At 41.6% G+C, this 57,671-nt stretch carries 44 protein-coding genes, 2 pseudogenes, 1 CRISPR repeat array and 1 riboswitch (1 of these 48 running past the window's edge); of the genes and pseudogenes, 7 read left to right on the top strand and 39 right to left on the bottom strand.

Translation table 11 applies throughout. The features are described from left to right. From ACYVLS_RS08795 to rsgA, 15 genes are all read right to left on the bottom strand, one after another. Positions 1-465, bottom strand: the 5' portion of a protein-coding gene (locus tag ACYVLS_RS08795; protein WP_460323666.1) for a patatin-like phospholipase family protein. The gene continues 378 nt to the left of window position 1, outside the view; only the first 465 of its 843 coding nucleotides appear in the window; its start codon is at positions 463-465; its stop codon lies off the left edge, out of view. Between the two features lie 558 nt (positions 466-1,023). Continuing rightward, a complete protein-coding gene (locus ACYVLS_RS08790) occupies positions 1,024-1,668 on the bottom strand; it encodes an Ltp family lipoprotein (protein ID WP_460323664.1) in 645 nt (214 codons plus the stop codon). Between the two features lie 273 nt (positions 1,669-1,941). After that, positions 1,942-2,373, bottom strand: coding sequence for a hypothetical protein (locus ACYVLS_RS08785; RefSeq protein ID WP_460323662.1), 432 nt, complete (start codon positions 2,371-2,373; stop codon positions 1,942-1,944). Between the two features lie 211 nt (positions 2,374-2,584). After that, the gene (locus tag ACYVLS_RS08780) at positions 2,585-3,496 is read right to left on the bottom strand and encodes an alpha/beta hydrolase fold domain-containing protein (protein ID WP_460323660.1); all 912 of its coding nucleotides are present in this window, start codon (positions 3,494-3,496) and stop codon (positions 2,585-2,587) included. Positions 3,497-3,643: 147 nt separating this feature from the next. Further along, complete coding sequence (locus ACYVLS_RS08775) at positions 3,644-5,236, bottom strand: hypothetical protein (RefSeq protein ID WP_460323658.1); 1,593 nt, start codon at positions 5,234-5,236, stop codon at positions 3,644-3,646. Between the two features lie 319 nt (positions 5,237-5,555). Continuing rightward, positions 5,556-6,260: a thiamine phosphate synthase gene (locus ACYVLS_RS08770; protein WP_460323656.1), complete on the bottom strand. Its 705-nt coding sequence runs from the start codon at positions 6,258-6,260 to the stop codon at positions 5,556-5,558. Then, positions 6,253-6,561 (bottom strand): MTH1187 family thiamine-binding protein, encoded by a 309-nt coding sequence (locus ACYVLS_RS08765; protein WP_460323654.1) that lies wholly within the window; start codon positions 6,559-6,561, stop codon positions 6,253-6,255. Before ACYVLS_RS08765 ends, ACYVLS_RS08770 begins: the two co-directional genes overlap by 8 nt. Before the next feature lies 1 nt (position 6,562). Then, entirely contained in the window at positions 6,563-7,399 is an 837-nt protein-coding gene (gene thiM / locus ACYVLS_RS08760; protein ID WP_460323652.1) for a hydroxyethylthiazole kinase, read from the bottom strand. Positions 7,400-7,475: 76 nt separating this feature from the next. After that, positions 7,476-7,573, bottom strand: a riboswitch (TPP riboswitch). A gap of 529 nt (positions 7,574-8,102) precedes the next feature. Further along, the gene (locus ACYVLS_RS08755) at positions 8,103-10,994 is read right to left on the bottom strand and encodes an insulinase family protein (RefSeq protein WP_460323650.1); all 2,892 of its coding nucleotides are present in this window, start codon (positions 10,992-10,994) and stop codon (positions 8,103-8,105) included. A 109-nt stretch (positions 10,995-11,103) separates the two neighbouring features. Continuing rightward, positions 11,104-12,165, bottom strand: a complete 1,062-nt coding sequence (locus ACYVLS_RS08750) for a hypothetical protein (protein ID WP_460323648.1) — start codon at positions 12,163-12,165, stop codon at positions 11,104-11,106. Continuing rightward, positions 12,155-12,877 (bottom strand): SatD family protein, encoded by a 723-nt coding sequence (locus tag ACYVLS_RS08745; RefSeq protein ID WP_460323646.1) that lies wholly within the window; start codon positions 12,875-12,877, stop codon positions 12,155-12,157. Before ACYVLS_RS08745 ends, ACYVLS_RS08750 begins: the two co-directional genes overlap by 11 nt. Positions 12,878-13,109: 232 nt before the next feature. Then, on the bottom strand, positions 13,110-14,291 hold the full coding sequence (locus ACYVLS_RS08740; RefSeq protein WP_460323644.1) for a hypothetical protein: 1,182 nt from the start codon (positions 14,289-14,291) through the stop codon (positions 13,110-13,112). A 123-nt stretch (positions 14,292-14,414) separates the two neighbouring features. Beyond that, a complete protein-coding gene (locus tag ACYVLS_RS08735; RefSeq protein ID WP_460323642.1) occupies positions 14,415-14,837 on the bottom strand; it encodes an OsmC family protein in 423 nt (140 codons plus the stop codon). 28 nt (positions 14,838-14,865) lie between these two features. Continuing rightward, entirely contained in the window at positions 14,866-15,351 is a 486-nt protein-coding gene (locus tag ACYVLS_RS08730; RefSeq protein WP_460323640.1) for a hypothetical protein, read from the bottom strand. Between the two features lie 443 nt (positions 15,352-15,794). Then, on the bottom strand, positions 15,795-16,658 hold the full coding sequence (gene rsgA, locus ACYVLS_RS08725) for a ribosome small subunit-dependent GTPase A (RefSeq protein ID WP_460323638.1): 864 nt from the start codon (positions 16,656-16,658) through the stop codon (positions 15,795-15,797). A gap of 190 nt (positions 16,659-16,848) precedes the next feature. Between rsgA and ACYVLS_RS08720 the strand changes: the two genes are divergently transcribed. Continuing rightward, positions 16,849-17,928, top strand: a complete 1,080-nt coding sequence (locus ACYVLS_RS08720; RefSeq protein WP_460323636.1) for a M42 family metallopeptidase — start codon at positions 16,849-16,851, stop codon at positions 17,926-17,928. A gap of 356 nt (positions 17,929-18,284) precedes the next feature. Here ACYVLS_RS08720 and rplS read toward each other — a convergent pair whose 3' ends face one another. From rplS to rpsP, 5 genes are all read right to left on the bottom strand, one after another. After that, on the bottom strand, positions 18,285-18,641 hold the full coding sequence (rplS, locus tag ACYVLS_RS08715; protein ID WP_460323634.1) for a 50S ribosomal protein L19: 357 nt from the start codon (positions 18,639-18,641) through the stop codon (positions 18,285-18,287). 132 nt (positions 18,642-18,773) lie between these two features. Further along, complete coding sequence (gene trmD, locus ACYVLS_RS08710) at positions 18,774-19,529, bottom strand: tRNA (guanosine(37)-N1)-methyltransferase TrmD (RefSeq protein WP_460323632.1); 756 nt, start codon at positions 19,527-19,529, stop codon at positions 18,774-18,776. Beyond that, positions 19,526-20,041 (bottom strand): ribosome maturation factor RimM, encoded by a 516-nt coding sequence (gene rimM, locus ACYVLS_RS08705; protein WP_460323630.1) that lies wholly within the window; start codon positions 20,039-20,041, stop codon positions 19,526-19,528. Before rimM ends, trmD begins: the two co-directional genes overlap by 4 nt. 110 nt (positions 20,042-20,151) lie before the next feature. Next, positions 20,152-20,397 carry a KH domain-containing protein gene (locus ACYVLS_RS08700; protein WP_460323628.1) on the bottom strand — a complete coding sequence of 82 codons (246 nt, stop codon included), beginning with the start codon at positions 20,395-20,397 and terminating at the stop codon, positions 20,152-20,154. Between the two features lie 111 nt (positions 20,398-20,508). Continuing rightward, a complete protein-coding gene (gene rpsP / locus ACYVLS_RS08695; protein ID WP_460323626.1) occupies positions 20,509-20,781 on the bottom strand; it encodes a 30S ribosomal protein S16 in 273 nt (90 codons plus the stop codon). 225 nt (positions 20,782-21,006) lie between these two features. On the opposite strand from rpsP, the gene ACYVLS_RS08690 reads away from it, so the two are divergent. Further along, on the top strand, positions 21,007-21,357 hold the full coding sequence (locus ACYVLS_RS08690) for a hypothetical protein (RefSeq protein WP_460323624.1): 351 nt from the start codon (positions 21,007-21,009) through the stop codon (positions 21,355-21,357). A gap of 63 nt (positions 21,358-21,420) precedes the next feature. Here ACYVLS_RS08690 and ACYVLS_RS08685 read toward each other — a convergent pair whose 3' ends face one another. The 9 genes and pseudogenes from ACYVLS_RS08685 to ACYVLS_RS08645 all read right to left on the bottom strand — a co-directional run bounded on the left by ACYVLS_RS08685 (position 21,421) and on the right by ACYVLS_RS08645 (position 31,721). Next, positions 21,421-21,732: a hypothetical protein gene (locus ACYVLS_RS08685; protein ID WP_460323622.1), complete on the bottom strand. Its 312-nt coding sequence runs from the start codon at positions 21,730-21,732 to the stop codon at positions 21,421-21,423. A gap of 499 nt (positions 21,733-22,231) precedes the next feature. Continuing rightward, a complete protein-coding gene (locus ACYVLS_RS08680; protein ID WP_460323620.1) occupies positions 22,232-22,480 on the bottom strand; it encodes a hypothetical protein in 249 nt (82 codons plus the stop codon). 398 nt (positions 22,481-22,878) lie between these two features. Then, positions 22,879-24,339, bottom strand: a complete 1,461-nt coding sequence (gene ffh / locus ACYVLS_RS08675; protein ID WP_460323618.1) for a signal recognition particle protein — start codon at positions 24,337-24,339, stop codon at positions 22,879-22,881. Between the two features lie 7 nt (positions 24,340-24,346). After that, the gene (locus ACYVLS_RS08670) at positions 24,347-24,694 is read right to left on the bottom strand and encodes a putative DNA-binding protein (RefSeq protein WP_460323616.1); all 348 of its coding nucleotides are present in this window, start codon (positions 24,692-24,694) and stop codon (positions 24,347-24,349) included. Positions 24,695-24,733: 39 nt separating this feature from the next. Beyond that, a complete protein-coding gene (gene ftsY, locus ACYVLS_RS08665) occupies positions 24,734-25,816 on the bottom strand; it encodes a signal recognition particle-docking protein FtsY (RefSeq protein WP_460323614.1) in 1,083 nt (360 codons plus the stop codon). Positions 25,817-25,909: 93 nt separating this feature from the next. Next, a pseudogene (locus ACYVLS_RS08660) lies at positions 25,910-26,721 on the bottom strand (Cof-type HAD-IIB family hydrolase). Between the two features lie 16 nt (positions 26,722-26,737). Continuing rightward, complete coding sequence (gene smc / locus ACYVLS_RS08655) at positions 26,738-30,301, bottom strand: chromosome segregation protein SMC (protein WP_460323612.1); 3,564 nt, start codon at positions 30,299-30,301, stop codon at positions 26,738-26,740. A 35-nt stretch (positions 30,302-30,336) separates the two neighbouring features. Then, positions 30,337-31,038 carry a ribonuclease III gene (rnc, locus tag ACYVLS_RS08650; RefSeq protein ID WP_460323610.1) on the bottom strand — a complete coding sequence of 234 codons (702 nt, stop codon included), beginning with the start codon at positions 31,036-31,038 and terminating at the stop codon, positions 30,337-30,339. A 407-nt stretch (positions 31,039-31,445) separates the two neighbouring features. Then, complete coding sequence (locus tag ACYVLS_RS08645; protein WP_460323608.1) at positions 31,446-31,721, bottom strand: DUF427 domain-containing protein; 276 nt, start codon at positions 31,719-31,721, stop codon at positions 31,446-31,448. A 248-nt stretch (positions 31,722-31,969) separates the two neighbouring features. On the opposite strand from ACYVLS_RS08645, the gene ACYVLS_RS08640 reads away from it, so the two are divergent. Further along, positions 31,970-33,604, top strand: coding sequence for an alpha/beta hydrolase (locus ACYVLS_RS08640; RefSeq protein WP_460323606.1), 1,635 nt, complete (start codon positions 31,970-31,972; stop codon positions 33,602-33,604). A gap of 138 nt (positions 33,605-33,742) precedes the next feature. On the opposite strand, the gene ACYVLS_RS08635 is transcribed toward ACYVLS_RS08640, so the two are convergent. The 7 genes from ACYVLS_RS08635 to ACYVLS_RS08605 form a co-directional block, all read right to left on the bottom strand. Next, positions 33,743-35,041, bottom strand: coding sequence for a TIGR02679 family protein (locus tag ACYVLS_RS08635; RefSeq protein ID WP_460323604.1), 1,299 nt, complete (start codon positions 35,039-35,041; stop codon positions 33,743-33,745). Between the two features lies 1 nt (position 35,042). After that, positions 35,043-39,185 (bottom strand): TIGR02680 family protein, encoded by a 4,143-nt coding sequence (locus ACYVLS_RS08630; RefSeq protein ID WP_460323602.1) that lies wholly within the window; start codon positions 39,183-39,185, stop codon positions 35,043-35,045. Beyond that, positions 39,185-40,351, bottom strand: a complete 1,167-nt coding sequence (locus tag ACYVLS_RS08625) for a TIGR02678 family protein (protein ID WP_460323600.1) — start codon at positions 40,349-40,351, stop codon at positions 39,185-39,187. The genes ACYVLS_RS08630 and ACYVLS_RS08625 overlap by 1 nt, the downstream gene beginning before the upstream one ends. After that, the gene (locus tag ACYVLS_RS08620) at positions 40,344-41,843 is read right to left on the bottom strand and encodes a TIGR02677 family protein (RefSeq protein ID WP_460323598.1); all 1,500 of its coding nucleotides are present in this window, start codon (positions 41,841-41,843) and stop codon (positions 40,344-40,346) included. The genes ACYVLS_RS08625 and ACYVLS_RS08620 overlap by 8 nt, the downstream gene beginning before the upstream one ends. Before the next feature lie 261 nt (positions 41,844-42,104). Continuing rightward, positions 42,105-42,716 carry a histidine phosphatase family protein gene (locus ACYVLS_RS08615; protein ID WP_460323596.1) on the bottom strand — a complete coding sequence of 204 codons (612 nt, stop codon included), beginning with the start codon at positions 42,714-42,716 and terminating at the stop codon, positions 42,105-42,107. Positions 42,717-42,794: 78 nt separating this feature from the next. Further along, the gene (locus tag ACYVLS_RS08610) at positions 42,795-43,055 is read right to left on the bottom strand and encodes a hypothetical protein (protein ID WP_460323594.1); all 261 of its coding nucleotides are present in this window, start codon (positions 43,053-43,055) and stop codon (positions 42,795-42,797) included. A 152-nt stretch (positions 43,056-43,207) separates the two neighbouring features. Then, positions 43,208-43,450: a hypothetical protein gene (locus tag ACYVLS_RS08605; protein WP_460323592.1), complete on the bottom strand. Its 243-nt coding sequence runs from the start codon at positions 43,448-43,450 to the stop codon at positions 43,208-43,210. 2,718 nt (positions 43,451-46,168) lie between these two features. Here ACYVLS_RS08605 and cas9 point away from each other — a divergent pair. From cas9 to ACYVLS_RS08585, 4 genes and pseudogenes are all read left to right on the top strand, one after another. Further along, positions 46,169-49,416 (top strand): annotated as a pseudogene (cas9, locus tag ACYVLS_RS08600) (type II CRISPR RNA-guided endonuclease Cas9). Between the two features lie 177 nt (positions 49,417-49,593). Beyond that, positions 49,594-50,496, top strand: coding sequence for a type II CRISPR-associated endonuclease Cas1 (gene cas1, locus ACYVLS_RS08595; protein ID WP_460323590.1), 903 nt, complete (start codon positions 49,594-49,596; stop codon positions 50,494-50,496). Beyond that, positions 50,402-50,809 carry a CRISPR-associated endonuclease Cas2 gene (gene cas2, locus ACYVLS_RS08590; protein ID WP_460323588.1) on the top strand — a complete coding sequence of 136 codons (408 nt, stop codon included), beginning with the start codon at positions 50,402-50,404 and terminating at the stop codon, positions 50,807-50,809. Before cas1 ends, cas2 begins: the two co-directional genes overlap by 95 nt. After that, complete coding sequence (locus ACYVLS_RS08585) at positions 50,806-51,741, top strand: hypothetical protein (RefSeq protein ID WP_460323586.1); 936 nt, start codon at positions 50,806-50,808, stop codon at positions 51,739-51,741. The genes cas2 and ACYVLS_RS08585 overlap by 4 nt, the downstream gene beginning before the upstream one ends. 10 nt (positions 51,742-51,751) lie before the next feature. After that, positions 51,752-52,579: direct repeats of the CRISPR family, unit length 36 nt; unit sequence ATTTTGGTACTCTCTCATCTTTTGGTATAAAGGAAC. Positions 52,580-52,680: 101 nt separating this feature from the next. On the opposite strand, the gene ACYVLS_RS08580 is transcribed toward ACYVLS_RS08585, so the two are convergent. From ACYVLS_RS08580 to pglX, 3 genes are read right to left on the bottom strand one after another with little or no spacing between them, the layout of a single operon-like run. Beyond that, positions 52,681-52,896 carry a hypothetical protein gene (locus tag ACYVLS_RS08580; protein WP_460323584.1) on the bottom strand — a complete coding sequence of 72 codons (216 nt, stop codon included), beginning with the start codon at positions 52,894-52,896 and terminating at the stop codon, positions 52,681-52,683. After that, a complete protein-coding gene (pglZ, locus tag ACYVLS_RS08575; protein WP_460323582.1) occupies positions 52,893-55,448 on the bottom strand; it encodes a BREX-1 system phosphatase PglZ type A in 2,556 nt (851 codons plus the stop codon). Before pglZ ends, ACYVLS_RS08580 begins: the two co-directional genes overlap by 4 nt. Before the next feature lie 14 nt (positions 55,449-55,462). Then, a complete protein-coding gene (pglX, locus tag ACYVLS_RS08570; protein ID WP_460323580.1) occupies positions 55,463-57,544 on the bottom strand; it encodes a BREX-1 system adenine-specific DNA-methyltransferase PglX in 2,082 nt (693 codons plus the stop codon). Between the last annotated feature and the right edge of the window lie 127 nt (positions 57,545-57,671).

The raw sequence follows: 57,671 nt of genomic DNA, 5'->3' as shown, positions 1-57,671 counted from the left end.
GAGTGTGCCGTTGATATCCACTGGTTTGGACACAAATGGCATAGAGCCGGATGCTCTCAGCGTTTCCATTTCGTTAAAGGGATCGGTAATTTTTGTGTATTCAGGCAGGCCTGTTTCCATATTGGTTACCGTCGCATAAAAGTCAGTTGAGGACTGCTTGAAAGCCGCTTCGTCAAAGACATCTAGCTTGAAAGGAACTGTATAGTAAGCGAACTGCTTGTTCACCATGTCTCCCGTTGTAAAAAGACTTCTTAAGCTGATGTAGCGCTTGTCTTTAATATAAGCTTTGTTGTATCTTAAGGCTCGGCCTTTTTGCTTCGAAACAAAATTAATGCCGAACAAGGCTCCTGCCGAGACGGTTACCATGCCGTCCACGTGAATCGATTCATCCAGTAAGGTATCGAGAACCCCGGCTGTATAAAGCCCACGCATTCCGCCACCTTCAAGTACCATTCCTGTTGTCATGTGCTCACCTTTACTCAGTTATTCTTACAATAAGTAATATGTAGATAATTTAACTATACCATTTTTAACAGGTGAAATTAAAGAACCTATGCCGGAATTCGACATAGGTTTCTCGTTATCCAAAAGTCGTCATCTTCTCGCCTTATATAGATAGTGGCTGTTCTGACTACATTTTTAACATTCAGGAAGCTTTAAAATTATAGACCGGTCTGATGTGTTCTAAGATATCGACCGTCTCATCTATGTTGCCGATTATTTCAGTAATGTACAGGAATAAGATAAGGAGTGGCCAAAGTAATAATGTTGGGAGCAAGAGAATTCCTCCTCTAATGAGCGAAAGTTTGAAAATAAAAATCTATGTAAAAAGAGGGTTGAATGAGGTGCTTTAGGAGGATGTTGGACGGCTATAAAACAGCTGATTTTGTAAGGAATAATGACTATGTCCTATTAAAGAAAGTCTATCATATAAAGTCCGTAATAAGAATCAATATACAGCAGAAAATAGCCCACACATTAACTTAATAACGTGTGGGCATGAAGTTGATTTCTATTAGTTAGTTAATCCAGATTATCTAAAGCGTATTGTGCCTGTTCATTGGTAAAGCCTGAATATAAGAGCTGCTCAAATAATCTTTCATTTGACATAGAAGTATAATCAAGATAATCATGTGCTTGCTGCAGCGCCTGTGCATTCCAGTCTGCCTCTATCGTTTCCACAGCATACCGTGCCTGTTCATCTTCAAAACCGCCATAGACTAACTGGTCAAATAAGCCTTCTTTAGAAAAAGCTGAGTAGTCCAGATACTGCTCAGCCTGCCTCAAAGCTTCTCCCTCCCAGTCTGCTTCTATTGTTTCGACGGCATATCTTGCAGATTCTTCTGGGTAGCCTTCGTAAAGCAATTGGTCGTATAAACCTTCCTTAGAGAAAGCAGAATAGTTTAAGTACTGTCTAGCGGATTCTAACGCATTTGAATCTTCTCGAGAGACGTCATCTGCTTCGTTTTCTGTCTCTTCTTCTTCTACAACCTCTTCTTCAATTTCTTCCTCTTCCTCCGGTTCTGGTTCTGTTACTTCTTCTTCCTGCTCCTCTTCAGCTTCTTCTTCCTCGTCAGTATCTTCTTCACCTTCATCTGTATCCGTGTCAATTTCCTGAGCGACTTCTGTTTCATCTGCTTCAGTCTTAGCGTTATCCTCATCATCCATTGTAGCTACTCCAATAATAAGGAGTACAATCACCCAGACCCACCACTTTTTATAAAATGGCTTTTTTCTTCTCGAAACGTCTGTATCTTGATGCATAGATCTTTTTTTTAGCCATGTTTCTTCCTCCTCATATTATATGTATTCCAAGGTTAACTACTTCATTTAACCCCATTTATCTTCCTTACCTTATAAGCTATTTTCCGGCAACCTCATAAGTGTTTAAGATTTTGATCGTTTTCGGGAGGGACAATTCCACTAATTAGTTTCAGTACCTTAATCATTCTGAATCGCCCCTTCGATTGCTTCGTTCATTTCTTCCGTATAGCTTACAAATTGTGGATATTCACTTACGCGCCTTCGAATAGCCACGTCGCCATGAAATGTAATGTAAAATTCGATTACACCGCTTTGGTATTCGCCGTTTGTACCTTCCGTTGTCCGCCATTCTATTACGCCATTGTTCGCATCATCATCCATTTCAACATTTTCGATAATAAATTCTGCGTCTGCATATATTTCACGTTTTGACGTTTTAGGTTCTTCGCCTACTTCCGCGATGCGTTCGGTTTCTCTTTGTGCATGGTTCGCCGTTGCGAATTCTATCCGGTTTACCATGAAAAATGCGACACCCCCGACGATTATCAAGCCGATAAGGAGGACAGAAATCGTTCCAACTACGTAAATAAAGGCATCTTTTAGTTTCATTGTTAATCAGTCCTTTCGCTTATTGAATTATATATGCCTGATACTTTTAATATCCACGATAGTGTTATATGTATTGAACTACTTATATTAAGGGTAACATGAGTTAATTTTGAATTCTATGAATATATGATAATTTATTAGTTTAATTGTTCTTAAATAAAAAAGGTCAGCCTATAAAAAATAGACTGACCTTTACTTAATACTCTATACTCTACTGGTCTGATTCATAATGGCTCTTCAAAAAGTCAATGATAATAGCCAGCACTTCTCTAGTAAAGAACGGACCGCCTCCGTGATCGGCTTCATCCACGCAATAGAATTCTGAGTTAATCCCCAGCGACTGGCATAAATTTTGTAGTTCAGTACTTTGTTCAAATGGCACGATGCTGTCGCTGTTGCCGTGCATAATTAATAGTGGTGGATAGCTCTCTTCTTTATTTAAGTAATGGCGGACCGATGCGCGCAGTGCTTTATCCCAATCATCCAGTTTCAAAAAGTCGCCTAGTAAGAGGTTCTCCGGACTAGTCGGACTGTCATGAGGAACCGATGACTTATATTTGGCGATAGTTGTGAAATCCGAGACACCATATAAATCAATAACGGCCCTTAATTCAGGCAAAGGCTCATTAGTTATGTCTAAATCTTCTGTATTCCAAGTAGCCCAGCTCATCAGTGCGGTATGTCCCCCACTAGAATCACCTGAAAGAAACAGGTTGTTCATATCCAGTCTTAGTTCTTCTGCGTGAGCGGCAAGGTAGCGTACAGCTGTTTTCGTGTCTTCAATTTGACTTGGGAACTGGCCGTCGGGTATGGGCAGGTATTCTACTACAGCGAGAATAAAGCCATTCGTGACAATATCTTTAAAGTCATGCACGTGGCCATTCAAGTTCTGATTGAACCAGGCGGACCCTTGAACATGAACGAGAACAGGATATGTCGCGTTCTCCATGCCGTGCTGATCGGGATAGACGAGCTTGATATGGAGATTACACCCGTTTTTCCGTGTATAAACGATGTCTTCTCTGTCCATATGGGCCAGGACATTTGTTAAATCAGCCTCGATAGTTTTCATACCGGAAGCTGTCGCTTGGGACTTTAGAATAGATAAGTTTTCTTCTGTCATTTTGTGAAGGACACACCTTTCGTAAGTAACTGTCTATTTTGAGTGTAAGCGACTTGTCAGGACGTGTCAATTGCGAGTGTAACCGGTTGTGTTTAAAAATGAAAAAAGCACAGATCCTCTATTAGCGAGGTATCTGTGCTGGCATACTTAATCTAGAATAATCATTCTGAACTCGTTGTCGTCGTTTACTTCCCCTTCGACTGCTTGTCCTTCTTCGACGAAAGGCAGTGAATCATGAAGCGTAATGTCGGCTTTATAAATGCTACCATCAATCATGAAGTAGTAAATCGTATTTCCGGAAACGACTGCCTGAGAAATGTTTTCAACCTGTCCTTCAATAAAGGTCAAGGCTTCCTCATCCATCTCGACAATCTCATCGAGGTCGTCCCCTTCGCTGTCGGACACGCTGCGTCCGTTCAGTTGGGCAATCAGTCCGTCAACAGTTTCACTTGTAATAACGCGCTGATAGTCCTGTGCATCCACTAAGGCATAGGAGCGCACTAAACCGGAATCATCTTTTAGAGATGAAATGTAATAAGGTCGTTCATTCAAGCTAATCAGCAGCGGGAACATTGAAGTAAAGCGCATCTGCTGCAGAGAGCCTTCCGCAGAATCCATGGCTGAAAATTCATCAGCTGACGTCACCGGATAGTACTCTGCTGCTTTCGTCCGCAGGTTAACCAGATAAAAGCCGATGTTCGATGCATCTCGGTTGATGGATGTCACGCCGGTATAGAGGTAGACATCATCATTCATTGGAATATAGTTATATCCGTCAGTTGTTCGGGTGACACCTCTTTTGGCAAACACAGAGTTCAGGAAGCCGTCGCTGTACTGTCCACGGTAATTGAGCTGTTCCAAAATGAGATTTGCTGAGTAAACCCGGTCCACCCATGATGGCATATTGCCCAAATCATAGTCTTCTGTTTCACCTGTTACGGCGTCCAGAATAATCAGACCGGTCGGTTCAAGCTGTCTGAACCAGAAGGCATTCTCATACGTGGTGGCAATGTAGTAAGGGTGCCCGTCGTCATCGACTTCAAATGACGGATTTTCAAACAGTGTGGTCGGGTATCTGAAACGCAAATGACGTTTGACGTTTCGGTTTAAGACTTCTGAGTCAGAATATTTAATGTTTTCTTCCAAGTCCCCCACTTCAACAGCCCCGGAAACCATGTCCACTTTCAGGTAGTTGGGGATTCCTTCGCTTCGGTTATTAAACCAGCGAACAAAACTGGCGTACTGCAGAGGGGTGACGCGGTACGGATTATTATCGATATTAATTTGTGTATAGGTCTCTGCTGGTACAAATTGGGATACCAACTCACTCATGGAACCGATGCGGCGGTCTCCCAGGCGCTGTGCAGTATCTCTGTCCATCATAGGAATAGAGGATTCATCCATGCTTGGAAAATTCGTCTCAAAACTTTTTTCCTCTACCTCGATAAGCTCGGCATAATCAGTCGAACGGAAAATTACACCATTGACCAGATTCCCGATGCCAATGACAAGAACAAGGACAATCGGTAAGGCAAGCAGGCCATACTTGATTAGTTTGTTTTTGACGCCGATCTGATCGATGCTGACTTCAATCGAAATAACGATGATAGACAACATTAAAAGCAAAAATCTGAACTGCTGAGAATGGATATTTAATGCGGGTGTCGTTATGTAAAAGACAATCAGTGCAGTGATAAACAGTCCGATATACGAACTGATACGTTTTCTAATGGGTGACATTGAATCTTCCTTTTCTGTTGACAAATTTACCTGTTCCAGACTTATCTAAAATTAGGCACCTCTTTAGTATAACGAATTGTGAGTTTTACACAATGTTTTTTGAAAAGACGGTCAAATAAAGGGCTGTTTAGATAGTTTTGGCCGGCCAAAACTTCCTTTTAATAATCGAAAGCGTCGAGTAGTGAGCTGAACTACATTTTTTCGGAAAATTCTTTAGTTTATCTTAGTGAATGAAGACTGAACTTTACGTCAACACAAAAAAGTGAAGTTCAGCACTCCCATCAGAAGCTGAACGCCACTTTTCCACTAATTTATTTAGTTAAGCTGGCTGATTACTTTTCCAGGACGAAATAAATTGCTCAGCTTCGTCTTTTGGATTGTCCGCCTGGGATAAGGCTGAGACAACGAAAAAGCCGTCTATGCCGGTCTGCGCCAGCTGGGGAATGTGATGCAGCTTCACGCCACCGCCAATCACCACAGGAATGGGGCTGATTTTTGCCAGTTCGGCTATCTCGTCATACGAACGCGTAATGACCTGTCCGGAAGCTGTGGCCCCGCAGTCGGGTTTCGTTTCTGTTTCATGCAGCGGCCCTCCACCGAAGTAGTCAATTATGTCCGTGTTCTCACTTTTTACATAGTCGAACAATTGTTCCGTACGCGTTGAAAGGCCAATTACGGCATCTTCGCCTAAATACTTCCGGCAGACATCTACCGGTATATCCGACTGACCGACATGAATGCCATCGACTTTGATGCCTTGTTCTCTAGCAGCCAGGACCACGTCGAGCCGGTCATCCACCAGTAAGGTCACTTCATCTCCGCGGCCACTTTCTTCTATTACATCAGCGGCTTCTTTAGTGAGTTGAATCAGTTCTCTGGCAGATGCCACTTTCGAGCGAATCTGGATGCAGGTAAAACCAGCCTCCACCACCTCTTTAATAATAGGCGCGACCTCTCTGCCGTTGGTATTTTCAGGACCAACGACAAAGTAAGCAGACACGTCCACTTTTGACTCCCTAGGCATCGGGCTCACCTAAACGGTCATTAATTTTGTCCACTTTTGAATGGAGAGTATTCTCGTGGCCTGGACGAATATCGGCTTTCAAAACGACTTCTGTGCGAATGCCTTTATCCGTCAGAACCTGCGTGGCTTCTTTGACAACTTTCATGACCTCATCCCATGGCCCTTCAATTTCTGTAAACATGGATGTGGTGCGGTTAGGCAGGCCGGACTCACGAATGACTTTGACAATTTCTGCAACCTGATCAGCCAGTTCATCTTCTGATCCGACAGGTGCAATAGCAACAGCTACAAGTGTGTTCATATTAATCGACTCCTTTCACTTCAAATGGATTTGTGGCAATGTCTTCGGGTGTAGCTTTATACAGTTCGTCTAAAAATGCAGTCTGAAAGCTGGCTGGCGCATCCACTGTGTCTTCTGCCCGCTGGCCGCTGACGTTAAAGGCCTGGACAGCTGTTAAAGCAGCGACAAAGGGGCTGGCACTGGTCAAGTAGACCGCAGCGGCGCCTCCTAGTGCACAGCCGCCACCGGTAATCTTCCCGAGGAAATGAGAGCCACCGGTACTTTCAGCCATAAGTGTTCCGTCGGTTACAAAGTCGACTTCTCCGGAAACAATGACAGCACCCCCGGTCCATTGAGCCAGTGAGACAGCTGCAGCTTTCGCTTCCTCTACCTGATTGGTCGAATCGACGCCGCGAACTTGAGATTCACCGCTCCCGCCTTCCAGTTCCCAAAGGCCGGCTAAAGCAATGACTTCAGAGGCGTTTCCTTTGATAATCGTTGGTTTGTAGTCTTTAAACAGTTTCAGCATATCTGTCCGGAGCTGACCAATGCCGATAGCGACTGGGTCCAGCACCCAAGGCTTGTGAGCATTTTTCAGCGCCTTGACGGTTTGGGGCAGGGTTTCTTCGTAAATCGGCATCAGTGTGCCCATATTGATATAAGTCGCACCGCCGGCTTTCGCGAGAAACTCCCCTTCATCCGGCAAATAGACCATCGCAGCTGATCCGCCTGTAGCAATTTGTGTGTTGGCCACAAAGTTAATGGTGACAGAATTAGTGATGGAACCGGCCATCGGGTTGGTGTCCTTCACTGTCTGAACGGTTTTGGTCATGTCTTTGATTAGTGAATCTTTAGTCATGAATGAATCGATCCTCTCTTTTTTTGTAATAAAAAAGGGCTCAGCTACTGTGAAGTAGACAAGCACCGGAAAGTCAATAATGGCTCATATTGATCCCTACGCTAGTCTGAACTAACAGGTTCAAAGGGTCAGGTTTAACCTTCTCAACTCCAAGGAGTCCCCCTTCAATATATCGAAGCTATTCAACTGTTATGTGTAAAAAGCACTGAATTCCTTTTCCATGTCCAGTTTACCATAAGTTAAGATTCTGACAAAACGATAGTCGAGAGAAAACGTGCCGTTTTCTTACCTTATAATCTTTAAAATCGTTTTTGTGCATGGACTCGGCTCGCTGCTTTTCTTCAGTTGCCGGTCAAACGACTTTAGACCCGGAACTCAGTGAACGCTTGTTTTTCGGTTACAGGTCAACGCTCGTTTGCCCCGTACTGGCTGACCGATTTTTTTTGAGATACGGGTCAAAGCCTCTTTCCCCCTGAACTCAACCGAATCAGCTGCTTCAGTAACGGGTCTAATCACCTTTGCCCCCGAACCCGACTCTATCCAGTTGTCAAGTATAGGGTCAACGAGTCGTTCCCCCCTTATTCACTTTGCTGTACGGCTTGAGTCACCGGGCAACACACTCAATTAGCCACCAACCAGCTTTTTTGTCCTTTAAAAAATGAAAAAAGATGCCCGCTACAGTAGCGGACATCTTCCTTATTGCTTAATACAGTTCGTAGACTACGTCGAACAAGTCTTTTTCCTTTTCTATCTGAGCTTTATTACCAATGACAGAAACGGTGCTGTCTTTGATCAACTCGGCGTAAGCTTCATGCAGTGCAGACAAGGCGTCTGACTCACTTTCCAGAATTTCAGTTTTCAGTTGAACCAAATCTTCTTTTGAAATGCCGCGCTGGTAGCGGGAGAATGCCGTCATGCCTCGGTTTTGGGCTGATTTCGGCTGCTCTAAAGGACTCAGTGTTCCGATAATATACTTCAAGAGTTCGGATTCGCTCAACTCAAGTTCTTTGACGAAGGCCGGTAAAGCCTTGTACGTATCCAGTGTCTTCGTTATATTCGGATCGCGGTAGGAAGCCAAGGCAACATTGCCGTTGCGTCTGTGCAGATACAGCGAGCCGTATGCGCCCCCTTTCACACGAATATTGTTCCACAGATAGTCAAACTTGAAGGCGGTCGACAGGACTTGCGTTTCGCCAGTGTAATCCAGTTTTCCACGGGCATTGGCGGCGAGGCCGACATAGTTCACGTCTTGCGCTGTGACAAAGGCTTCATTCTGTCTCTGCCCTGCTTCAAACTGGGCCGGATCACCTAAGTCTGTATCAGGCAGGTCAGAAAAGGCGTCTTTAAATACCGCTTTGACCTGCTCGCTTTGCTTTCGGTCACCAACATAAAGCACATTAAATCGGCGTTTAGACAACAGTCTGGTCAAAATATCGGCCAAGTCAGTACTTAGTGCTGATTCAGCGTCTCCTTTAATCTCATCACGAACGTCTTTTAAATAGTTGAACTGGTCAATGCCATTCAGTTTTTCGCCTAGTTTGGACAAAGGCTTCACTTGACTGAGCGCACGGTTGGCTGCAATCACATGAGCTCTGAAATTGATGCGATTTTCGAAATCACTGATATAGCTTTGAACCAGCTTATAGATTTCCGTTTGATCGGTAAATTGGGTTGTCGTCATGACTTCCTTCATTAATTCAGCCAGTTTTGGCAGAGACTGACTGAGCGCTTTTCCAAACAATGCAAAGTAAGGTTTCAAATGGCCTTCCTTGTCTTCAAAAATGGTTACCGTCCCGTTAATGCCTCCAGTGTGCGTGTCCAATTCAGTTTGCAGTGAGGTCGCATCATAGTTCTCTGTATCCAGCTCACCCAGCAAGTCGCTCAGTAAACTTAGTGTTTCATAGTCATCTGCTGAAAAGTCGCTGATGTCGATGTATAAGCTGACATAGTCAATACCTGATGTAAACTGTTCAGAATAATAAAAGGATGTGCCCTCAAAGAAGTCTGACACTTCAAGTGGATAGTCCGGTTCATCAGTTGTCATATCTTCCCGAGTCAACATAGGTATTTTTTTCAAATCTTCTGCCTTGTCTGGCGTTTCTTGACGGACAATTAATGCCTGTGTTTTATCAACAATCTCGGACAATTCGTCATCACTTAACTGCGCCTTGTATGCCTGCAGTTTTTCATGCGTCTGGGCTTCGAGTTTGTCATTTTTACCTGGTTCGGCTTTAAGTGCAATGTCAACACGCAGCGGGTTATTCAACAGTTTGCGCTCAATCAGGTCCTCAAAGTAGCCGTCTTCTGCTTTTTCAGCTAGTTCGTTCAGATAAGTCGAAAACTGTAGACGGTCATAAGGTGCCTGGTCATAGAGCCATGTACTCAAAGCATTAATGGCATAGATAACCCCTCTTGGGTTGTCTTCAGAAATGACCGCTTCTTTTGTCTGGAAAGTAATTTTGTTTAGTGCCGCATGAATCAAGTCTTTATTCAAACTGTTTTTAACGATGTCTTTCAAGGTCTCTTCGACCACTTCAGTAAAGCGGTCCATGTTTTTGGAATCCGCATACTTTGCCGTAATGACAAAGGCAGTCGGGTAACCGATATCCGCTACGTCACTTTCAATATCGCCGCCAATTTCCGCGTCCAGGAGTGCTTTTTGAAGGGGGGCCTGGTTATGCCCAAACAGAATTTCATCCAGAACTTTCATCCCGTAGCTATCGAGAGTATCTGACGGCTCAAGAACGTGCCAGCCTAAAGCCAGATAGTCTTTGCCTTCAGGGTTGTCGCCGTCTGTAATGGAATAGGTCGCTTCCAGACGCTTCTCTTTCGGCGTCGGAACATTTACTGTCAGGTCAATGGTTTCTTTTTTGCCCATGCCCTCGAAATACTCTTCCATCGCAGTAAACACATCTGAGATGTCCATGTCACCATAAACGACGGTTAAAGAGTTACTTGGGTGGTAGTATTTTGTATGGAAATCCAGAAATTCTTCTTGCGTCAGGCTTGGAATAGCCTTGGGAACTCCGCCGGAATTATACTGGTAAATGGTATCCGGATAGAGCTGACTAGACAAATGATCATACAACTGACTGTCCGGAGACGCTGTGGCCCCCTTCATTTCGTTGTAGACGACGCCTTTGTAAATCAGATCGTCATCCGCATTTTCCAGGTGGTAGTGCCAGCCTTCCTGTTCCAGAATCTGGGCATCATCATACAGTTTGGGACGGAACACCGCATCCAAGTAAACGCCAACTAAATGCATGTAGTCTTTCTTATTCGTTGAAGCTACTGGATAAATAGTCTTGTCAGAAAAGGTCATTGCATTTACAAATGTATTCAGAGAGCCTTTGATCAGTTCAACAAAAGGTTCTTTAGACGGGTATTTTTCCGACCCGTTAAGTACGGAGTGTTCGAGGATGTGAGCAATCCCGTTATCATTGTAAGGAGGCGTCTTGAAGCCAATCGTAAAGGCTTTATTGGTATCCTCATTTGCCAGATGCAGCAGTTGCGCACCAGTTTCTTCATGTGTGTATAGTGTGCCGACTGACTGGATATCTGGTAAGTCTTGTTTTTCAATAGATGTAAAGGTCATGTTCGGTCTCCTTTATTCATTATTTTCTCATTTAAGTACATTGTACAGTAATTTTTTAAAAATTGTTTATTTTAGCATGACTTGCTTTAAATACTGTAAATATTAGCGGTTATATTGTCAGCAGAAAGACAAGCAGAATATAACTTCCAAAGGTAATCAAGACACTCAACATGGTGCCGATGACAAAGTATTCTGAAAAATAGGGATCATCCGCAATCAGTTTGTAGCGGGCAAAAGCTTTTATCGACAAAATTGCCACAACGGACAAGAGGCTGCCGTTTAAAAAGGACAGAAAGATCAAAATGCGTTCCAGATTACCTATCATCGCACCCGCCCCTTTAAAGCCAGATTCGCTTGGCACGACTGAGGTGTCTTTGACGGTCGGCTTGGACGGACTGCCTTCTTCCTGACGACCACTGTCGAGTCTGTCCTCTTCGGCAAGGTGTTTCTTTGGATCATACTGGACACTCAGTGAGCGAATCAGCAGATTGGCCGGGCGCATCAGAATGAGAAAAACCATAACGAAGCGAATGAACAAGCCGTAACTTGACTGTACGTTTTGGAAAGAAAACATCTGTAAGCTGGAATTGCCTACGGATTCAATTAGCTGAATAATGAGCTGAGCGACAAAAATAACCAGAGCGCTTAAGACGATATAAGACGTGAGCGTCTGGAAAACGCGGCGCTTATCGACTTCTCCCCATATGATGGAGTCGCGGTTGGACAAGCTCAGGTAACCAAGGCTGATGATAATGAAAAACAGCTTGGTCAGCGGATGTGCCAGATAGAAAAAGAGCTGGTTCAATAGAACTATCCAAATGAACAGAAGCATCTGCTGCAGGGAAAAAGAGATGATGTCTTCATTTTTATTGTAAAAGCTCTGAAGCGCATGGGTCTGATTATGTTTGATTGAGCTGTCCAGAAACAACCCCAGAGCCGGCTTGACATAGCGGAGGAAGACAGCCTGTCCGGAGACCAGTCCGATGCTGATGGTCAACCAGGATAAGTAATGTACGCTGTCGATGACACCAAATAGAATGAGACTGGTAAAAAAGATGCCCCATGTATACGGTCTCTGGCTCGTCTGAGTCTCTGTCTGGTTGAGCTGTGTGGGCGTGCGCATAAAGTAAAAATAAGCGACGATGTGTGTCACAAGACTTTCAATGATCATGATGAGTTGTTCTCCATTCTTCAATTTGTTGGGCGAGTATCCCTCTGGAGTGCGTATACTGCTTAATATGCGTCGAAATGATACGCTTGCTGACGGTCTGTTCACTGAATGACTGGTTCAGGTAGTCAGTGAGCGCTTCTTTAATGACCTGGTTTGAGAAGTCACTATAGCCGACAGACTTCAAAATCGCATAGGCGGTTTCCTTTTGCGACTGGGTCCAGTCATTGCGGATGACATTTTGCAGACGAATCACACTATTAAAATAGGTGTCGTCAGACTGACCGGTAGCCAGTTTTTCATTTAACTGACCGTAGTCATTGTGCTGGTGGACCTCTTCGATTGCCTCACGGGCATACCAGTAAGCCGGTCCGTCGGTTCCGATGCTGACTTTCCGGTTCTTAATCGGTGTACTCAGTCGGCCAATCCCAATTCCCCAGCGCAGGGCGACACCCTCCCCTGTTTCTTTCTTTGTTTCCAGGTCGAGCGCCAATGTCACCAGATCGATAATCAGAAAAGCTGTTTCCACTGAATCCACTATTCCCTGGAATTCGTCTCCCAGTGTAATGGTCAGATTGGATGAAATAGTGTCTTTAAACTGCTTGTTGACCGATTCAAGAATAGAACTGAGCAGCTCTTGAACAGTTTTCCGGTCTTTAATCTGCTTGGAAGCCACTATATCCGCTATCAATGCAACCTTATTGTCTTCTTTCATAGGAATCCCCTTCTCTCATTTTTCTTATTATAAACCAAAAAAGGGCGATACGCAATATTCAACCTTTTTAAGTTGAATAGCGAGCTTTCAAACAAAATTGGGTTAGTGAGTCAATTTATGTAAGTTTAGAATAGTATATGGAAGGCTAACTTAGATACTTATGCAAACGTGGAAAAAAGAAAAGGAACACCCAAGCAATCTTGGTCAGGTGTTCCCGGTTCTTTTCGTCTGGCTACTGCTTGAATTTAACCCCATTATTCTTCAATTCTTTTACGGTAACGGGTCCAATACCATCCAGTTTTAGAACCTCTTTTTCTGTCACTTCACTGAAGTCTTCGTAGGTGCGAAGACCGGCTTTATAAAATACACGGGCACGATTAATGCTTAGTTTTCTAAGCGGGTTTGAAGGCTCGTCTCTCAAGGCATTATAAAAATCTACCAGCGCTTCATCGTCATGAGGATCTAAGACGCCGTAAAAAGGCTGATGTATTTGATTTGGCTGCATCTCTTCTGGAAGCAGTTTAAAGGTCTCTTTCTTCAGCCAGTCAAATAAATAGCTGTTCTCAATGACAAGATAGAGCATCTCTCTAAGTGCCATCAATAGACTTTGATAAGAAAATGGCTGATAACTGTCTGCAAAAACAATCTCATCATCATACAGTTCTTCTATTGGCCAGGTGTGATCAACGAAAAGAAAACCGACTTCCGGGTTCACATCGACTAGTTTCTCCAGAAGGCTTTTAGCCAAATCTTTACGGTCAGTTAATACCGCTAGAATAATGATTGGCAAGAGCATCTGGTCGTCCTCATCGGCAGACTCCACTTTCTGATAAAAGCGCCAGGCGTTTTTCCAGTCAAATTTGCGGACATAGAGCGTGATAATTTTGTAACGCGTTCCGAGTCCATCCGAATCATCCAGTCGGTACAGTTCAGTGAGTTGATCCAAGGCGTGATCAATCATGCCGGCTTCCATATATAAAAAGCCAAGCCTTGCTTTCAGTCGAAGATACGGCCGTTCTTCCACGTTTCGATAACCGACCTTATCGGTATGAGAGCTCCAGTGCTTGCGGGCTCTTTTTTCCAGATAAGCAAGGTGTTCAATTAAGTCGCTCAGGTTATCGACCACCTCCAGATGAATCTTAAAGGCATGCGCATCCCAGTTTTCAGGCCACAAGGCAATCGCCTCTTCAAGCAGTTTCTTCTGACGCTTCACGTGGCTGATAGACTGCGCTTGTTCCAGCTTATCCATCGATTTCATTTCGTTTGTTTCGTCAAAATCCTGTCCACTTCTGATTTTCTGGTTATATGTTTCCGTAAAGTGACTCACCGCTTCCATCGGTGAAGCAAACTCATCACCGTGATCATTTAAAAACTGCTGGACGAGACGGTGAAACTTTTCCATATCATTAGACATAATCGTATCCTTTCTGAAGTTAAGTTTGAAAATTCAAAGAGGTATTGATAATTACAGAATAGCTTATTTTAGCTGACATTAAAAGAGAAGACACTGCAGGTTTTTCGCTGTAGTGTCTTCAGATTAGTTCGCATAAGGAACTGTTTTTAATTCTATCGTGGGCGCATGTTGAGTCAGTTTTGCAACCGGACAGCGCTTGTCAGCAGACTGCACTATATTATCGGCCCGCTCCAGAGAGAGGCCTTCAATTGATGCATAAAGGTAGACTTGGAAATAATAACCAACGCCATTGTCTTCTCTTCTCAGCTGGACCTTGGCTGTAACCTTGCTGCGGTTATCGAGGCCCCGGGCTTTAAGAAGAGACTGAATAGTGGCGTTCAAGCAGGTCGTCAGTGCCAGGCCAAACAGTTCTTCCGGATTCGTTCCCGGTTCACTGCTTGTCGGACTTGAAACAGTTACCGATAGCTTGTCTTCCCCTTCGACATAAGCTGTACCGTCTACGCCGTCTGCATTATGCACTGTCGCTTCAAACAAATACGACTCCATGCTGTTCCCTCGTTTCTAAATGATGTGCTTAGTTTTTACGTTGTGTCAGGTCAAGGCCTTCAATTTTTTCAAGTTCAGGAATCAGCGCATTTAAAATACGTCCGCCGAACACGAAAACGTCCATCATTGGTTTAACGTCTTCACCGGTAATACCCAAGTGACGCATGATGATTTCACCGTCTCCTGAAATGACAAAACGGTAGTAACCTGAACGCATAGCGTTGATTTCGTTGATTTGAGTCACAATTTCAGGCAATTTGTTACGGTCAGTAACGTAGCCGATTTTGTTGTAAGTAATTTGATAGTTTACACGCTGTGCATCTGTATCATGAATGATCACACCACAGGCAACGGCTTTACTTTTGTTGATGCGTAGAGCAGTCTGGAAAACAATCTGCTGCTGCTTGACTTCTTCACCGTCTTTTTTACGAACCGGTGCTTCGATTTCTTTAGATTTGAATTGAATTTTCTTTTCTTCAGCTAAATGCTGGAAATTATCAGTAATCTTGCTCATGTTTAAAATCCTCCAATAAAGTCATTTGTCGTGCAGTTCTCTCACACAAATTTAATTATATCATAAAACGCTTTCTATTTATAGGGCGTCTCGGGGATATTTCTACAGTTATGGAGAATACATTGGCGGGAATAAAAAAAGAACACCGTAAAATGGGCGCTCTTTTTAGAATGATATGAACAATTGCATACGAACAGTGAATTTCTTTTGTTTGAGGCAAAAGGACGAACAGACAGAACCATCTAATCTTTGGACATCTTCTTGATTGTTTTTGAAATAGTTTTCCACTTATCTTTTTCCTCACGCATCAGTTTCTCATCTTGCTTGCGTTCAACGTAAGCCAGTTCTTTTTGCAGTTTAATGTAACTGTCGTACCTGTCCTGACTCAGTGTCCCTTCAACTAAAGCGGTCTTAACGGCACAGCCGGGTTCGGACTCGTGTCTTCAGTCATTGAATTTACACTGGGAAATGAGTTCTTTAACGTCAGCGAAACTCTCGGACAAGCCTGTACTCTCTTCTTTACTCCAGAGTTGAAATTCACGCATCCCTGGGGTATCAACGAGTATCCCACCCTCAGGAAGCAGAATAAGTTCACGGTGCGTGGTGGTGTGCTTCCCTTTGCCGTCATCTTCACGAATACTGCGGGTCTTCATTTTCTCTGTGTGTAGTAAAGAATTGACAAGGGTCGACTTGCCGACACCGGATGAGCCCAGCAAAGCAGCGGTGTAGTTTGGCTGAACCACCTTGCTGAGTGCTGCAACATTTTCACCTGTTTCATTGCTGAGAAAATAAACCGGCACCCCATAAGCGACATCATCAATCTTCAGTTCCATTTCTACCCGTCGCGACTCGTCTATCAGATCTGATTTGGTCAACACAATAATCGGCTGTGCACCGGAGTCCCTGCTGGCAATCAAGTACCTCTCCAGACGTCTGATATTGAAATCCTCATTGCAGCTCATGACTAAAAAGGCATAATCAATATTTGCCGCGATGACTTGGGCTTTAGTTTCCAACCCAGCAGCGTGACGCACAAATTCAGAATGCCGGTCCAGCACATGGCGAATGATGCCGCGCTCTTCTCCCGGGAGCTGCTCCACAGCCACCCAGTCCCCGACAGCAGGATAGTCGAACGTCGGCTGATGAGCATAGGAACCTGGCAAAGTACACAGCCACTCCCCTTTTTCTGTCATGACTTTTGAAAAATCCCGTGATTGGGTGATAATTCGCCCTTTAATCCAGTTCTCTTCTTTACTCGCGTTCCATTTCTCCTGTAGCTCTGTATTCCAACCCCACTTGTCCAACATTAACTGATACCCTCCAGTATTTGCTTGAATGCCTACTCTTCCAGATTACTTTAAATTAAATTAATTATAGTCAGTTCCTGTTTAATGTCAATTACTTTGTCAGAATGTGACAGGATGGGTAGGAATGTATATAGAAAGTGAACAGGAGGTATTGTATCATGAGAACAAGATGTTTAGGGGGAATGTATGTATGACGGATGTAAAGTTAATTGAAGATCTGAGCAATGCCTACGGTGCACCAGGGTTTGAGGACGATGTCATCGAGGTGGTTCTTAAGCACAAAGGCAATTTGAAAGCGACACGGGATAATCTGAAAAATCTGTACCTGTATCCTGAGAATTTTGATGAAAGCAAGCCGACAGTGATGCTCGATGCTCACTTGGATGAAGTGGCTTTTATAGTGAGCTATATCGACAGCAATGGCTTACTGGGGATTGAAATGCTTGGCCGCTGGGAATGGTACAATGTCTCGGCTCATTTATTTAAGGTAAGAAACAAAGAGGGTGAGTACATTAAAGGGATTATCGGATCCAAACCACCCCATTTTCTAACACCTGAAGAACGGGAAAACGGCTTGACGATGGCGGATTTGAAAGTCGATATCGGCGCCACCTCACGGGAAGAAGTGACGGACTCATTCGGCATCGAAGTGGGTGCACCCATCGTTCCAGCAGTGGACTTTGACTACAACGAGAAAAACGGCACTATGCTTGGAAAAGCATTTGATAACCGTCTCGGTTGTGCAGCGGTCATTGATACGCTAAAGGCACTTGAAAAGGAAGACTTGCCAATTAACGTCGTCGGTGCACTGGCTTCCCAGGAAGAAGTGGGACTGCGCGGAGCTACCGTTACGGCCAGCCGGGTGAATCCGGATTTTGCGATTGTCTTTGAAGGCACCCCTTCTGATGACTACGCGAAACCGGTTGAACAGTCTCAGGCACGTATGGGTCACGGCCCTCAAGTGCGCCACAAAGACAGCAGCTACATCGCCAATGAAGACTGGATCAAGCTGGTCAAAAAAGTCAGTGCAGACAAGTCTATTCCAATTCAACACGCTGTACGAAAAGGCGGCGGAACAAATGCGGGTCGAATTCACTTGAATAACCGAGGTGTCCCCGTACTTGTGTTAGGTGTTCCTAGCCGGTATGCTCACACCCACCACCTCTTTGCTTCTTTTAAAGATTACGAAAAGACCGTACAGCTGGCAGTCGAGTCCATCAAAGCTATAGATGAGACCTTTTTAAATCAGTTTGAAGTGACTTATGACTAATGAAGTAGTTAAAACACATCCGCTGGGTGTGTTTTTTCTTTTGAAAGGTTCTGATTGGATTAAACGCGGATGCTTATCCGCGTTCCATATGAAAAAGTTTCGCGAACAATGATTAAACGACTTATAATCATTGTTCAGTAAGATATTTTAGGATGAAGTATGATTAAATTGATTTAATCATTGTTCATTTTTTAGTTGCGCTCGGAAGAATGATTATCTCGCAAATAATCATCGTTCGTCGACTTAAACCATTTGGAAGAACGATTATCTCGAAAATAATCGTTCCCGATTTTTTTAGGGCAAAAAAAAAGCCACCAGCCTCTTGACGAGACCGATGACTTTCTAAAACGTTATGATTAGTTAGTTTTACGGATGCGCTCAGGAATACGAGCAGCTTTACCGCGCAGGTTACGTAGGTAGTACAATTTAGCACGACGTACACGACCTTGACGAGTAACTTCAAGCTTAGCAACACGTGGTGAATGTACAGGGAATGTACGCTCAACACCAACACCGCCAGAAATTTTACGAACGGTATACATTTCGCTGATTCCTGTTCCACGACGCTTGATTACGACACCTTCAAACAACTGAATACGTTCACGTTCACCCTCAACGATACGTGCGTGTACACGAACGGTATCTCCAGGACGAAAATCTGGTAAGTCAGAACGTAGCTGTTCTTTTGTGATTTCCTCAATCAATGGATTCATTTTATCTTCTCCTCTCGCACAAAGTTCTTAGGATCTAGTCCCAGCGGAACATTGCTAATACGAGCAGTTGCCCACTCAGTTATTTACTTTACCACACTCTATAATAGGTGTAAAGGTTTTTTGCTTGATTTCTTATGAATCGCCCTCGGACGCTTCGGCTTCTTTTGCCCAGTCATCCAGCCACTGCTGCTCTTCCTTTGTAAACTCACGGCCTTCAAGCATATCCGGGCGTCTCTCAAATGTACGTTTTAAGGATTCTTTGTGACGCCACTGTTCAATCAGACCGTGATTGCCGTTCATTAAAACTTCCGGCACCTTCATTCCTTTGTACTCTGCGGGGCGTGTATAATGCGGGTGTTCCAGCAGTCCGCTTGAATGTGAATCCGTCTGTGCAGAAGCCGCATTCCCTAAGACGTCAGGCAATAGACGGACGGTCGCATCAATCATGACCATGGCTGCCAGTTCGCCGCCGGTCAAAACATAATCCCCTAGAGAGACTTCATCTGTCACAAGGCTACGGATCCGCTCATCATAGCCTTCATAGTGCCCGCATAAAAAGACCAGATGCTCATCTTCAGAAAACTCTTCTGCCATCGCCTGGTTAAAGAGCTTACCGGCCGGATCCATTAGGATGACCCGTTTTTTCGTTGCCGGTTCGCGTTCGTTAATGGAATCCATTGCTTCAAACAAGGGCTCAGGCTTTAAAAGCATCCCAGCTCCCCCACCATAGGGCGTATCATCAACCACCTGGTGTTTGCCTTTACCAAACTGTCTGAAATTGACCCGGTTGACTTCCACAAGGCCTTTGTCAATGGCCCGACTGACAATGGAATGACCGAGTGGCCCATCGAACATTTCGGGAAACAGTGTGACTACATCTATTTTCATTCGTCCAGCCCTTCCATTACATGAACAGTAACGACTCGGTTTTCGATGTCGACGTCGAGAATAACTGATTCGATATAAGGCAGCAGCAAATCTTTCTTACCTTGTCGCTGAACAACCCAGACATCGTTGGCGCCAGGAGACAAAATGTCCTTAATTTTACCAATTTCTTCCTTGGTGTCCGTGTCTATGACCGAACAGCCAACTAGTTCGTGTACATAAAATTCATCTTCTGGCAGTTCCAGCAGCTCTTCTTCACTGATTTTCAATGTGCCGCCGACAAATTTTTCGACCTGACCGATATTATAGTAATCCTCAAAGGTCAACAAGTCGAATGTCTTGTGCTTGCGGTGGGAACGGACAGTCAGCTGTTCACGTTCGCCGTTTTTTCCGAACCACGTTAGCGGAGCACCCTCGAAGTAACGCGCCTCCGGATTGGTCGTCACGGAAATAACCCGCACTTCCCCTTTTAAACCGTGTGTATTCACTACTTTTCCGACATCAAAATACTCCATCTACCCTGTTCCTTTCTGTTTTAAAGCTGAAAAAAAGGATGCACTCTATGAGCCACCCATTTTTTCAACCTTATTTCTGACAGTCATATGTACGCACGAGGCGCAATGACTTAATCAACAATGGTAAGGCGTACGCGTTTTGGCCCATCGAACTGAATGCTATAAACAATCGCTCGAATGGCTTTCGCAATACGGCCTCGTTTGCCGATCACACGACCGACATCATCAGAATTGACCGATAACAGATACTCGTGAAAGTCATCTGTTTCTTTCAAATCCAATTTGACGTCTTCCGGGTGACTGACTAATGGTTCGACAATGGTTTTTATCAAGTCGCGCATATCTTTATCAGACATAATACCATCCTTTTTAAAATACCTCATTATATAGAATGAAGAAAAGAGTGGCATACTTTATCAGTAACAAACCAGTCTTTTCTTCTCTAACGATTCATTTAATTCGAACGCTTATTTGCTGTTTTTTGACTCGTGGAATTTTTTCATGATTCCTTCTTTAGAAAGTAAGTTTCTCACGGTATCAGATGGTTTAGCGCCATCGTTCAACCATTTCATAACTAACTCTTCATTTAGTTTAACTTCAGCTGGGTTTGATACTGGGTTGTAAGTTCCCACCTGTTCAATAATGCGGCCATCACGTGGAGCACGAGAATCTGCAACAACTAAACGGTAAAAAGGATTTCTTTTAGAACCCATACGTTTCATACGAATTTTTACTGCCATTATACTTGCACCTCCTGTTAATAATCTGTTGGATAAAGAATACTTTGTGTGTAAAAAAGACTCTTTAATCTGAGTTTTGCTCTTAATCAAACTCACGATATGTATCATACCACGGAAAAAAGAGAATGTAAAGTGTTTTTTCTTTACAGGGTGAAAATTTCTTAAGACGGCTATAACACATGCTTGTGTTATACTGTGTCTACCAAAGAAAAGGCTGTGATCACAATGGATTATGAAGATAGAGATTACATTATGCGGCAAATGAAAGTAATGGCTAAGGGAATTGGTGTGCTTTTAGAAATTTCTTCCTTGAAAGAATTACTGAAACTGGAGTTCTCTGCAGATGATAACCTGACGGATCCGGAAATTGAGTTTGTCATCTACAGTGCCCGCGTCGAAGAACTACTGGACAGAGGCTTCTTGACGATGGATGAACTAGCTCAAGTGATGGATGTGCCCCGCGAGCGCGTTGAAAACTTACTTTACAATGATGAAATGGCGACAAAACTGGAACTCGAACAGATGATGCGTTTGGTTGATGAGAAAATGCATTGGCTGGACTCAAACAATCGATAGATGAATAAGGAAGCCCCTGACATTTGACGTGTCAGGGGTTATCATTATGTAGAGAATTTGGTGCTAATCATAAAAAAGAGGAATGAGCGGTGGAACGCCCCCTGCTTCCGGCAGAAAATAGATAGCAAAAGTGAATAACATCAGGCTCAGTCCTAAAAAAGAGACTAAATACATAGGGTATAGTTCCTTATTTTTAACCAGCGACAGTACTGACGCGACAAAAGAACCCGCTGCAATAGTAAAGGCGGTAATGAATCCCAGCCACGCATTAAACTGCGAAAGCATATTCAATCCATTTGTGATGAAGAACAGGATATAGCCTACCAGGAGACCTAAGGCTAACCTAACGTAAAATTTTTCGTCTGTGTTTATCAAATGATCAGCTCCTTTGGGATGTATCACGAGTTGGATTCAGAATGGGATTCAAGAATATCTTGGACAGTTTTCCTTATTTTTAACGAAAAAATCACTTTCACTTAGTACTCAAATTATTATGGTAGTTGAGTAATGGGTCAATCACCAATTGCCCTGGTACTCAGCCGGTTTAAGACTTCCAGTTTCCGGTGAAAGGACGTTTGCCCAGATACTGAGTAAATTGTAACCTTTCAGTTGCCGGTCAAAGATAGTTTGCCCCCATACTCGTCACTTAAACTTGTTTGAGCTACAGGTCAAACGAGTTTTCATCCTGAACCCAGATATCTTGACAGTTTCAGTAGCCGGTCAAACTGATCTTGCTACTAAACTCAGTACCATTTAACGAACGAGTAACCTGGCAAAGCGCTAAAAAAGACTAACAATACTGTTTTTCTTCCAGAAAAGGTGATTACTTTCTAAACTTTAGTGGAAACCCTATAAAAGTGACTGTACTATTTAATTACTTGCTTTGCTTTTTGTAGCGCCAATTATAAATCTGCTGCTTCACTGCAAAATACAGCATGCGGGCAATAAAATAGACGAAGCCAAAGATGAGCGCAAAGAAACTGATGGCGTACATTATGTTGCCTAGCACGGTATCGAAGACATTATGTAACAGATAGGTAAGTAAGGCATAAGGAATACCCCACTGGATAATGGCTTTTTTATAGGTAATTGATCCTCCTATTCTTTTTTCTATAGTATTCATAGTAACAAAACAAGGCCATACTCGCCATAGCGAGTATGCTCATCATAGTTCGAGTAGCTTTTAAACTCAGTCAGATATTCTTAGTCAGTCTGGTAGTAAAAAGATTTACCTCCCAACTCACATAGGAATATACTCAGAGTATATAAGTAAATCTATTTACGTGCATACTCATCTCAAATTTCGTCTTCAACTTGCAAGCATTCTGTTTTACGTTCAGACTCATAAAAATAATTAAGCTGAGATTGAAAGCTGACAATTAAATATATTTTAAGAAAGACCATACTCGCTACAGCGAGTATGCACATCATTGCAAAAGCTCTTTAAAGCAAGCAGAAAACAGGCTGAGCGACTTTCCACACAAATTGTGAGAAGCTGCTCAGCCTGTTTAATTATTTTATCTATTTTTTCTTTTTCTTGCGAACGACTTTTTTCTTTTTCTTCTTTTTGTTACCGCCGCCCAAGCCTTTGGACATGCCGTTCATGGCCATTTTACCGAGCTTGCCTTTAGGGCCGCCGCCCATGAGTTTATCCATGCCTGGAATGCTGCCCATCTTGCCTTTGGACATTTTACTCATCATTTCTTTGGACTGCTTGAACTGCTTGATCATGCGGTTAACTTCCGCGATGTCACGAGCAGATCCTTTTGCAATTCGGCGTCTGCGTTTTTGAGAAAGAATATCCGGATTTTCACGTTCTTCCGGAGTCATGGATAAAACGATGGCCTTCATGTGAGCAATGTCTTTCGGATCCATCTGGAAATCAGCCATGCCCGGTACATTATTCATACCCGGAATCATTTTCAGAATGTCTTCCATTGGTCCCATATTGGTCATCTGGTCCATTTGTTCGATGAAATCGTTGAAATCATAGCGGTTTTCACGCATTTTTTCAGCCATTTCTTCGGCACGTTCTTCATCGACTTCCTGCTGGGCCCGTTCAATTAAGGTTAAAATGTCACCCATGCCAAGAATTCGGTTAGCCATACGGTCTGGATAGAATGGCTCTAGAGCATCGAGTTTTTCACCTGTACCGGTGAATTTAATTGGTTTATTGGTAATTGCACGGATGGACAGCGCCGCACCACCACGGGTGTCGCCATCCAGTTTTGTCAGGATGACACTGGTAATGGTCAGACGGTCATTAAAGGAATCCGCTACGTTCACGGCGTCCTGACCCGTCATGGCATCAACGACGAGGAAAATCTCGTGTGGATTGACTGCTGCTTTAACGTCATCCAGTTCGTTCATCAGGTTTTCGTCAATGTGCAGACGACCAGCCGTATCGATAATAACAACGTCGCGGTTGTTGTCTTTTGCTTCCTGAATTCCTTTTTCAGCAATTTCAACAGGACTGACCTGGTCGCCCATGCTGAAAACAGGAATGTCCAAGTCGCGTCCTAGTGTTTCCAACTGGTCAATCGCAGCGGGACGGTAAATATCCGCCGCTACCATCATTGGTTTCTTGTTTTCGTGTTTACGTAGATAGTTTGCCAGTTTTCCGGCAGTGGTTGTTTTACCGGCCCCTTGGAGACCGGTCATCATGTAGACGGTTGGTCCCTGGCCAGGTTCAGCGAAGATAATCTTCTCCTGCTCGCCACCCATTAATTCGGTCAGCTCGTCGTTAACGATTTTAACGACTTGCTGGCCACCGTTCAGGCTACCTAAAACTTCTTCACCTAAGGATTTTTCTCTGACTGTTTTTACAAAGTCTCGTACAATTTTATAGTTAACGTCGGCTTCCAGTAAGGCCAGCCTTACCTCGCGCATGACGTCTTTTACATCTGCCTCAGTTACTTTCCCTTTTTTTCGCAAGCCGGAGAAAGCATCCTGCAGTCGTCCTGTTAACCCCTCAAAGGCCATATATGTGTCATTCCTCTCTGATTGAATCCAAACTGATTTCTTTTATTAATTCTAATAAGTGTGTGTCGTTTGCGTATGTTTTTTCAGCGTAAGCTTTCAGTTTCTCAGCTGCAGTCTGTTTCTTGTCAAACTCTTCTACCAAGTTTAATTTATTTTCATAGTCCTGTAAAATAACTTCCGACCGTTTAATGTTATCATAAACAGCCTGGCGACTGACTGAAAAATCGTCGGCTATTTCACCTAGTGAATAGTCATCACCATAATACAAGCGCATATACTCCTGCTGTTTCGGAGTCAAAAGCGGACTGTAAAAGGAAAATAAGCGATTCATGCGTAAGGTTTTTTCGAGTTCCATTCTCAGCAGCCCCTTTCTGTATTCGATATAATGTTAATTTTAGGCGGTCTGTTCAATTAATTCCTTGAACAAGCCATATGCAAATTTCTCTGTATCAAATGGGTGCAAGTCATTCATGGTTTCGCCTAGGCCGACAAACTTAACCGGTATACCCAGTTCCTTGCCGATAGCCAGGACAATACCACCCTTAGCTGTTCCGTCCATTTTCGTCAGAACAATACCCGTTACATCGGTTGTTTCCTTGAAAATTTTTGCCTGACTCAATGCGTTTTGTCCGGTAGTTGCGTCCAGCACCAAGAGTGTTTCATGCGGTGCATCGGGAATCTCACGTGAAATCACGCGCTTCATTTTCTCCAGTTCGTTCATCAGATTCTTCTTGTTCTGTAAACGACCGGCCGTATCAATTAATAGAAGGTCAGCCCCCGTTTCTCTGGCTGTTTTAATACCATCAAAAACAACGGCTGCAGGATCGCCGCCCTGTTTGGTTGAAATCACTTCAGCACCCACACGGTCGCCCCAAATATTTAATTGTTCAATGGCACCGGCACGGAAGGTATCGCCAGCCGCCATGACCACTTTTTTACCTTTATCAATATACTGGTGAGCCATTTTAGCAATGGTGGTTGTTTTACCCACACCGTTGACGCCCACAAAAAGAACGACAGTCAGGCCATCAGGATTTTCGTTAAATACCTGGTGGTCTGGATTGGTTTCCCCGTACATATCGACCATCGTCTGCACAATCACACGTTCAGCGTCTTTCATGCTTCTGATGTTTTCCACTTTTGCTTCATAACGCAGGGTATCGGCAATCTGCATGGTCGCTTCAAAGCCGACATCGGATTCAATCAGCAAATCTTCCAGTTCTTCGAAGAACTCTTCATCTTCGTAACGGAAGTTGGCTAGCAGTTCATTCAGACGACGAGTAAAGGATACCCGTGACTTCTTGAGCCCTTTTTCGTATTCATCGGTTTCTTTTTTGGAATTATCCGGTTCAAGCGTCGTTTCTTTGGCAGCAGAGTCCTCGACGACCTCTTTGACCTCTTCTTCCACCTCGGTTTTCGGCTGTTCTTTTGTTTCCGCCCCTGTAAAAGCGGATTTAATCTTATCAAATAATCCCATGTGGATTCACTCACTCTCGCTTTTTTATCGATCAGAAACAGCCAAGCAGCTACACCAGTTCTAAACCAGCAGCTTAGACTTGAGCAGTTACTGCTAGTTTAACACATATTGCTCAATAGCATAAGCTACACCGTGTTCATCGTTGGATTTGGTAATGACTTGGGCCGCTTCTTTTACTGTGTCGGTTGCATTTGCCATAGCGACACCCGTTCCGGCTGTCTGAACCATCGCCAGGTCATTTTCCTGATCGCCAATGGCCATCATCTCGTCCAGTCCGATATCCAAAAGCTCACCCAATTGAATCAGGCCTTTGCCTTTATCAACAGACTTCGGCAAAATTTCCAGTAAATTATCGCGTGACTTCATAATTGTGTAGCGTTCATGTAGAGAGATGGAATTTTTTTAATTTTTTCATCGAGTTCGTCCTCATGCCAGCACATCACGATTTTATTGATTGGAAATGGGTCCGGCAAGTCGACCATATCAACGGGTTCATACGGCAGAGCTTTCATGTGTTTGGAGTACTGCGACGGCTTGCCTTTTGGATAAGGCGGTTCGTAAACCGTGTCCAAATCGATGAAGTTAACCGGTAAATCCAAATCCTGACTCAGTTTAAAGACATCTATAGCGTCTTCTCTACCATGGGTAATCTGACTCAAGGTTTCGCCAGTCTGTGTCCATTGTACTAACCCCCCATTATACGTCAGGCCAATATCGCCTTCTTCGGTGAGCTGGCACTCCTCTAAAATATGCAGCATGCCTTTCAAAGGCCGTCCGGTAACCAGTACTACTTTAACTCCTTGTTCTTTGGCTTTTAAAATGGCTGTTTTATTTTGTTCTGACACTTCTCGCTGACTGTTCAGCAGTGTGCCGTCCAAATCGATGGCAACGAGTTTAATTGACATAGCTTCTTCATCCCCTTTAGGTCTGTTCGATTGTTTCTTCCACGTCCTGCAGATGAACCGATACCAGGTTGGAAACCCCTTTTTCTCTCATCGTGACGCCGTAAAGAGAATCGGCTTCTTCCATCGTACCTTTGCGGTGTGTAATGACAATAAACTGCGTATCGTCGGCAAAATTATGCAAATAGCGACCGAAACGGGCGACGTTTGTTTCATCCAGTGCCGCTTCCGCTTCATCCAGAATACAAAATGGAATAGGACGCACTTCGATAATCGCAAATAAGAGAGACAAGGCTGTCAGTGCCCGTTCGCCTCCAGATAGGAGACTTAAGGTCTGCAATTTTTTCCCTGGAGGCTGAGCAGCGATTTCTACCCCTGATTCCAGAAGATTATCCGGGTCGGTCAGGCGAAGTTCCGCTTTTCCGCCGCCAAACATGCGTGGGAAAACGATGGCAAACTGTTCTTTCACTTGGCTGAAGGTTTCAAAGAAGCGTTTTTTCACTTCACTGTCCATCTGTTCCATCGTGTCATATAAACTTTCTTTTGCTTCCAGCAAGTCTTTCTGCTGTTCGGCTAGAAACTCATGGCGTTCATTGACGCGCTCATATTCTTCAATGGCGTTCAAGTTGACAGGGCCGAGTTCTTCAATGCCCCGCTTCAAGAGTTTAACGCGTTTCTGCGTTGCTTCCCGGTCCAGTTCATCTGGCTGGTTCAGCTTGGCTTCTTCATAGCTGATGGCGTATTCTTCTGACAGATACTCCAGCAGATGATCAATGGAAACATCTAACCGGGAGCTGGCGATTTCCAGCTGATTCTTTTCTTCTGTCAAATTGCTGCGTCTGTCCTGCAAGGAGGCAATGGTTTCTTCCAACTCAGATACGGCCTGATCCAGTTCAGCCTGCTCAGCTTTCAACGAACGTTCGCTGTCTTTCAGTTTATTATTGGCTTCCGTCAGTTCACGTAAGCGTTCGGTCAAGTCTTCTTTTGACTCGAGTTCTTCGCCCTGTTTTAGTTCAGCCAGTGCTGTTTCGGTATGTCTAATGCTCTCTCTGACCTGACTGACTTGTGAGGAAATACTTTCTTTTTTCGAACGAGTAGATGCTAGAATTTCCCGTGCTTCATTCCAGTCATTTAAAATGCTTTCGCGTTCTTTTTCCAGTTCTTCCTGTTTGGCTTGTCGGTCTTCTTTTTCACTGGACAGCTGGTCCATCTCATCTTTCAAACGGGTAAGTAGACTGTCAGCTTCTTTGCGTTTCGTCTGAACGTCAGCAAGCTGCTGGGTCAAGGACTCTTCCTCGCCTGTTGCTTCGTCCATTTCAAACTGCAGCCCTTTTTTCTCACGTGCAAGTCGCTTAAAGGTATCGGAAAGCTGAGAGACTTCATTTTCCAGCTGTTTTTCAGCCAGACGTTTGTCTTCACCTTCAGAACGCAGGGTCTCCAGTTTTTCAGTCAATTCTTCGCGGTCTCTTTCTTCCTGAGCCCGTTCGTCTTTTCTAATCGTTAAGGTTTTTTCGAGTTCATCAATTTCAATGCGCAGGGCTTTCTCTTCTTTTTTCTGTGAGAAAAGGTGGGCATTTGACGAACGCTTGCCGCCTCCACCAGTCATGGAGCCACCGGCGTTCATGACGTCGCCTTCTAAGCTGACAACGCGTACGCTGTAGTTAACTGACTTGGCTATGGCATTGGCAGACGCTAAATCACGTGCCACAATGGTTGCCCCAAGCAAATTAGCCATAACTTGAGCCACTTTCTGATCGTACTGAATCAAGTCGCTGGCAATCCCAATATAACCGTCAATGTGTCTGGCCTGCTCAATTAGTCGCTGAGCTACCGAACGGCCTTTAATAGTTGTCAGCGGTAGGAAGGTAGCACGTCCGGCTTTGCGCTGCTTTAAATACTGAATCGCATCGCGCCCGGCTTTTTCATCTTCCACCACCACAAACTGACTAGCTGCACCTAAAACGACATCTATCGCTTCGGTATAGTCAACCGGTACATCCATCAAGTCCGCAACGGTCCCGACAATGCCCTTCAGCTTGTTTTTCGCTGTCATGACGGCTTTGACACCGGCAAAATAACCGGCATAGTTTTCCTGCATTTCAACAAGACTCTGACGCTTCGCCTGCGCCCGGTTCAGCTGTTGTTCCAGCTGGTTCAAGCGGTCCGTTTTCTGTCTATAGGTCGATTCAATCTGCTGAAGAGACTCACGCGTGGCTTTGAAATCCGTCAGCAGCGTGTCGATTTCTTTTTTGAGGTTTTCTAGAGCCGCTTCTTTGTCTTTTAAGGTGACTTCTGTTTCAGAAAGCTTTTCCGTGACCGACTGAACTAGACGAGTGTGTTTTTCTGATGATAAAGTGGTCTGGCTCAACTGTTTGGTTAAGTAGGTTTCTTCATTTTTCAGAGACGTTTTCTGCTGCATCGCCTCAATGTATTCCGAACGCAAGGCTTCGATGGCTTCTTCTTTGTTGCCCATCAAGCGAGCCAGCTGGTCTTCTTTTTGTTTGTAAGCTGTCTTCAGTTCCGTTACCGCAGCCTGCTGTGCATCAACGTCTGCCTGGAGCTGCTGTTCTTCTTTTAGCAGCGCATCCAGCTGGGTCTGTTCTCTAGCGAGGCTGTTTTCTTTTTCACTGAGAAACGCATCCTGGTGCTTTTCTTTTTCTTCAACAAGGCGCAGGCGGGATTCGGTTCGTTCAATCTGCTTAACGGATTCAATCGACTGTTCGTGAATCGTCTCGCGCTTGCTTTCCACCTCATGAAGCGCCTGTTTCTTTTCTTTAAGTGTCTGACTTTCTTTCTGCAAGGCTTCCTGTAGCTCATCGGCTTTTTGTGAAAAAATCTGTGCGCGTTCTTTATTGGCTTTCTGGTCACTCACGTATTCATCTATTTTAAACACAGACAAAGCAATATCCAGATCCGTCAGTTCTTCTTTTTGTTTGACAAAGCTTTGCGCGATGTCTTTCTGTTCTTTCAAGGGTTCAACCTGAGCTTTCAGTTCGTACAGAATATCCTGCACACGGTCCAGATTGTCCTGTGTTTCAAACAACTTCCGTTCTGCTTTAACTTTTTGCGTCTTGTATTTAAACACACCGGCCGCTTCTTCAAAAATCGCCCGTCTGTCTTCGGCCTTGCTGTTGAAAATCGCTTCAACCTGTCCCTGGGAAATAATGGAAAAAGATTCTTTCCCAAGTCCTGAGTCCATGAACAAATCGACGATATCTTTCAGCCGGCAGCTTTCCTTGTTAATGCGGTAGTCGCTGTCGCCGTTACGGTTAATCTTGCGGGACACACTGACTTCTTCAAAGTCCACAGGTAAAAAGCCATCCTGATTGTCTAACACCAGGGTGACTTCTGCAATATTCACTGCTTTCCGTGAATCCGTTCCTGAGAAAATGACATCGTGCATGCGGCCCCCACGAAGGGTCTTGGCCGACTGCTCACCCATCACCCAGCGAATGGCTTCAATGATGTTTGACTTGCCGCTGCCGTTCGGACCGACCACTGCGGTAATGCCGTCAGTAAAGTCCAGAACTGTCTTGTCCGCAAAAGACTTGAAGCCTTTTATTTCTAATCGTTTTAACTGCATGTTCAAACTCTCCTTCATAGTATTCCGGATGAATACTACGATTCATTCGCTTCTTCGAGCATTTCCAGTGCCGCTTTGGCTGCTGCCTGTTCGGCGGCTTTTTTGGAACGCCCATTTCCTTTTCCGAAAGAATCCCCTTCAACATACACTTCGACGATGAATTCCTTCTGGTGATCCGGTCCAGTATGACCAATCACCTTGTATTCGATTGTCACAACCCCGTTTCGCTGCAACAGTTCCTGCAGAGCAGTTTTGTGATCCATCCCATGAGAGAAAGCACCGGAATCAATTTTCGGGAACAGCACGCTCTTTAAAATCTCTTTAACCACGTCCATACCCTGGTCAACAAACACCGCGCCGATAAAGGCTTCAAACACATCACATAAAAGTGACGGGCGTGTACGACCGTTCATTTGTTCTTCTCCCTTGCCTAAACGGACATAATGGTGCAGCTGGTATTCCTTGGTCAGCTTCGCCAGGCTTTCCGCTCTAACAATTGACGCACGCATGCGGGTCAGCTGTCCTTCCGGATGATTGGGGTATTTATGGTATAAGTATTCCGATACCGTTACTTCAAGAACGGCATCGCCGAGAAATTCAAGTCGCTCCAGATTTCTGATTTGCTTATCACGATGATCATTCGCATAGGATGAATGGGTAAACGCCTCGATGAGCACTTCCTCATCATCAAAGGTTACACCAAACTTGTCTTTGACATGTAAAAATAACTTCTTCATATTGTCTTCACCTCACTTAACATATACCCTTCCAGTATACTTGATTTGACGGTGAAAATAAAGAAAGCGCGTGAGATTAGTGACTGAATGGATGAAAAGATTGAAAGGAAAAATCTGGCTGGCCAGATTTGACTCTAAAAAGATATTTTAGGGTTGTGTGGTGTAATTGGTGAAGTTTACGGTTGAAATTGTTGTCTGAACTCTACTAAATGCATCTTTCATGAAGTTGACACTTGAAATTAGCAGCTGAACTCAACCGAAGAACTCGGTCGTTTAGTTCACTACAGATTTAACTAGCTGAACTTCACCAAACGGCTACTCTGATGAAGTTCAGTCGAAAAAAACCAGCTGAACTTCACCCATCATTAGGGAAGGTCAGCTGGTATGGTGATGGGTTAATGAATAAGTTAGTCTACTTTCTGTTTATCAAAAGCGACATGGCCGGCTATGTGCTTGGCCTTTTCTTTCGGTTCCTCGTATGACCAGGCAGCGTCTTTAATAATTTTATCGCCGTATTTAACGGAATAATACGTCGCTGCACCCTTCCACGGACAGGTATACTGCGTGTCGCTTTTGACGAAGTGATCCATATTGACGTCTTCTCGCGGGAAATAATGATTATTCTCTACTACGACTGTCTCTTCGCTGTCTGCCAGAACGGTGTCTTTGTAGTTAATTTTCATGAACAGTCCTCCCTTTCCAGGTAAGTGCGTGCGCTAACGGCTGGTTGGTTATATTATAACCTGAATGCTGCCGCATGCTAAGGAATAACCCTTACATACTGTACGATAGCTGGGAAAATCAACAAGGACCTCTCTTAGAAAAATTATACTGACAGAATTTTTGCAAGTTGAAGCCGGTTTCTTTACAATTGAGAAGAGATTATAACGATTATTCACTAATATTACGTGTAATCAAGAGGAGTGAGCAAGTGAAAAGTGTATTAAAAGCCCTCATAGGGTTAAACGGACTAGCCTTTATACTGGGTTTAGTCTATGTATTCTTTCCCGATCAAAATCTGTTCTGGAACGGCTTCGGTATTTTACTGATTGTCACCCTGACCGCAAACAGTCTCGTCAGTAGCCTAAGCAAGCAGCACAAAAAAATGACCACAAGCTACCTGATCCTGTCTAGTTTCGGCCTGCTGATTATCATGGGCTTGAATACCTTGACGTCACTCTGGCCCACCTATACATTATCCAGAAGTATTCTGTCGATAATTTTACTGCAGGCCACGCTGTTGTTTGGACTCTTTGTCTGCCGAACCGTCTTGATTGATAAGCAGAAAATTAATTTTCATCATTCGAACATTACCTTCAAGAACAGCAGGAAGTCCAGTTCCATTAAACACAAGAGTCTAATGACCTTTTTAGGCTTGCTGCTCGGTTTAGGCATGCTGATGGCGTTTTTCATGCTGGTTCCAATCCCTATCAGTATAGCCGAAGTCATTCTGTCTCAGTACAGTCTTTTTTACAGCCTGATATTTTTAAGCCTTGCGGGACTTATTCTTAAAGTGTCGCATCTGAAAAGAGGAACCTGGCAGTGGTACTGGATTTTGTCCATTGGCGTCAGTCTGTATATCCTTTTCAGCATTCCTCTACTGACACTGCCGACAATGCTGTCTGATGCAGAAGAAAGTTACACCAATGCTTTTGGAGAAAACTGGCAGGATCTGGAAAACGACTACCCGCTATTTAGAGAGTCGCCACTCTCTTTGCCCGACTATTTCTACGGTATTCGTTCAACGGATTACAACTTTACTGAAGGGGTCCTCTACTATGAAGGAACAGAAGGCGTCGACGAGGATTTGGAGTTGCGTTTTGATGTTTACACCCCTCCGACAGATGCCAGTGAACTGCCTGGAAATGGTGCCGTTTTAGTTCGTATTCATGGAGGCGGCTGGAGTACCGGTGGACGAGGCGCTCAGAACTTTGCTCAGTTCAATAAGTACTTTTCCACACAAGGCTACGTGGTGTTCGATGTGGAATACGGCTTGAATAATGATGATGACCTGTCCGAATTTTCTCAAGTTGACGAAGCCGTGACCGGTGAATTTTCCGTTGATGATATGGTCAGACACCTGGGACTGTTCACGACTTATCTGGCTGACAATCACGGAGAATATGACGCTGATATTGATTCAGTCTTCTTTTCAGGCGGATCTGCTGGCGGGCACTTGGCCAATGCAGCAGGCTTAGGGATTGTCAGCGGTGAGTACACAGATATTCTTGATGACCGCTTGACCGTCAGCGGCCTTATCCCACTCTACCCGGCAAACGGACTGGCCAGTTACCGAAACCTAGACGGCGAAGAAGCACTCGTTAACCCGGAACTCTTAGTTGATGAAAACAGCCCGCCCGCTTTAGTTTATCAAGGCGACATGGACCGCATCGTGGATCCGAGAGTAGCCGAGTACTTCAGAGACTCTTATCTGGACAATGGCAACACCGACTTAGCCTTAATTCGTACACCCTACGGCGAACACGTCAGCGACCTATACTTCCCCGGCTACTATAGCCAGATGTTTGTGTATTACATGGAGCGGTTTATGGTGGAGAATCGGTAAGGATTTTGTTGTCAATAAAACTACAAAATAGTAAGACCCTTGAAAAGCCATGAGATAATGGTCTTTCAAGGGTCTTTTTAATTCAAAATAATAGTAATGTACTCTACTAAATTTAATATTTAGATTATTCTTTCCCTATTACGCTAAACGACTTTTCACTTCCGTAATCATATCGTCAAGTAATGCTTCCTGATAGCCGGGCGCTTTCGTACGGTTTAACTCAGAGGCGACACTTAACAAATCATGATTAGTAATTGGGTTCAGTTTTTTTATCCGAGCCTCCGATAGACTGTCTTCAATGGAAATCGACTTATCATAAGATAAAATAGTCATCTCCCACAGCTTTACATAATCAGGGTAGCGGTCGATTAAACGTTGAGCCATTCCAATACCTTCCGGATCCAGATCGCTGGAATAATTAAGTGTAATCTGATTTTTAACAAGCAAGTCAAAGCATTTCCAGGCAGCCAGTTTAAATTGACCATGCGTACAAATTAAAGGCGCATCTGGAATGACGTCCAGTATACTTGAGAACACACCTGAGTTTTCGACAATCCATACTTCCTTACCTTGATTGAACGGACAGAGACTTTGAATATGCATCAGCTCTCTTATAGGCAGGTTTTGAACCGTATGGGTCTCACAAGCAGCTTCCCAAAAGATTTTTCTGGGACCATCAGTTTCTGCCATCAAATTAGCAACAGTTACAAAATTAGTAATATCGTCTCTTAAAATATTATAGGTTAAAAGCAACTCATTGATAGCTTCACTAGTTACCGGCATTGCAACTTTTTTAGGGTCATAAGTCGCACGTTTCACTGTCAGTATGTGAAGTAGGAGTCGACCTAAATTTTGATTCCGGTCAAAAGCATGCGGATTACCTGTTATTTGCTGGGCAAAAACTGGGAGTCTCACAGGATTCTCCGGAAGGTTTTCCAGAATGCAATCCAAGCTGCTTACGTACGTTTCAAACTTTTCATGGGACTCATCCATTAATCTATAAATAAAGTAACTATCTGGAGACTTCCATTCGAGATAGTCTAACCAAACCGCCGCAAGCTCATACCTTAATTTTAAATAATTAATAAAAGACCATTGTTTATTTGCCTTCATTTCTAAGCGCTCTTTATTAGATATGAGCGGCTCATCAAAATATGTTTCAAGTAGCTGCTTTAGGTCGCTGTCGTCAAATCGGTATTTTTCAAGCTGTTTTTCAAACTGAAGCAAGGTCACTTTATTCTTTTTAAAAAGGACATCTGACCGTAAACCTAAAAACTGAGCTAATTCTTTCAACTCTTTCTCTGAAAATGAAGAGAGTGACACACTGCCTCCGATTTTTCCCAGAGATTCATACTTCTTTTTGAATCCCAGAAAGAGCTTTTCATACAGTTTCTTTGATTTAAAGTAGCGTATGGCTTCCATATTGTTTTCACTCACTCTATTCACCTGCTTCACTTTGTTCAGAAATTAATGACCGTTTTCGTCCATCCCATAAGTAGCGAATAACTGCGACATGGTCAGCGTTTTGAGGGCGGAAAAGTTCACAGATGGCCAAATTGGAAACGGTTGGGTAATCTCCCCAAAGTACTTGAGAATTGATAATATAGTTAAAGTTCAATTCTTCGACCACTTCAAATAAATCCGCAATGTTTTTATCATCAACGCCAGCAAAGGCTTCATCCAATGAAATAAGGTAGGGTGCAGAGTGATGAGCTTCCTTGTATCTGGAGTATGTTGCGATAAATAAAGGAATGTACATCGCTCGAGCTTTTTCGCCTCCGCTGAACTTATAAAACTGGTTATCTGTCAGAGGCCGCTTTCTGTTATCGCCTGTTCTCTGGAAACTCAGTTCGAAAGAGAACCAGCGTCTGTAGTCGAGGACTTGTTTCAGGACCTGCAGAAGAGTCTGTAGCTCTGTTGACTCATCCATTAAACTCTTTGCACGTTCGATTTTTGTACGGAAATGCTTAGTGACTTTGTCTATATCTTCCTCTTTTAAAAATCGCGGATTTAATCTTAGCAGCTCTACTAGTTCTTTGGTATCCAGTTCATCTTCGGTTTCAGCGGTTCTTGGCTTCCACCTTATCGAAAACAGTAGACCAGACGAGTCGTTTCTGGCTTCCATCAGCTCTTTCATTTCTTCGACCCAGCGTTCGGCTCGACCGATACGTGAGCGCAGTTTATTTCCGACTGATTGGAACAATATCTCTTCATAAAGCCGTTTATCCTGTTCGTCCAAGTATACTTTCTGGCGGTCTCTAAGCGTGGTTAATTCTTTCTCAACTGTATAAGGACTCACTCTTTTGGCAAGGTAAAGACATTCAATGACATCTCTTTGAGAAGCACGCTGCCATTCTTTTACTAAAAGGTCAAACTCATTATTGGACAGTGTTGGCTGCATCCATTCTGGAATCGAAAGCCGGTCGGTTCGCTGGCTAGGACTAAACTCGATAAGGTTGTCTAGCTGATCATTTCTTACGCGTGACAAACGGCCAATTAGATTCGATATGTCCTGATCTTTTAAATGGTGAAAATTATTCAGAACTACTCGAGCTTTTTCACCTAAAGAAAAGTTTGTAGTCTCATTGAAGTCATGTAAAGACTTCGCCCACTCATTAGAGAAAGAACTTGCCCAGGCTTCTTTAAGTTTTTCCCAGAAATGGATTCTTTCTTCCTGTTTCGCGATATCTTTAGTTACATACTCTATTTCCTTAGCTTTAGAGGCTTTCTCTGTTCTGTTTTCACTAATCAACGATTCCAGTTTTTGAATCAGTTCCTGAGTCTCTTTGATCTGCTTGCGTATATCACTAATCCCTTCTTGTTCAATTTGCTGATTGATATACTCAATATCTTTTTCTAGGTGCTGAACGCTACTCTTGTAAACATTAATGTCCCCTTTATAGCTGATTAACTCTTCTTCCAGTTCATTAAGTCTGACAATTAGTTCTTCTTGTCTGACAATAATATTTTTCAGCTCTCCGTGCACCCGTTTGAGTTCTCCGAGATCCTTTTCATACTGACGCATTTGCTTTACGGCACTTTGATAAGCAATCAAAGAAAGTTCGAGATTATAGGAGCGCGTTTCCTGTATGAGTATCTGTTTCTTTGAATGTAAATCGGATCCGATAGCCTTCACGTCTTCTGACAGTTTTTCAATCTGTCTAGTTAACTGTGAAATCGTGTTTTGAATAAGAGTAAGCTGCTTATGACCCTCAGCTAAATCCTTATCATCAGGAAACTTAGAAAAATCAAACCTTGCCTCTTCAATCAGCTTTCTTAAATGATCTTGCTTGTCCTGATACACATTTAGTTGATTATTTTCCTTTTCAATCAAATCCTGGAGGTGAATAATTTGGTTCTCCCGGTATCTTTTTCGGGCCTGTTTTCCTATGAAGCGGACAGTATCTACTGGTAATGCGTGCCCTCTCATTAAACCAATAGAATAATACCCTTTTTCTGATATGGATAATGTTTCACGACTGGACTCATCTATCAAGATACTTCTGAGAATCTGGTCCACATGCTCATCTGAAATACCTTGCGAATCATCTATATCGGGCTTTAATATATCTGCCAGAGTATAGGCCATCATTTGAGGGTTAGGTGTTAAAATACGGTCATGTAAGACATCAACGTCTTCATTCGTAATTAACGCGTCTAAAAGTCCCGAGTCTAGTAAAGCTGCTTCAATTCTTTTCTGCGTTTCTTCACCAATATCAGGCCTGAACTCAACAGCACTGTATAAAGGAACCGCTGAAACACCCTTACGTACTAATTCGTCACGAAATTCTTTACTTAAATCGGGCGTTTTTGGATCAGGGTCTTTTTTATTCTTCCATTCATTTAATTCAAGAGTCAGTTCATCCAACAACTTGTTTTGTGCTGTGATAGTTGCTTGCAGGTTAGCTATTTCTTCTCGCTTAATTGATTCATAGCGGTTAATGCTTTCTCGCACAGGTTCACGGACATCTTCATAGCGAGAATCCTTAAACAACTGACTCATCGCCCTGGAAATTTTCTGCATGGTCTCTTCAGGCACTGACAGGTAATCGGCATCTTGAACCCAATTGTATATAGCGTTTAACTGCTTATTCTTTTCTTCTCTTAGCCAGTCAAGCCAGTCCTGCTCTTCAAGCTGCCTGTCATCTAAATGGTGGGAGGCCTCTCCTAATTCACGGTCTTTTACTTTAAATGAGTCTTTTAAAATCTCTAGTTCCCGAAGTTTATCTGTCACGTCTTCAAGCGCACTGAGGTGACGATCAGCCTGTCTATCCCACGCTTCAAAGGCAAAAGCAGTACTCATTTGTTCGGTAAAGTCCTTTGAGTGTAACTCATGACTATTAAGAAAAGAAGCCTCGTCAGCACTGTCTGCCATATCCGCGAGTAAGTCAGTCAACGCTTCTTCTTGCTTTTGCCCTTTTAAATCCAAGGTGTCAAGGCGTTCGCGTGAATCATACTCTTTTTTACGCGCAGTATCTAGACGCAACTGGGCCTGCTTTAATCGTTGTACTTCCTGATTTAATTCTTCGGTTTTTTCAAGGTATTCTTTTTCCAGATCCCATACTTTATGCTGATTTAAGCGCTGACGCTGTTTATCTGCCGCAGCTTTTTCTATCTCGTGATTGGCTAGCTCTTTATCCAAATGAGTTAATCTATTTTCAAGCGCCTGTTTTTCAGTGAGTCTCGTCGTATACGTTTCTTCCTCCGATTGATAACTATCTGTTGTTCTTTTAAACCCGCTTGCCTGATCAAAAAGCACTTTCTGGTTATAATTCGTATAGGCCTTGTTCAGTGTTGAAATCGCTTCGTGTTCACGGTCCAGCTGCTCGAGCTGCTGCTTAGTCTGATCCATTTGTTCAATCGTGTCAGACAGATGACGCAAGTCTTCAGTGGATAAGGGGGGTAAAGCTTCTTCCAGAATGTCATAAATAACGGTCGGTCTGAAATCTTTTGATAGTTTAGGACTGCGAAGCTGTATAAGCAGTTTAATGAGATCTTCGTATTCCTCAATTGTTTCATAGCCGAAAATATGCTGGTTCACTAGACTGGCGTATTCTTTTCTAGTCTCGACCAGCTGTCCACCATCATTCAGCTGATTACGCATTTGAATTTTCGAAAGAGGAATCTTAACGTTCTCGCCTTCATGCTTCTCTGAATTATACAAATTAAAATCTTTACCAATTCGACGATTATCTGTCACGATGAATCCCCAGAAGTTAAGCTGGGCACCTCTTCTCGCCTTCAGTCCGATTCCGATTGTGATATACTGATCGGATTCTTCTCGTTTAAATTCCATGTACAAATAACCTGTTCGTTCATCAAGGTCTGTCACCTCTTTTTCACCTAGCAGATAATCTTCCATGCGACGGGCTCTGGAACCAAAGGGGTCTAGCCTTTCCGGGCGAGTTGATCCATCGAGTAACACAGGTAAAAAGCTCTGCATGGTGACCGATTTACCTGCCCCATTGTTTCCTCTTAAAAGAAGCTTACCTTCAGCGAAATCAAACACTTCATCTTCGTAATACCAGTAGTTGAACAAGCCGGCTCGATTAATTACCCACTTGTTTTCATTCTTTATCACTAATCTGCTTCCTCCTCAAAGTCATCTGGATACTGTCCTTTCATACGTGCTATAGCCGGCATCAGTACAATTAAACCAGTCTCTTCTTCTATTCGTGCAAAAGACCACTCAATTAAATGAGTCAACACATCTCCTGCGATTTTTTTTAATCCACTTTTTTCTCTGTATTCTATGCTCCAGCCTGACTTATACTCTGATGAAACATCTTCAATGACTTGCTTAAATTGCGCATCAGTCAATCTAATGTCTCCAAACGCGCTGACTTCAAACTTTTCCAGGTTATGGCGGAGAAAACTTTGAACGTGCAAGCTGACTAACGATAAAGCTTTGCGGTCAGGGTAGCTTTCATAGAGCTGTTTCGGTTCAGGAAGAGTCACCATAGCGGCATTTTTTGTGACTTCTAGTTCAAAGGGGGTATGTTCTTCAATGTCTTCCCTTACTCGGTTACGGTAGCGCCTGATATAGTCAAAGTCTTCGTCGTCGAGTTCAGTTCGGTACATGACAGGCTCGACTAGCAACTTGCGGTACACCCGTTTTCTTCTCGTGTCATCCTGACTTCTTTCCCAGTCCATTTTTAAAATATCTTCGGTAGTCTGACAGCTTTTCAGTGAATGCAGATGGTTGCGCATGTAGTAACGCGAATAAATGGTTCCCTGATAGAGAACTTCCTGTTCTTCAAAGCGGGCAAACTCCTCAATCCCACCGGAGTAACTGTCCACTTCTCGAATGCAGTTCAGCTCGACCATCTTTTTGAGTACTCTGACAAGAGACTGACGGTGCTGATAATTCGTCCAATCTATTTTTATTAAGCCGGGGTAACTTTCTTCTAAGTCCTTTGCCAGTTCTGACAAGAGAAACTGGTCCTCGACTGAGCGATTTTCCAGATAAGCCAGTCCGCAGCAAAACAAGACATAATCCCTTGGCTGCTGGAAGTCTTGTATGCCCATCCAGCTTTTTGGATTAACTGGAACTTTTTCCAGCTTGATAAAATCTTTATGAATGATTAAAGAATAGCCTAACTTTTCAGAAACATACCGTCTAAGTGCCTTTTCATTTTCTCGAATCAGCTGGTAATTAGATGGTTCATCTTGCCTGAGTATCCAGTAATTTTCAAACAGTAAACCTAAAGCAGTTTGCTGATGCTCATTGAACCCTGTTTCAAGCATGACCATCCCCTCCTTCATTACCGATTATCTCAAACCACACATTGGGCATATCTATGCTTCCGTCTTCAGCATTCAGACTAATGCGGCCTTCTTTAAAATGCAACCTGATTTTCAAGCCGAGATCAGTCTGAACAGTCCGGTCTTTATGACCCATGGCTTTACCTATCCAGTTCAAGAAAATCTGCCTTACAGCCGGCTGAACAGAACTAATCGTTTCCAGTTCTATTTTCTGACCTTTAATGTACTGCTCAATCCATTTTTGTTCGAGCTGTTTTTCTTTCAAAAATAGTTCCTTGGACTGCAATCTTTCTTTTGACCGGTCAACAACAACATTGGCCCGGGTCTTTTCGCGGTATGTGCGAATCATCGGTTTAGTGGTGTGAATCATTGGATCAAGTTCCCATGTATCGGTGTATAAATTGTCAGAAGGATTCTGGTCGATAAAGTAATGCCTTGTGTGATCAAACCCAAAGGCAACTGCATAAAGTTTATGGGCTTCTTCTATGTCATCCAGTTCGCTGAACCAGCTGGCCAGGTGAAGGTATTCCTCGCGACGACTGCGTAAATTCTGGTTGCGCTCCCCCATGCGCTGAACAACTTGCGTTATTTTTCGAATAGCATCAGTTGTCCGCTCCAAAAGCATCTCTGATTCACTTTTTCCATAGGATTGCGTCCCTCTAAACCATGACTGAACAGCAAGCCAGCGACCGGTGTACTCCTCAAACGGTTTCGCTTCGTGCGACACATCGACTTCCTCGAGTCTAGCCTGCGTTTTGTGGCGCCAGACCTGTTCAAAAAAGTGATACAGATGCTCCGTTTGTAACTGCTGTAGAATCGTTCTGATTTGCTCAGACGTCGACTGCATCGCTCTAATGAATTCCCTCAAATAAGCAGTAAACTGATCCTTATAGGTTAAAAACGCCTCTGTTTTCATTCGTTCTTCAACTTCTTCACTGCTGATGTAGCCAATGTAGTCTGACGTATTCTCAACAATCTGGCGGAAATACGTTTGAATATCTTCCCACAACTGATTTGCTTCCTCATCCGCAATCGTCTTATTCTTCAAAACGACTAGTTCCATTTCCTGCAGATAGCTATACAGCCTGTTAAACTGCGTCCGCTCGAGCACGCCACCGAATACTTCTTCTTTGTTTTCCATTTCAGTGAGCATTCGTTCGAATTCAATGGTATAAGGCGTCGGCTGATACCGAAATCTCTTTTTCTTGTACTCTTCTATCGTCTTCGAACTGCCCAATTCTTGTCTGGGAGTCAAGTTTCCCCATTTAACCAGCTGGTTCAAATCAATATGCAGATTATCTTCTTCGTAGTCAGAAAACCCATCCTGACTTCTCACATGAGTCATCACTTCTTCAGGAAAAATAAACTCTCTCATACGTTCATGCTGGATATAAAAATAGCGCAAAATTACACGGTAACGGGCACAATTCTCCGCCGTGAGGTACGCTGCTTCTTTCACTTTATTAAACGCCATATGAACAGTCCTTTTTTAGCCGCAGCCAAATTATTTAAGTTAAGTTTAGCATAGTTATTGAAGGGAAAGAACAAGAAGTTCTGTCATTAAAAAAAGAGACTCAATCGTTACTTACCGACTGAGTCAATTTCTCAAATGCATATTAAATTACGAATCTGACAAAACCCTCTTCAACTTCTAAGATTCTATAGTCCAAGGTCTCCTCTCGTAAAAGGAAAAGAATATTCTTGGTATTCAATAAGTGGAGAACTTGGGAGGTTTCTAGAATTTCTCTTTTCCTACATCCTCGCCCCATACAATCGTGTCATGCCTGTTTTTTTCTGTCACTTGACTAAGCAGATTTTCTAATGATAGCTCCTTTTTTTCCTGTGCATTTACTAACTCACCATTCATTATTTTATCGGAAACTTTTGTATTGCTTTCCCACAGGAGCTTTCCTTTAGTCGGATTATTCATCTGCAATTGTATAAGAGCCATGCCGCCTTTTTTAATAGAATACTCGGAACCGGTCAGCTCTTCTACCCAGTAGCCTAAAGACGGCTCATGACCAACGCAGACTATTCTTGTGTCAGATCCCAACTTGCTGATTTCCGTAGTCATTGCATTGAAGTCCCCATTAGCGATGAATTCTTTTTTCTCTGCACTGTCTAAGTCAAAAGCTTCCGTGAAAATATTAGCCGTCTGCCTAGCCCGTATTAAAGGACTTGTCCAAACCACAATGTCTTTATCTGTATTAAGATTGTCACCAACGGTATCTAAGAAATCAGAAAACTCTTCTTTACCATTTTCAGTCAGCTCTCTTAAGACATCATTCTTATCTGCATTCCGATCTTCAGCTTTACCGTGACGGATTAAAAGCAGTTCTTTTGGCAAGTGGATCACTCCTAAAGTTGGAATTTAAAAAAATAAATTATCTAACTACAGTAGACTCAAAAATAAACACTGCTTCAATTACTTTAAGACTATAAATTTAAGGGTTACCAGTCGGTTATTCAAAACCCATTCGCTGACATTTCCTGGAGGTTCATGGTAGAAGGACGTCTCCCAGTCGCTTAATAGGTCAAAATTAAAATAGGTCATTGCGGTACTTCTAATAGCACGCATTTTTGCATTGTAGAAAGCGTTAGAAATTTCTGAATGCTTACTAAAGAATGCATTCTCATACCACTCTGCTACATATCCAGGTACAGCAGATACTTCTTTTTTCAACAAATGCTTTACTCTCCTTTTCTCAGTTTCTGGTCTTTACCCAGACAGCACTCATTAATAAACAACCCGACCAAGTCTAAGCAATCTAGTCTTGGCCGGCTTATAAACGAATATTAGAGTGCTTTGACATAATCATTTGAAAATACTAAAACTTATTAAATCGGGTCGTCCCATGTGTTGACATAGTCCATTACGTATTCCTGTTCCTGCGGTTCTAATTGATCGAATAACGCCTTAAAAACATCTTGATCCATGTCTTCCCAATTATTTAAAATATTCGTCAGTTTGTCATAATACTCTGGGGCGTCGTATTTTAATAGCTCATGATGCTCACTCGTCGTAAGCTCCACGTTGTTATCGGATTTTCTTTTTATGTCTTCGTACCGTTTGCTAGACATAATGACACCTCCTCCTTTATAATGCATCGTCTGTTCTGTCTATTATCAGCAATGAATAATGTTCAGTTTAACAAATTGCTATAAAGTTGTGAGATGAATTAATCCGGATGGGCCAACGCTTTTCTTTTCTTACTTATATTATAAGCTTTTTTGGTTTATGCTTCTAGTCATAAGGTCAATTGCTTTTATACACTTCACAGTTGACTTGAGTCATAGACTTTTTGGTGATTAGTTTATATTCTCAAGCGATTTGTGCAATTTCGGTTACTTCTCTATATGAATCATTCACTTACAATTATTCGTATTCCTTACCAACTTCGAATGAACTAATAAATTTTTTCATACTATTTTTAGCGATTTTCATTGCTTTTACTGATTCTTCAGCATTTTTAATTTTAGTCTGAAGTTGTTTCTTTTCTTGTCCTGTCAGATCGTCAACTTGCATATTTAATTCAACTATACCTTTTTCGATTTCCATTATTTTACTTACGTATTGTTCATAAACAGTATTAGAATAAGCTGTATCATGTTCATCATTTAGAAAGATTTCTCTAATCGATACTAGTAGTTTAGCTGATTGTTTAATAGTATTCTTTTTACCTAGTAGTCCAAATACACCCACGGCTCCACCAACACTCGTACCAACGCCTACTCCTAATAGAGCGCCACCACCAACTATCGCTATAGTGCCTCCTGCCATACCGGCACCTCCGGCAGCTACAGCTCCGCCACCTAAATAAGCAAGTGAGGCAGCAGTTAAAGCAGCTCCACTGAGTCCGACAAATTTAGATCCAACCAAAGTAACGGCAATAGCTGGCGCAAAGGCACCTGCTGTGACAACCGTTAAAATAGTTATAAGAGAAGTTACTGAAAGTGATAACAGGGCAGTTTTTAAAGTTTCGCTTAATTCGTTGATCATTTTATTGTATGTTTTACGCAACCTGAAAATATAATTTTTGGGATAATAACTCTCAACGAAAAATGAATCAATGAAATGATCCCCTGCTTTTTTATTGTACCCGTTTAATTTATTTTGAATTATTTTGTATTTGTTGTCTGGTTTAGTTTTTCCTTTATTATCTTCTTCCAATTCCAAAGTATAATAAGGTTCGAACAGCATAACCTCTAATAAAACTAATTTAAACCATCTATTGGTTGGTTGATTAGTTTCGATGACTTTTTTTAACTCTTCTTCTGTAAACCATCTAAGCTCAGCATCCTGAATATTAACAAAGCCTGCAAAGTTTTTACTCATGGTTTCTTTCCATTCGTTAATCCATAAATGTTTCAAAACTTTAATATCTTCTGTTTTTCTGGGTGTTTTTGTAGTTCTTATATCATTCAGTGTCTTGTAGTATTCTAGATTATAAAGTATTTCTGTTTGTTCCAAGGTTAACCCAAAATTATCTTCAGTCATAGCTTCACCAATCCTATTGTTAATGTTGTTATCTATTTCTGAATAAGTATTTCTTTCGATAACTTTGTATATTTCTCTAATATTTACTAAGTCTCTCTTGCTTAATCCCCAAGAAATCTCAGAACCTACAGCAACCATAAATCGACCTACGCCTATATAGTTAACAGCTATCCAGTTTTTTTGAGAAATAAAAGCTTCCCCAATATCTATTGAGGTAAACACGCCAGTTGAAATTATAAGCATCCGGCTAAGAGTAGGATTGTTAGTTGGTTTAACACTCTCCCATTCAATTTGTTTTAAATCACTCACTGAATGAATTGGGCACTTCTGCATTTCAAGACCCAGTCGTCTAATAAAGTAAAAACTTCTCACCATACATTCATTTGCAATTACTGGTAATGCCTGACGGCTGACTTCAATTCCTAACCCCATCTCGCCTCGTAAATCGAAGCGAAGTTCTTCTCCTTTGATTATGTTTCCATTCTGATCTCGTTTTGCTAGTAAAGTACCATTAAACAACTTAGATAAAAAGACAGAAAGTGAGCGATCTTTAACAACTAGTTCTTTAAAAAAAGGTAAAACAGATAGCTCTTTAGCTATTGAAAGCAATGGACCGGGTATGCCTGTACCGCCACTTTTGCCTACTGTATTACTTGACCCTGCCATGTCACTCACAAGGTGGAAAAACCATGTTATTGTACCTTTATAAATTTTTGACGGGACATCATCACCAATAAACACTTTACTTCTTTCAGGAACATCAACCACCTTAAATTGCCCCATTGTGTTAGTTCCATATGACTTATATGTAAATTGGGTCAAAAGAGAAAACATTAGACCAACTATTGTAGGATGATGAGCAAAATCACGTAGATGATGCTGAAGGCTTCCACCTAAATCTGCAGTATTACCGTCGCTTGGAATCGGGAATTTATTTTCAAGAAAGCGAACAGAAGATTCTAGATCATTAGATTTTGACCCAAGCATTTTTGCTGTTTTAACAACAAACTGGTCAACTTCNTCATTCCTATCAGCCTGACTGGATAATAAATTAATTTCATTTTCGATATCAAAAATAGCTTTATAGAGATTAAAATCTGAATCAGCTAAAGACTGGTATGACTTAACCTCTACTTGCAAAACAGAAGAATTCTCCATATTCAATGCCTCCTATTGTAATATTATGTAAGTTAATTAAAGTATACCATTTATATATCGCATAAAGTATAATTGATAAGCGAATTGTAATCCCTTTCATGTTACAATAAAATATATAAAAAAATATGTCTGGAGGATAATGAATGAGTAATTTAGTATTAGGAATTGATATCGGTGTTTCAAGTGTGGGTTGGGGAATAATTAACAAAGAAACCAATGAAATTATCAATGCAGGTGTAAGGCTTTTTGAAGAAGCTACGCGTAATGCCAATGAGGAACGTAGAAGTTTCCGTGGAGCCAGACGTCTTAAGCGTCGGCGTAAGCATCGACTTGAACGGGCTAGGGATTTCCTTGAAGAAAACGGACTGTCATGCACACAAATAGAAAATATAGATCCATACAAAAGCCGTTACTTCGGTTTGAGGAAAGAATTAAGCGAACAGGAACTTGCGGCTGCTCTTTATCACTTGATTAAACGACGCGGAACAACGATTGATACACCGGAAGAAGATGAAAAAACATCCGGAAATGAACTGTCAACTAAGGAACAGCTTAAAAGAAATGCTAAAAAACTAGAAGAAGCTTATATTATCGATATTCAATATGCTAAATTAAAAAACAGTGAACCAGTCAGAGACCATACTAATCGCTTTAAAACAAGTGACTATATCGATGAAGCCAAAGCTTTACTCGCTTTCCAGCGGCCGTATCATAGTATGATTACTGATGACTTTATTGAAGGAACTATAGATTTAATTAGCAGTCGCAGACAGTACTACGAGGGCCCTGGTTCCAAAAAGTCCCCCACTCCTTATGGTGAATGGTTCTTTGATGAATACGGAGTTCTGCAAAATGAAACCATGATAAATAAAATGCGAGGTCGCGGAACTTACTTTACCGATGAGCTGCGTATACCCAAAAAAGCGTATACTGCTGAGCTCTTTAATTTACTTAATGATTTAAATAATATACGCTATCCAGCTGATGATACGGGAGAAATGACTGCACTACCTCAAGAAAAGAAAACAGAATTGATAAATGTGTTTGCTAAAAAGGGCACTAAACTAACTCTGAAAAGAATAGCAAAATCTATTGGCCTATCTAATGAGTTGGATATAAAAGGTGCACGATTGGATATGAAAACAAATAAGCCGATTTTTACTGAATTCACGGGATTTAAACAATTAAATAATCTACTGAAAGATATTGATTTGCCTCATGGCTTTTTTGAAAATAGAGATTTACTTGATGGAATAGCTGAAATTCTGACAGCCGAAAAAAGTATGTCCCGCCGACAAGAACAATTAACAGATTTATTCAATGATACCTATGGTGATGGTTTGGCAGAAGTTGCTCAGGCATTGATTCAAGACACCTCCTTTAAGGAGTATCATGCCCTATCGAAAAAAGTATGGAGTTGATTTTACCTGAGCTATGGGAAACAAATAAAAATCAGATGGTATTATTCACCGAACATGGGCTAGGAAAATCTCGCTTGGAAAAACTGCAGCAAGGCTCAAGCATTCAGTTTGATGATGAGGCAATACTAAGTACTGTTGCAAGACGTGCCCACCGCGAAGCAATCAAAATAACGAATGCAGTACGCAAAAAGCACGGTGAATTAGCCTACGTTGTGGTGGAAATGGCTAGAGAAAAAAATAGCGATGAAGGCAAAAGAAAATACAACGATGCTCAGAAAAGAATAGGTGCGTTTGAGAAAAAGATGGCTAACCTCTTAGAGGTGAAAGAATTAAAAGAACTAAAACTCAAAGGGAATCAGATGATGGCTTTAAAATTAATGGATCAGCAGGACTATAAGTGTATCTACTCTGGCCGACAGATTTTGCCACAGGACATAGTGAATGATATGTCTCGTTTTGAGATTGACCATATCATACCTCTCTCGTATTCGTTTGATGATAGCCAGCAAAATAAAGTGTTATGTCTTCGTGAGGAGAACCAGCATAAAGGACAAAAGACTCCACATCAATACTTTACTAGCGGAAAAGCCACCCGCTCTTTTGATACGTTTAAGGCTGATTGTACTAACCTGTTTCAATCTAAGAAAATTTCAAAGTTAAAACTCAATTATTTACTCGAAATAAGAGATGTTCAACGAGATCCAGAAATTCAAAAAGAATTTATTAGTCGTAATTTGGTTGATACACGATACGCCATGAGAAGTTTTTCTTCAAACCTTCGAACTTTTTATGCAAATAACGAAATCGACACCAAAGTTTTATCCATCCGTGGTAGCTTTACTTCAGCCTTAAGAAGGCGTGCACGACTTCATAAAGATAGAGATGAAAGTCATGCTCATCATGCTATCGATGCACTAATCGTAGCTGCAGTTGGAGCGACACCTATTCTAAAACAATTAAATGCTGTTGACTTTAACCGAGAAGGTATAGTCGTTGATAAAGAAACCGGGGAAATCATTAGTGAAGAGAAAATTTTCAGCTCCCCTACTCTTCAATTTATTAATCGTTTAAGAAGTTATGAAAATAAAGTGAAATATTCTCATAAAGTAGACCGAAAGCCTAATCGGACGATGACTAATCAGACCCTCTATTCTACGCGTGTTAAAGACGGAGAAAAACATACCGTAGGAAAAGTAAAAGATATCTATGCATTAGATAAAAAAAGCTTTGATGCTTTGAAGAAAAAGATTGATAAAAATCCCGACAGTTTTTTAATGGCGCAGCATGATCCTAAAACCTGGCAACTGCTAATGAAAATAATCGAGGAACACAGTCATGCCGATAACCCGTTTCAGGATTTTAAAAAGCAGCATGGCTATATTAAAAAAGATGGCAAAGTGCCTGTTAAAGGCTTAAAGTATCTGGATAATAAACTGGGTATTCATGTCGATATTTCTCATAAGTTTCCTGAATCCAAACGAGATGTTGTGCTGCTCAGTCGAAAAAGCATCCGCATTGATGTTTATATGAACGAAGACGGTAAATATAAATACTTGGGTGTTCCGTACAACTGGTTTAAAAAGGAAGGCGATTATTATGTATTAGATAAAGACAAGTATTACGGCAAAGAAGGACTTGCTGCTTCTTACAAACAAATCGATGATTCATACGAATTCCAGTATAGTTTCTACAAAAATGACCGTATTTCTTATAGCAAATACGAAAAGTTAGAGAATCCAGAAACAGGTGAAAAAGAAAAAGTGTTGGTGGGTTATGACAAATTGTTTAGGGGGGACAATAATCCCAAATTAAGTAGGTTAGAGTTACAAGATGTAAATGCCATATCATCAGATAGACTTACAGTATATATATCTTCATTTATAAAAATCAAAAAATATAATGTTGATGTTTTAGGAAATGAATTTTTAGTCGAAAAAGAAAAATTTCAGGATAAAATTCCTGCTATATAAAATAAAGGGTTTACATCTGGGTGTTCTCTTGCTATGATAAAGATGTCCTCGACGGAGGACTCCTTTATACCAAAGGTTGAGAGAACCTACCAAAAAAAGGCTTTATGCCGAGATCACAGATCAGCCCCTTAATTGGGGCTTTTTTGGTATCTAATTCTATTAAAAGAGGTGAGTAATATGAGTTGGCGCATTGTATATATTGAAAAGGCAGACCAATTAAAGTTATATTTGGATAATTTAAAGGTGGTCCGTGACGAATCAGAAATTCTTATCCCTCTGTCTGATATACATACAATTATTGTCGATAATCAGCAGACCGTTGTAACGGGTAGACTTATCAATAAATTATCTAAGTATCATATTTTACTAGTTTTTTGTGATGACAAACATTTACCTAATTCTTATGTGCTCTCCCCTCACAGTCATCATCAATCCTCCAAAGTATTAAAAAAACAAATCAATTGGTCGTCTGATACTATGGAAGAAATGTGGAAACAAATCATTCAGATTAAAATTTATAATCAAGCCTCAGTTCTCGTTCATTTAAAGCGGAATGAGCCAGTGATCCATCAATTATATAGTTTGGCAGAAACGGTGCAGCAAGCTGATCACTCTAACCGTGAAGGTCATGCGGCAAAGCTGTATTTTAAAGAACTTTTTGGCCCCTCTTTTATTCGAGATCGTAACAGCTTAGATGGCATTAATTCAGGATTAAACTATGGTTATATTGTATTGCGCTCGACTATCGCACGCAGCCTAATTGCTTCTGGCTTACATCCGGGTCTTGGTATTGGACACGCGAATCAATACAATGCATTTAATCTAGCAGATGATTTAATTGAACCATTTAGACCTGTTATAGATCTATGGATAGCTGTATTAATGAATGAAAAAGATTACCTAGACATGAAAACAAAACAAAAACTCGTGTATTTAATTAGCAATAATAAAATTTTGATTGGCAATCAAAAACAGACACTATTAAATGCTATATCTATTCTCATCCAGAGTTTTATTAAAAGTATGGATGAAGAAAATCCCGATTTACTGGTTTACCCAGCTAATGGGATCGCCATATAGATTTATGCGTTTAATGTTATTTTTTGATTTGCCAATGAATACACGGAGTGAACGGCGCACTTATGCGAGGTTCAGAAAATATTTAATTACCAACGGCTTTACTATGGTTCAGTTTTCAGTTTATTCAAAGATATTTCCTAACCGCAGTTCTTTAGATACTTATATGATGACTCTAAGACATAATTTGCCAAAGCATGGATCAATTCGAGCAATGGCTGTAACAGAAAAACAGTACAATAAAATGTACTTGCTTGTCGGGGACCAGACGCTGACCGAACAAACATTAACTGATAATACAATGGTGATATTATGAAGGAATGGCGAATCGATGATTCCAAATCTACTACTCTTTTAATGAGCGAAGTGACCTTGTTAAAAGGAAAAGTAGATAAATGGCTGGAAGTAATTGAGCTATTTAGGCAAACATTTGACTCCAAAAGAATTGATATTTATGAAGGTGAAGAAAAACTTAATGTTAATGATTATTGTTTAAACATTTTGTCTTATTCTGATGAATATCACTCTACTGACTCAGTAAATACAAAGTCTAATCTTAAAAATTTGTTTACTGCTTATCTAGAACTCTCTCCTTTCTATAAAAACCTAGTTGATAGTTGGGAAGAATTACAGGAAGAAGTTGAATTATTGAGTCACGAACTCGGTTATTCTCAAAAAATTCAACTGGATGATTTTCCAAAGAAAATAGTTGAAGAACATTTAAAGTGGAAAACCAACATGGGAAGTCAGCTAGATGGAATGGTTCAGCAAATTAACTTGACCAGAAAATTTATTCCAGATAAAAGACATATTTTCATACTTATTCATCCTGAAGAAGTATTAGGCAAAAAAGAATTAAGTGAACTTTACAATCTACTCGAAAGACAATCTAGTTATTTCATACTTGTTGGTAATTTTTCGTTTGATGGAACTACAAATTTGATCTATAAGAATAGAATAATAAACCAATTATTAATCAGTCGAAAAAAGGAACAAATTGCATCACTTTTGCCGTTTGTGTTCGATGAAAAAGATTTTGACATCTCCTTAAATTGGTATATAACTATTGTGGAAAACAGTAAGGATAAAACGATTGATTTATCTAATTCATCTGTGGATAACTTAAGACATTTCATCTATGTATTCTTAATGATTTATGTAACTGAACTGCCCTTAAAAGTTGATTTCATGGGGATCCCTCAAGAATATAAACGATTCATTGAATCAGTAATTGAATCTAAGGTATAATGAAATTGGCATTTTGGTACTCTCTCATCTTTTGGTATAAAGGAACATAATTGACATTAGCTTCTATACCTGTAGATTTTGGTACTCTCTCATCTTTTGGTATAAAGGAACAACAGCCGTTGCATTTGTTGCCATGATTGATTTTGGTACTCTCTCATCTTTTGGTATAAAGGAACTGGTCAGGAATTTCTGACAATATAAATGCAATTTTGGTACTCTCTCATCTTTTGGTATAAAGGAACTGTAACTACCGGATAACTCACGAAACCGCCATTTTGGTACTCTCTCATCTTTTGGTATAAAGGAACTTACTTGTATCGGCTCGTCGATAGCAAATAATTTTGGTACTCTCTCATCTTTTGGTATAAAGGAACGGCGGGAATCAGACACAAATGACAGAAAGGATTTTGGTACTCTCTCATCTTTTGGTATAAAGGAACACAAAGACCCGGAACTGATTGGGGCTCGTGATTTTGGTACTCTCTCATCTTTTGGTATAAAGGAACCCTGGACGAACTCGAGCAGAAAGAATCGCAATTTTGGTACTCTCTCATCTTTTGGTATAAAGGAACCATAATCCTTGTTATCATCTAGAAAACCTTATTTTGGTACTCTCTCATCTTTTGGTATAAAGGAACAAACCCTTGCTTTTTCTTCCCTGTGTAATCGCATTTTGGTACTCTCTCATCTTTTGGTATAAAGGAACTGAATTATGGCGATGCAATGAAGGTCATAGATTTTGGTACTCTCTCATCTTTTGGTATAAAGGAACATTTTTGATTGTATAATTCTAGCGGCAAAGATTTTGGTACTCTCTCATCTTTTGGTATAAAGGAACTGCTTTTATTGAGTGCTATCAACGTGGATAATAGAGATCAACATAAATTAAAATGACCTTCAACTGGAGACTATAGTTTCTCCCTTGAAGGTCATTTGTAATTAAAACGGCAACTCTAAATCTTCATCATCTTCATCATTACTCAACTCATTTTCTTCCAGCAGTCCTTGTTCTCTGGCTTCTTCCATAGTTATGCTATAAGGCGCACCGCCGCTGGTATAACCGGCGATGAAATAATAGTTTTCTCCGTAAATTACGTCCTCTAAATTTTCTTCTTCAGATTTTTTCATTTCGTCCCTCGCTTTTTCAAACGTCATCCAATCAAATCTAGTTTGAACCGTTCTTTAATAATATCCTCTTCATCATTCGCATTCTCCATAACAAAGTAATGCGTATCAATGGAGCTGTAAGATTCGTTGAGTAGAACAAACTTTTCCGTATAGACACGTTCATCACTTGCTTTATTTTCTCTATCTGCAATGAGTGTTAATTCATTAGAGATTTTTCTGCCCTTGTCATCTTCAAAATAAAGGTTTAGTCGTTTCTCTTTCTTCTGTTCTGACACCGGCTCTGTTTGAAGGAAAGATAACCAGACAATATTGTTTGTGATCGTCCGTGTCTGACTGATCAGTGAGACATCGACTTCAGGTATTTCGTTACGGCTGCGGTCTGTCTTGATTCGGAGTAAAGGTACCATCATTTCCTGTGGCAGATGTCCCCCGTGACTATATTGATAGCCGCCTCCATGCAGTGCAAACCGGTTCATGCCTCTCGGTACTGTGATGTAGCCGGTATTATCTAAACGTTCTGACAGGGTGAAACTCAGTCCGCTGTAATGATCCTCTTCTTTTTCAGATAATATAAAGCGTTTATTTTTTACCCAGGCATCTAAATTATTATTAACCGAAACTTTATCACTGCTTGAGATAGCAGATCGTGTATAGAGATAGCCATGATCTGCGGTAACCAAGAAGGCGCCAATACTGACGTCCCCTGTTAAGCGATTCATTAATTGGATCAAGTCATTGATTGAATCCCTCGTTGCTTTAAAAACATCGTTTTCCGTTGGTAAGTGATCCCCTATAGCATCCACTTTGTTATGGTAAACGTATACCAGCTTCTTGCCAGCCATCGTCTCTCTTAACTGGTCCTTAGTCATTTGATCAATGTCTGTCGCTTTTAATGCAAGGGCTTCAGGATGGCCATTCTTTTTCAATATAGCCTCACGGTTAGCGAGTCCTATCGTTTTCATCTCATCGACTAAGACAGTACCATCTGTTTGAAATTCTAGTGAGTGATGTGGAAGCAGACTTGCCATACCAACCGAAGTAATAGAAGGAAGTTCTGTTTGCATCCAGTCGATTTCTCCGTTGAACCGCTTCTCTTTTGTTAACTCTTGGTATAACTCTTTACCCGCCTCATAGCGTAAGCCATCCGAAATAATGACAACAATACGCCTCTCGTTAGCTAGATAAGGCTTCACTTCATTATCAAAGAAGTTAGCCTGCAGTTTGTTTGAATCAAAAGTGTGGGTGTTTTTGAAGTACATGTCCCATTTCTTTGTAAAGTCATTCAGATACTGGTTCACGTAAAGTCTTTCCATCTGATCCTTTACCGGTCTGACTGTATCCTTTTGGTCAGAATCGAGGTCATCATAGAATTCAGTAATTTTACGGTAAGCAGTATCCACGTGATAACCTTGGTCACTGTAATACTGCCAAAGTTCACGCGTTTCTGCCATCCCCTGCCAGTCGGCTTCAAAGATTTCTGTGTAATGGTTCAATTGAATCGCCCATTTCAAGAAGGTATAACTAATTGTAAAGTGGTCGAACCAGATAGTGTTGCGTCGTTTAGCTAGGATCGGCAATAATCGGTCACTATCACTGACATGCATTTGAATTGATTGCACAGATCGGTCGATGAGTTCATGGTCGAACCATTTAAATGTCTCACACTCAGACAGCTTTTCACTTGGAAGATCATGTAAGAGATTATCAAAGTCCCATGCACTTTCAACGACTGTGGAGACAAAGTAAAAGGCTGATTCTTTGTTTTTCGTATTCATCCACTGATTGATGAAGATCACTATCGGATTATTTTTTTCAAGCATGTAGGGTTTAAGTTCTTTTGGCATAGACTGGCCAAGTTCCGTCCCTAAATAGGTGAGGAAGACCTGATGCATGAGCTCGTGGACGGATAAGCTGCCATTCATGCTCGTGTCTTTATTGTAGCCTAGTAACTGGTCGATCATAGTCCAGAACCGTTTTTCGTCTCCAAATTTAACGAGCTGGTCCCACTTACTGTTCTCTTTGGAAGCCGCTTCTTCAAAGAGTTCGATCAAGACAGCCATCCATGTCGCAGCTGGCGCCTTAGTCAACGCAGCAAAAACGGCATACTCGACAACTTCTCCTGTGTGATATGGACTTTCATTATATAGACGCTTGAACTGGCTGATTCGGTTTTTGGCCCTAAAAAAGACAGGGTATTCTTTGATGATCGCTGTGACCTCTTCACTGTCAGGATCGATACCTAAAGTCAGATACAACTGGCTTAAGGCATCAACTTTCAGTTCTTCACTGTAAAGTAGAACATCTAGGAGCGGGTTGTCTTCCATACGAGGTCTCTCCATGGAAAAATACAAAAAGAGATGCGTGTCCTTAAACTCCTTTTCAATCAGATAGTTAGTTTGAAAAAAGTTGTGAGTGGTAACTGTTAAAAGTTCTACAGCATCAGTTTCTTCTGCCCACGTCTTGATTGTGTCAGCATATGCTTCTTCAGGGTCGAACAAGTATAAGATTTTTCGTTTTTCCACGTCTTTCAATGGTGAAGCGTAAAAGGTTTCAATACGAGAAAGTAACTCTTCAGCCAAGTGAACACCTCCTGTTATATTTTTTCAAAGACGTATTGTTTTTTCGGTTTGTTTGATGTGTCATCTGTTACTTCAATATTTTGGAATAGTTCATAGTTTTCTTTTACACCGTCATCCAAGTCTAGGTCGATTTGCTGTCTGGCGACGTGTTCGATGATTTGGTCGTACTTGGCGAGTTCTGCCCGGTCTTTTGTGTACTCATCGATCGTCTTTTGTGCCCGAGCTTTTTGCGTGGCTGAACTGGTTTCATCTCCAATGACTTGTTGCTCGTGGGTGATAAGGTTGTCCAGAACTGTGGCCTGATGCAGAATGTACTCGGTACGGAGCTGAGCAACGGTATATTTATGGTACCGGTGAAGATACATGAGGCCTTTGAATGCGCCTCGTTTCCCACTCGTAAACTGCCAGTATATCGGACGTTTCTGATAGGTTTTCAAATGATCCTTATAAAACTCTTTCATGAAGTAGCGTCTAATGCGGTCTCTCGCACTTTCATTACTCTTCATTTTAAGTGCTTCTGCAATGAAACGAAGGTTCTCTTCAAGCGTCTCTTTTCCGTAAATTAAACTGACCAGCTCTTCTACTTTATTCATGATGTCATCTTCAAAATACTGATCTTCAGTCAGTGGAATGATATTGGTGTCATCTGGTTTATAAGACGTATACTGACTTTCGTCCCACTCTCCACCAGCATAGGCCAAACCTTTTTTATCAAGTGAATACCGGCCAAACATGATGCCGACTAAATAGGATAAGAAACTCTTAACGTCTCGGTCCAGCTTTGCCTTATTCACTGTCACATCTTTTTCTTCCACTTCAGGAGTCAGTTCATCTTGAAGACCATAGATATCTATGAAGATACGGTTCAGTTCTTCTTCGTTCTCTTTGAGTTGATAGAAGCGTTCATCAGCAATCACTTTCCAGTTGTTAAAACTGTCTTTAATCAATGAAGCATCCTCTTTGTGAGTTAAGAAAGGGTGTTCTTCGAAGTCCCAGGACGTTTCGAAAGAATTCCAATCGCATATCGATATTCCTATACATTGTTTAGTGATGTCATCAATTACCAGGTTATTTCCAATACAAATATACGGTAGACTTCCTACTGTATTAACTTCAAAATTCATAGTAGAACTTAATAATTGTAGTAAATAATAGCTCACATTAGAATTTAGTAAAGCTAGGATTACGTATGACTCGTTTATATTATTGCTAAATATTCCAGACCCACCACTTCCAAATAAAGAAGAATCAATATAACGACATGCAAACCTACTGCTACTAATAGCTGTAAATGTTATACCCTGATTAAAGATGTAGTCTAGATTATAATTGTGGGATCTTACCCGTCCGGTTTTTTCGTCCTTATAATTTCGAATCTCGTTTCCATCATTTTCCCAATTAACTAAATACTCTTGATTGCCTGCCCATTTTCTATACCTACCTCCTTTGGAGAATGGGAACCATTTCATACCAGACTCCTTCGCTTTTTCTCTTGATTTAGAATTGTAACTGACCTTATTGCCATTAACCTCGTACCATAAGCGCATAAATCTCTCATTGTTTGCAGTTGCCATCCCAATACGAGTAGTAGATATATTCTCGATTTTTCTACTGTTTTCAAATATTTTAAAAACAGTATTTCCTGCCCAATATGCGATTATACTGCCAGGAATCTTATTGAAACCATTTGAATCCCTTTCGTATCTGTATAAAGTCAGAGCATCATTTTTAGCTTCTAAGTACTTCTCTTCTTGCACATGCATTCCGCCAGTAAATTCAGTTAAGCGAATATATGTCCCTTTTTCTTCTGAATATTCATTTTTTAATACAAACGTGCATAGAGGGACTGTCGCATCTTTAAATGCAGAATATTCTAAGTGAACCAGACTTGTAATAGACTTGTGGTTGATAATATAGTTCCTTAATTTTTCATAGGAAGAAATAAACATCCAGACCATTGGAGTCATTAAACCAGTATATCCATTTTTTTTTGTAAAGAGAGTACAGCGATATATGAAGATAGAAAATAAATCTTTTTTATAGTCTTTATACTGCTTGTTTATAAATGATTTTAATTCCTTGTTGAAATTATTCATGTAAGCATTATGGTGGTAAGTCAAGAGAATAGATTATAAATAGACAACCTAATTTCATAAAAAAGGGTTCACTGAACTAAACCGTCACGTATTCGAAAATACGTTCGGTTTATGTCTTCGGATAGTC

This window comes from Alkalibacterium psychrotolerans, assembly GCF_054784355.1.
The sequence above is the reverse complement of the archived record's forward strand: the minus strand, read 5'-3'. Positions and strand labels throughout refer to the sequence as shown.

Coding starts and splice junctions, on each gene's coding strand:
- pglX (WP_460323580.1), bottom strand. CDS start 57,544: ATGAATAATTTCAACAAGGAATTAAAATCATTTATAAACAAGCAGTAT.
- ACYVLS_RS08625 (WP_460323600.1), bottom strand. CDS start 40,351: ATGCTTGAAACAGGGTTCAATGAGCATCAGCAAACTGCTTTAGGTTTA.
- ftsY (WP_460323614.1), bottom strand. CDS start 25,816: ATGGGATTATTTGATAAGATTAAATCCGCTTTTACAGGGGCGGAAACA.
- rplS (WP_460323634.1), bottom strand. CDS start 18,641: ATGAATCCATTGATTGAGGAAATCACAAAAGAACAGCTACGTTCTGAC.
- ACYVLS_RS08765 (WP_460323654.1), bottom strand. CDS start 6,561: ATGAACACACTTGTAGCTGTTGCTATTGCACCTGTCGGATCAGAAGAT.
- trmD (WP_460323632.1), bottom strand. CDS start 19,529: ATGAAAATAGATGTAGTCACACTGTTTCCCGAAATGTTCGATGGGCCA.
- smc (WP_460323612.1), bottom strand. CDS start 30,301: ATGCAGTTAAAACGATTAGAAATAAAAGGCTTCAAGTCTTTTGCGGAC.
- ACYVLS_RS08780 (WP_460323660.1), bottom strand. CDS start 3,496: ATGACAGAAGAAAACTTATCTATTCTAAAGTCCCAAGCGACAGCTTCC.
- ACYVLS_RS08755 (WP_460323650.1), bottom strand. CDS start 10,994: ATGACCTTTACATCTATTGAAAAACAAGACTTACCAGATATCCAGTCA.
- ACYVLS_RS08585 (WP_460323586.1), top strand. CDS start 50,806: ATGAAGGAATGGCGAATCGATGATTCCAAATCTACTACTCTTTTAATG.
- ACYVLS_RS08680 (WP_460323620.1), bottom strand. CDS start 22,480: ATGAATACTATAGAAAAAAGAATAGGAGGATCAATTACCTATAAAAAA.
- ACYVLS_RS08785 (WP_460323662.1), bottom strand. CDS start 2,373: ATGAAACTAAAAGATGCCTTTATTTACGTAGTTGGAACGATTTCTGTC.
- ACYVLS_RS08670 (WP_460323616.1), bottom strand. CDS start 24,694: ATGGAACTCGAAAAAACCTTACGCATGAATCGCTTATTTTCCTTTTAC.
- ACYVLS_RS08775 (WP_460323658.1), bottom strand. CDS start 5,236: ATGTCACCCATTAGAAAACGTATCAGTTCGTATATCGGACTGTTTATC.
- ACYVLS_RS08605 (WP_460323592.1), bottom strand. CDS start 43,450: ATGTCTAGCAAACGGTACGAAGACATAAAAAGAAAATCCGATAACAAC.
- ffh (WP_460323618.1), bottom strand. CDS start 24,339: ATGGCCTTTGAGGGGTTAACAGGACGACTGCAGGATGCTTTCTCCGGC.
- ACYVLS_RS08740 (WP_460323644.1), bottom strand. CDS start 14,291: ATGTCTAATGATATGGAAAAGTTTCACCGTCTCGTCCAGCAGTTTTTA.
- ACYVLS_RS08620 (WP_460323598.1), bottom strand. CDS start 41,843: ATGGCGTTTAATAAAGTGAAAGAAGCAGCGTACCTCACGGCGGAGAAT.
- rsgA (WP_460323638.1), bottom strand. CDS start 16,658: ATGTTGGACAAGTGGGGTTGGAATACAGAGCTACAGGAGAAATGGAAC.
- rimM (WP_460323630.1), bottom strand. CDS start 20,041: ATGGAGTATTTTGATGTCGGAAAAGTAGTGAATACACACGGTTTAAAA.
- ACYVLS_RS08720 (WP_460323636.1), top strand. CDS start 16,849: ATGACGGATGTAAAGTTAATTGAAGATCTGAGCAATGCCTACGGTGCA.
- rnc (WP_460323610.1), bottom strand. CDS start 31,038: ATGAAGAAGTTATTTTTACATGTCAAAGACAAGTTTGGTGTAACCTTT.
- ACYVLS_RS08735 (WP_460323642.1), bottom strand. CDS start 14,837: ATGGAGTCGTATTTGTTTGAAGCGACAGTGCATAATGCAGACGGCGTA.
- ACYVLS_RS08790 (WP_460323664.1), bottom strand. CDS start 1,668: ATGGATGATGAGGATAACGCTAAGACTGAAGCAGATGAAACAGAAGTC.
- ACYVLS_RS08700 (WP_460323628.1), bottom strand. CDS start 20,397: ATGTCTGATAAAGATATGCGCGACTTGATAAAAACCATTGTCGAACCA.
- cas2 (WP_460323588.1), top strand. CDS start 50,402: ATGCTATATCTATTCTCATCCAGAGTTTTATTAAAAGTATGGATGAAG.
- ACYVLS_RS08745 (WP_460323646.1), bottom strand. CDS start 12,877: ATGAAAGAAGACAATAAGGTTGCATTGATAGCGGATATAGTGGCTTCC.
- thiM (WP_460323652.1), bottom strand. CDS start 7,399: ATGACTAAAGATTCACTAATCAAAGACATGACCAAAACCGTTCAGACA.
- ACYVLS_RS08690 (WP_460323624.1), top strand. CDS start 21,007: ATGGATTATGAAGATAGAGATTACATTATGCGGCAAATGAAAGTAATG.
- cas1 (WP_460323590.1), top strand. CDS start 49,594: ATGAGTTGGCGCATTGTATATATTGAAAAGGCAGACCAATTAAAGTTA.
- ACYVLS_RS08645 (WP_460323608.1), bottom strand. CDS start 31,721: ATGAAAATTAACTACAAAGACACCGTTCTGGCAGACAGCGAAGAGACA.
- ACYVLS_RS08770 (WP_460323656.1), bottom strand. CDS start 6,260: ATGCCTAGGGAGTCAAAAGTGGACGTGTCTGCTTACTTTGTCGTTGGT.
- ACYVLS_RS08730 (WP_460323640.1), bottom strand. CDS start 15,351: ATGAGCAAGATTACTGATAATTTCCAGCATTTAGCTGAAGAAAAGAAA.
- ACYVLS_RS08580 (WP_460323584.1), bottom strand. CDS start 52,896: ATGACGTTTGAAAAAGCGAGGGACGAAATGAAAAAATCTGAAGAAGAA.
- rpsP (WP_460323626.1), bottom strand. CDS start 20,781: ATGGCAGTAAAAATTCGTATGAAACGTATGGGTTCTAAAAGAAATCCT.
- ACYVLS_RS08750 (WP_460323648.1), bottom strand. CDS start 12,165: ATGATCATTGAAAGTCTTGTGACACACATCGTCGCTTATTTTTACTTT.